At 59.6% G+C, this 57,161-nt stretch carries 54 protein-coding genes and 3 pseudogenes (1 of these 57 running past the window's edge); 32 read left to right on the top strand and 25 right to left on the bottom strand.

The window, feature by feature from the left end; genetic code table 11:
- Positions 1-245, top strand: a 245-nt coding sequence (locus tag GWG67_RS29350; protein WP_275172807.1) for a GcrA cell cycle regulator, incomplete at its 5' end; no start/stop codon positions are given.
- A gap of 419 nt (positions 246-664) precedes the next feature.
- The gene (locus GWG67_RS29355; protein ID WP_275172808.1) at positions 665-1,363 is read left to right on the top strand and encodes an outer membrane protein; all 699 of its coding nucleotides are present in this window, start codon (positions 665-667) and stop codon (positions 1,361-1,363) included.
- Between the two features lie 578 nt (positions 1,364-1,941).
- On the opposite strand, the gene styB is transcribed toward GWG67_RS29355, so the two are convergent.
- Both styB and styA read right to left on the bottom strand, forming a co-directional pair.
- Positions 1,942-2,427 (bottom strand): styrene monooxygenase NADH-dependent flavin reductase subunit StyB, encoded by a 486-nt coding sequence (gene styB / locus GWG67_RS29360; RefSeq protein WP_275172809.1) that lies wholly within the window; start codon positions 2,425-2,427, stop codon positions 1,942-1,944.
- Positions 2,428-2,472: 45 nt separating this feature from the next.
- The gene (gene styA / locus GWG67_RS29365) at positions 2,473-3,723 is read right to left on the bottom strand and encodes a styrene monooxygenase subunit StyA (protein WP_275172810.1); all 1,251 of its coding nucleotides are present in this window, start codon (positions 3,721-3,723) and stop codon (positions 2,473-2,475) included.
- Positions 3,724-3,830: 107 nt separating this feature from the next.
- On the opposite strand from styA, the gene GWG67_RS29370 reads away from it, so the two are divergent.
- The 4 genes from GWG67_RS29370 (at position 3,831) to GWG67_RS29385 (ending at position 7,513) form a co-directional block, all read left to right on the top strand.
- Positions 3,831-4,760 (top strand): LysR family transcriptional regulator, encoded by a 930-nt coding sequence (locus GWG67_RS29370; RefSeq protein ID WP_275172934.1) that lies wholly within the window; start codon positions 3,831-3,833, stop codon positions 4,758-4,760.
- Positions 4,761-4,790: 30 nt separating this feature from the next.
- A complete protein-coding gene (locus GWG67_RS29375; RefSeq protein WP_275172811.1) occupies positions 4,791-5,813 on the top strand; it encodes an LLM class flavin-dependent oxidoreductase in 1,023 nt (340 codons plus the stop codon).
- 130 nt (positions 5,814-5,943) lie between these two features.
- Entirely contained in the window at positions 5,944-6,408 is a 465-nt protein-coding gene (locus GWG67_RS29380; RefSeq protein WP_275172812.1) for a DUF2846 domain-containing protein, read from the top strand.
- A 28-nt stretch (positions 6,409-6,436) separates the two neighbouring features.
- Positions 6,437-7,513 (top strand): M48 family metallopeptidase, encoded by a 1,077-nt coding sequence (locus tag GWG67_RS29385; RefSeq protein ID WP_275172813.1) that lies wholly within the window; start codon positions 6,437-6,439, stop codon positions 7,511-7,513.
- 8 nt (positions 7,514-7,521) lie between these two features.
- On the opposite strand, the gene GWG67_RS29390 is transcribed toward GWG67_RS29385, so the two are convergent.
- The 5 genes from GWG67_RS29390 to GWG67_RS29410 all read right to left on the bottom strand — a co-directional run bounded on the left by GWG67_RS29390 (position 7,522) and on the right by GWG67_RS29410 (position 13,546).
- Positions 7,522-9,102, bottom strand: a complete 1,581-nt coding sequence (locus GWG67_RS29390; RefSeq protein WP_275172814.1) for a hypothetical protein — start codon at positions 9,100-9,102, stop codon at positions 7,522-7,524.
- Between the two features lie 78 nt (positions 9,103-9,180).
- Positions 9,181-10,245, bottom strand: a complete 1,065-nt coding sequence (locus GWG67_RS29395; protein WP_275172815.1) for a glycoside hydrolase family 5 protein — start codon at positions 10,243-10,245, stop codon at positions 9,181-9,183.
- A gap of 98 nt (positions 10,246-10,343) precedes the next feature.
- A complete protein-coding gene (locus GWG67_RS29400; protein ID WP_275172816.1) occupies positions 10,344-12,497 on the bottom strand; it encodes a GumC family protein in 2,154 nt (717 codons plus the stop codon).
- 247 nt (positions 12,498-12,744) lie between these two features.
- Positions 12,745-12,903, bottom strand: coding sequence for a hypothetical protein (locus GWG67_RS29405; RefSeq protein WP_275172817.1), 159 nt, complete (start codon positions 12,901-12,903; stop codon positions 12,745-12,747).
- A 196-nt stretch (positions 12,904-13,099) separates the two neighbouring features.
- The gene (locus GWG67_RS29410; RefSeq protein WP_275172818.1) at positions 13,100-13,546 is read right to left on the bottom strand and encodes a hypothetical protein; all 447 of its coding nucleotides are present in this window, start codon (positions 13,544-13,546) and stop codon (positions 13,100-13,102) included.
- A 267-nt stretch (positions 13,547-13,813) separates the two neighbouring features.
- Between GWG67_RS29410 and GWG67_RS29415 the strand changes: the two genes are divergently transcribed.
- The gene (locus tag GWG67_RS29415) at positions 13,814-14,038 is read left to right on the top strand and encodes a hypothetical protein (protein ID WP_275172819.1); all 225 of its coding nucleotides are present in this window, start codon (positions 13,814-13,816) and stop codon (positions 14,036-14,038) included.
- 262 nt (positions 14,039-14,300) lie between these two features.
- Here GWG67_RS29415 and GWG67_RS29420 read toward each other — a convergent pair whose 3' ends face one another.
- Complete coding sequence (locus GWG67_RS29420; protein WP_342761063.1) at positions 14,301-14,846, bottom strand: TetR/AcrR family transcriptional regulator; 546 nt, start codon at positions 14,844-14,846, stop codon at positions 14,301-14,303.
- A gap of 152 nt (positions 14,847-14,998) precedes the next feature.
- On the opposite strand from GWG67_RS29420, the gene GWG67_RS29425 reads away from it, so the two are divergent.
- The 5 genes and pseudogenes from GWG67_RS29425 to GWG67_RS39115 form a co-directional block, all read left to right on the top strand.
- Positions 14,999-15,970, top strand: coding sequence for a zinc-binding alcohol dehydrogenase family protein (locus tag GWG67_RS29425; protein WP_275172821.1), 972 nt, complete (start codon positions 14,999-15,001; stop codon positions 15,968-15,970).
- A gap of 5 nt (positions 15,971-15,975) precedes the next feature.
- Positions 15,976-16,500, top strand: coding sequence for a PaaI family thioesterase (locus tag GWG67_RS29430; protein ID WP_275172822.1), 525 nt, complete (start codon positions 15,976-15,978; stop codon positions 16,498-16,500).
- Between the two features lie 422 nt (positions 16,501-16,922).
- Positions 16,923-18,188 (top strand): integrase family protein, encoded by a 1,266-nt coding sequence (locus GWG67_RS29435; protein WP_275172823.1) that lies wholly within the window; start codon positions 16,923-16,925, stop codon positions 18,186-18,188.
- Positions 18,185-18,610: a hypothetical protein gene (locus GWG67_RS29440; RefSeq protein WP_275172824.1), complete on the top strand. Its 426-nt coding sequence runs from the start codon at positions 18,185-18,187 to the stop codon at positions 18,608-18,610. The genes GWG67_RS29435 and GWG67_RS29440 overlap by 4 nt, the downstream gene beginning before the upstream one ends.
- A 605-nt stretch (positions 18,611-19,215) precedes the next feature.
- Positions 19,216-19,410, top strand: a pseudogene (locus GWG67_RS39115) (hypothetical protein); the annotation flags it as partial.
- Between the two features lie 50 nt (positions 19,411-19,460).
- On the opposite strand, the gene GWG67_RS29445 reads toward GWG67_RS39115, so the two are convergent.
- Positions 19,461-19,766, bottom strand: a complete 306-nt coding sequence (locus GWG67_RS29445; protein ID WP_275172825.1) for a hypothetical protein — start codon at positions 19,764-19,766, stop codon at positions 19,461-19,463.
- Between the two features lie 83 nt (positions 19,767-19,849).
- On the opposite strand from GWG67_RS29445, the gene GWG67_RS29450 reads away from it, so the two are divergent.
- The 3 genes from GWG67_RS29450 to GWG67_RS29460 are packed head-to-tail and all read left to right on the top strand — an operon-like array spanning position 19,850 to position 22,754.
- On the top strand, positions 19,850-20,152 hold the full coding sequence (locus tag GWG67_RS29450; protein WP_275172826.1) for a hypothetical protein: 303 nt from the start codon (positions 19,850-19,852) through the stop codon (positions 20,150-20,152).
- 26 nt (positions 20,153-20,178) lie between these two features.
- Positions 20,179-21,249: a DNA-primase RepB domain-containing protein gene (locus GWG67_RS29455; protein ID WP_275172827.1), complete on the top strand. Its 1,071-nt coding sequence runs from the start codon at positions 20,179-20,181 to the stop codon at positions 21,247-21,249.
- 8 nt (positions 21,250-21,257) lie between these two features.
- Positions 21,258-22,754, top strand: coding sequence for a hypothetical protein (locus GWG67_RS29460; protein WP_275172828.1), 1,497 nt, complete (start codon positions 21,258-21,260; stop codon positions 22,752-22,754).
- 469 nt (positions 22,755-23,223) lie between these two features.
- Here GWG67_RS29460 and GWG67_RS29465 read toward each other — a convergent pair whose 3' ends face one another.
- A complete protein-coding gene (locus GWG67_RS29465) occupies positions 23,224-23,370 on the bottom strand; it encodes a hypothetical protein (protein WP_275172829.1) in 147 nt (48 codons plus the stop codon).
- Positions 23,371-24,141: 771 nt separating this feature from the next.
- On the opposite strand from GWG67_RS29465, the gene GWG67_RS29470 reads away from it, so the two are divergent.
- A complete protein-coding gene (locus GWG67_RS29470; RefSeq protein ID WP_275172830.1) occupies positions 24,142-25,770 on the top strand; it encodes a hypothetical protein in 1,629 nt (542 codons plus the stop codon).
- A 595-nt stretch (positions 25,771-26,365) separates the two neighbouring features.
- Here GWG67_RS29470 and GWG67_RS29475 read toward each other — a convergent pair.
- Positions 26,366-26,638 (bottom strand): hypothetical protein, encoded by a 273-nt coding sequence (locus GWG67_RS29475; RefSeq protein WP_275172831.1) that lies wholly within the window; start codon positions 26,636-26,638, stop codon positions 26,366-26,368.
- Between the two features lie 420 nt (positions 26,639-27,058).
- Here GWG67_RS29475 and GWG67_RS29480 point away from each other — a divergent pair, with 420 nt between their 5' ends.
- The 4 genes from GWG67_RS29480 to GWG67_RS29495 are packed head-to-tail and all read left to right on the top strand — an operon-like array spanning position 27,059 to position 31,864.
- On the top strand, positions 27,059-27,250 hold the full coding sequence (locus GWG67_RS29480; protein WP_035974339.1) for a hypothetical protein: 192 nt from the start codon (positions 27,059-27,061) through the stop codon (positions 27,248-27,250).
- 24 nt (positions 27,251-27,274) lie between these two features.
- On the top strand, positions 27,275-28,240 hold the full coding sequence (locus GWG67_RS29485) for a class I mannose-6-phosphate isomerase (RefSeq protein ID WP_275172832.1): 966 nt from the start codon (positions 27,275-27,277) through the stop codon (positions 28,238-28,240).
- Positions 28,228-30,504 carry a glycosyltransferase family 4 protein gene (locus GWG67_RS29490; protein WP_275172833.1) on the top strand — a complete coding sequence of 759 codons (2,277 nt, stop codon included), beginning with the start codon at positions 28,228-28,230 and terminating at the stop codon, positions 30,502-30,504. The genes GWG67_RS29485 and GWG67_RS29490 overlap by 13 nt, the downstream gene beginning before the upstream one ends.
- Before the next feature lie 43 nt (positions 30,505-30,547).
- Positions 30,548-31,864 (top strand): glycoside hydrolase family 130 protein, encoded by a 1,317-nt coding sequence (locus tag GWG67_RS29495; RefSeq protein WP_275172834.1) that lies wholly within the window; start codon positions 30,548-30,550, stop codon positions 31,862-31,864.
- Positions 31,865-31,900: 36 nt separating this feature from the next.
- On the opposite strand, the pseudogene GWG67_RS29500 reads toward GWG67_RS29495, so the two are convergent.
- Positions 31,901-32,117 (bottom strand): annotated as a pseudogene (locus tag GWG67_RS29500) (protein usg).
- A gap of 101 nt (positions 32,118-32,218) precedes the next feature.
- On the opposite strand from GWG67_RS29500, the gene GWG67_RS29505 reads away from it, so the two are divergent.
- Together GWG67_RS29505 and groL are read left to right on the top strand one after the other, a co-directional pair.
- Entirely contained in the window at positions 32,219-32,533 is a 315-nt protein-coding gene (locus tag GWG67_RS29505; RefSeq protein WP_275172835.1) for a co-chaperone GroES, read from the top strand.
- Between the two features lie 44 nt (positions 32,534-32,577).
- A complete protein-coding gene (gene groL / locus GWG67_RS29510) occupies positions 32,578-34,218 on the top strand; it encodes a chaperonin GroEL (protein WP_275172836.1) in 1,641 nt (546 codons plus the stop codon).
- A 125-nt stretch (positions 34,219-34,343) separates the two neighbouring features.
- Here the strand turns inward: groL and GWG67_RS29515 are convergent, their stop codons facing one another.
- Positions 34,344-34,553, bottom strand: coding sequence for a hypothetical protein (locus tag GWG67_RS29515; protein WP_275172837.1), 210 nt, complete (start codon positions 34,551-34,553; stop codon positions 34,344-34,346).
- A 174-nt stretch (positions 34,554-34,727) separates the two neighbouring features.
- On the opposite strand from GWG67_RS29515, the gene GWG67_RS29520 reads away from it, so the two are divergent.
- The gene (locus GWG67_RS29520) at positions 34,728-34,937 is read left to right on the top strand and encodes a hypothetical protein (RefSeq protein ID WP_275172838.1); all 210 of its coding nucleotides are present in this window, start codon (positions 34,728-34,730) and stop codon (positions 34,935-34,937) included.
- A gap of 289 nt (positions 34,938-35,226) precedes the next feature.
- Here GWG67_RS29520 and GWG67_RS29525 read toward each other — a convergent pair whose 3' ends face one another.
- From GWG67_RS29525 to GWG67_RS29550, 6 genes and pseudogenes are all read right to left on the bottom strand, one after another.
- The gene (locus GWG67_RS29525; protein WP_275172839.1) at positions 35,227-35,649 is read right to left on the bottom strand and encodes a hypothetical protein; all 423 of its coding nucleotides are present in this window, start codon (positions 35,647-35,649) and stop codon (positions 35,227-35,229) included.
- Between the two features lie 724 nt (positions 35,650-36,373).
- Positions 36,374-37,102, bottom strand: a pseudogene (locus GWG67_RS29530) (caspase family protein); the annotation flags it as partial.
- A gap of 521 nt (positions 37,103-37,623) precedes the next feature.
- Positions 37,624-39,420: a sensor histidine kinase gene (locus GWG67_RS29535; RefSeq protein WP_275172936.1), complete on the bottom strand. Its 1,797-nt coding sequence runs from the start codon at positions 39,418-39,420 to the stop codon at positions 37,624-37,626.
- 185 nt (positions 39,421-39,605) lie between these two features.
- Positions 39,606-39,959, bottom strand: a complete 354-nt coding sequence (locus tag GWG67_RS29540) for a response regulator transcription factor (protein ID WP_275172840.1) — start codon at positions 39,957-39,959, stop codon at positions 39,606-39,608.
- Positions 39,960-40,134: 175 nt separating this feature from the next.
- On the bottom strand, positions 40,135-40,491 hold the full coding sequence (locus tag GWG67_RS29545) for an HdeA/HdeB family chaperone (protein WP_275172841.1): 357 nt from the start codon (positions 40,489-40,491) through the stop codon (positions 40,135-40,137).
- 83 nt (positions 40,492-40,574) lie between these two features.
- On the bottom strand, positions 40,575-41,246 hold the full coding sequence (locus GWG67_RS29550; protein WP_275172842.1) for a hypothetical protein: 672 nt from the start codon (positions 41,244-41,246) through the stop codon (positions 40,575-40,577).
- A gap of 232 nt (positions 41,247-41,478) precedes the next feature.
- Here GWG67_RS29550 and GWG67_RS29555 point away from each other — a divergent pair, with 232 nt between their 5' ends.
- From GWG67_RS29555 to GWG67_RS29570, 5 genes are all read left to right on the top strand, one after another.
- Positions 41,479-42,588 carry an HlyD family secretion protein gene (locus GWG67_RS29555; protein ID WP_275172843.1) on the top strand — a complete coding sequence of 370 codons (1,110 nt, stop codon included), beginning with the start codon at positions 41,479-41,481 and terminating at the stop codon, positions 42,586-42,588.
- A 206-nt stretch (positions 42,589-42,794) separates the two neighbouring features.
- Positions 42,795-43,433 (top strand): response regulator transcription factor, encoded by a 639-nt coding sequence (locus GWG67_RS29560; protein WP_275172844.1) that lies wholly within the window; start codon positions 42,795-42,797, stop codon positions 43,431-43,433.
- A 142-nt stretch (positions 43,434-43,575) separates the two neighbouring features.
- Positions 43,576-44,022 (top strand): helix-turn-helix domain-containing protein, encoded by a 447-nt coding sequence (locus tag GWG67_RS39120; protein ID WP_354129951.1) that lies wholly within the window; start codon positions 43,576-43,578, stop codon positions 44,020-44,022.
- A gap of 108 nt (positions 44,023-44,130) precedes the next feature.
- Positions 44,131-45,204 (top strand): transporter, encoded by a 1,074-nt coding sequence (locus GWG67_RS29565; protein ID WP_275172845.1) that lies wholly within the window; start codon positions 44,131-44,133, stop codon positions 45,202-45,204.
- Between the two features lie 227 nt (positions 45,205-45,431).
- On the top strand, positions 45,432-46,091 hold the full coding sequence (locus GWG67_RS29570) for an LssY C-terminal domain-containing protein (protein ID WP_275172846.1): 660 nt from the start codon (positions 45,432-45,434) through the stop codon (positions 46,089-46,091).
- Positions 46,092-46,135: 44 nt separating this feature from the next.
- On the opposite strand, the gene GWG67_RS29575 is transcribed toward GWG67_RS29570, so the two are convergent.
- From GWG67_RS29575 to GWG67_RS29590, 4 genes are all read right to left on the bottom strand, one after another.
- Entirely contained in the window at positions 46,136-47,278 is a 1,143-nt protein-coding gene (locus GWG67_RS29575) for an alpha/beta hydrolase (protein WP_275172847.1), read from the bottom strand.
- Between the two features lie 37 nt (positions 47,279-47,315).
- A complete protein-coding gene (locus GWG67_RS29580; protein ID WP_275172848.1) occupies positions 47,316-47,783 on the bottom strand; it encodes a cysteine rich repeat-containing protein in 468 nt (155 codons plus the stop codon).
- 89 nt (positions 47,784-47,872) lie between these two features.
- Positions 47,873-48,355 carry a DUF992 domain-containing protein gene (locus tag GWG67_RS29585; RefSeq protein ID WP_275172849.1) on the bottom strand — a complete coding sequence of 161 codons (483 nt, stop codon included), beginning with the start codon at positions 48,353-48,355 and terminating at the stop codon, positions 47,873-47,875.
- Between the two features lie 148 nt (positions 48,356-48,503).
- Positions 48,504-49,868: a TAXI family TRAP transporter solute-binding subunit gene (locus tag GWG67_RS29590; RefSeq protein WP_275172850.1), complete on the bottom strand. Its 1,365-nt coding sequence runs from the start codon at positions 49,866-49,868 to the stop codon at positions 48,504-48,506.
- Positions 49,869-50,182: 314 nt separating this feature from the next.
- Between GWG67_RS29590 and GWG67_RS29595 the strand changes: the two genes are divergently transcribed.
- Positions 50,183-51,625 carry a DUF1254 domain-containing protein gene (locus GWG67_RS29595; protein WP_275172851.1) on the top strand — a complete coding sequence of 481 codons (1,443 nt, stop codon included), beginning with the start codon at positions 50,183-50,185 and terminating at the stop codon, positions 51,623-51,625.
- Between the two features lie 38 nt (positions 51,626-51,663).
- A complete protein-coding gene (locus GWG67_RS29600; protein WP_275172852.1) occupies positions 51,664-52,098 on the top strand; it encodes a DUF2721 domain-containing protein in 435 nt (144 codons plus the stop codon).
- Between the two features lie 62 nt (positions 52,099-52,160).
- On the opposite strand, the gene GWG67_RS29605 is transcribed toward GWG67_RS29600, so the two are convergent.
- Positions 52,161-52,475, bottom strand: a complete 315-nt coding sequence (locus tag GWG67_RS29605; protein ID WP_275172853.1) for a hypothetical protein — start codon at positions 52,473-52,475, stop codon at positions 52,161-52,163.
- 450 nt (positions 52,476-52,925) lie between these two features.
- On the opposite strand from GWG67_RS29605, the gene GWG67_RS29610 reads away from it, so the two are divergent.
- On the top strand, positions 52,926-54,734 hold the full coding sequence (locus tag GWG67_RS29610) for a diguanylate cyclase (protein ID WP_275172854.1): 1,809 nt from the start codon (positions 52,926-52,928) through the stop codon (positions 54,732-54,734).
- A gap of 304 nt (positions 54,735-55,038) precedes the next feature.
- Here GWG67_RS29610 and GWG67_RS29615 read toward each other — a convergent pair whose 3' ends face one another.
- The gene (locus GWG67_RS29615; protein ID WP_275172855.1) at positions 55,039-55,347 is read right to left on the bottom strand and encodes a hypothetical protein; all 309 of its coding nucleotides are present in this window, start codon (positions 55,345-55,347) and stop codon (positions 55,039-55,041) included.
- A gap of 277 nt (positions 55,348-55,624) precedes the next feature.
- On the opposite strand from GWG67_RS29615, the gene GWG67_RS29620 reads away from it, so the two are divergent.
- Positions 55,625-57,161 carry the 5' portion of an adenylate/guanylate cyclase domain-containing protein gene (locus GWG67_RS29620; RefSeq protein WP_275172856.1) on the top strand. It continues 368 nt past the right edge of the window, so only the first 1,537 of its 1,905 coding nucleotides appear in the window; the start codon lies at positions 55,625-55,627; the stop codon falls past the right edge of the window.

The following is a 57,161-nucleotide window of genomic DNA, read 5'->3' on the forward strand; positions in this document are numbered from 1 at the left end:
GGTGCAGTCGTAACGCGGTCTGCGGCATGCTGACCCGTCAGGGCCTGAAGCGCGGTCACAAGTCGCTCACGGCAAGGCCCAAGATAAGGCAGACACCGAAGCTGAGGGCGACGTCGTCGGCAGCTTGTGCCCTTCCAGTCGCAAAGAAGGTGTCGCGGAACGCAGCGGAGAGGCAGCAGCCTAAGCAATTCAGCAAGCAGCAGCTTTACGAGATACTGGCTGAAGCGGTCAAAAATACCGGCTAAGAGGTCACCGCGAGTGCCGTTGCGCTGCGCTCAGTACTCGGCTCGGCTCGGCAGTTCGGGGGTCGTGCACCTTCCCAAGTTCGTCTGCTTCGGGTCACAAGCGGTCCTGCACCGGCTGCGCGCGGCAGGTCCGCTAGGGCCAAGATGCGACGTCCCCGGTTGATGAGCTTCCAGTATGAACGGCACAAAAAGCCCGGATCGTGCCGGAGCTTTGGAATGCACAATGATCAGTACTTCGCGATGGCGGAACCGCGGAACTCGTAGCTCAGACGCCCGGTTGCGGGTCTACACGGTTCCCCCTTTAACAAATGACCAGAGCGATCCTCACGCAGATCGGACACGTGTGTCTGGCGCGCTACAGCAAATCCGGTGAGGTGGGGTAGCGTTTGGCACACGTTCTTAAACCTGAGAGACTCGAAATGAAAAAGTTCCTTCTCGCTACTGTCGCTTTTGCCGCCCTAGCGGGTACAGCATCGGCAGCTGATATGGCCGCGCGTCCTTACACCAAAGCCCCACCGATGGAGGCCTCGCCGATCTACAACTGGACCGGCTTTTACATCGGCGGTCACGTCGGCGGCGCATTCGGCGGCAGCAACAACATTCTGGCCCCCGGCTTCACCGGCACCAGCAGCAACGATGGTGTGTTCATGGGCGGCGTGCAGGTCGGTTACGACCATCAGTTCTCACCGAACTGGGTGCTGGGCATCGAGGCGAACTACAGCTTCCTCGACACCAATGACAATGCCTTCGTCAACCGTGGGCTCGGTTCGGTCACCGGTCGCCTCGGCTACACTTGGGGTCCGGCGCTGCTGTACGTCAAAGGCGGCTACGCCTGGGCCGACTCCCGCCTTACGAACGGCTTCGGCGGCGGCACATTCACCAACAGCGGCGGTGGTCGCGACGGCTACACCGTGGGCGGTGGTCTCGAATACATGTTCGCCCAGAACTGGTCAGGCAAGGTCGAATACCAGTACTACGACTTTGGCACGCGGAACGCTCTCTTCACCAGCGCCGGTGGTGTTGTTACCGCCGTCGGCTTCCGCAATGACGAGCACACCATCAAGGGCGGCCTGAACTACCGGTTCAATTGGGGTGCCGCCTCGGCTTCTCGTTACTGACGGCTTACGTAATATACTCAAAGGGCCAGCCATACGGGCTGGCCCTTTCTCCTAAGCCGGAATGGCTGGCGCGAGTTGGCGCCTTGCGGTTTTGCCAAGCTCTCCAGCAACTACTCGAGGTCAGCTACGGGCAACAGCGGTCCGCGGCGGGGTGCGCGCGGCAAGCTGTGGACCAGAAGCGGACATATGAATTGAAAGAGAAGCCGGGCCCCAACGGGTACGCGGATGCACTTGCTTGCCGCTGGCGGCGGCAGTCCTGGCATTCACTTGGCTGCGAGCCAACTCCGCAGCGGAGCAGTTCGTCCGCTCCTTTGCCGCCCGAGCCAGAGAGCAGATGGCATCGCTTGCCGGTCCAATGCGCCTTCGAGCACATCGAACACACTTGCATGTCTGATGCATGGTGGAGCAACCTGAAGCGCCCGATGCGAGCCGCACTTCCCGAGCGGGTCAGGCGCGCAAATTCCCTGGCTTACCGCCGCTCGCCCCGTTGCTTATCCTATCGCATACACTATGCAGACTGGCGTGTTGCGGACATCCGTGGTCACAGCATTCCCTGAGAGCGACCAAGGCCCTCCCCCTCACCTCTCCACCGGCACCCCCGCCCCGCGATGATACCGGCTGGAAAAGAACACCAGCGGCGTGGTGTCGCGATGGTCGCAGGTCGAGACTTCGGCGATGATCAGCGTGTGGTCGCCGACGTCGACGTGCTGGGTCACCTCGCAGCCGAACCAGGCGATGCATCCCCGAAGGCGTGGCAGGCCGTCCACGATGTCGTAATCCGGACTGGCGCCGGTGTGCGGCTGGCTCGCGAAATGCCGCGACAGGTCGCGGCCATGGTCGGGCAGGACGTTGACGCAATAGCGTCCGGTCGCGGAGATCGCCCGGTGCATCCGGCCGAGCATGATGGAGACCAGCACGGTCGGCGGCGACAGGCTTACAGTGACAAAGCTGTTTGCAGTCATGCCGCAGACACGGCCGTGCTCGTCCAGCGCAGTCAGTACTGCGACGCCGGTCGCAAAGCGCGACGCGGCTTCGCGGAACGACGCCGGATTGGCGCGTTGCATCTCAGTCTCCGCTCGCGAGGTGGAGGAGCGTTGCACCATCGATCGTCACGCAATGGCTCTGACGGGCTCAGGCGGCGCCGACATGCGTTCGATCCAGGCCTGGATGCGCTGCGGTGTCGAGATGCGGTCCCATTGACGGTCCGGGAAGTTGAAATTCTCGGTGAACTCGTTTGCCAGCGCGGGATTCTGGCTCATCGCGCCGATCAGCATACCGAGCGCCTCCGTGGGCGGCTGCAGCATCACGTTGGTCCAGCGCGACGCCGCCAGCACGCGATCCTGCCGCTTCAGATCGATCTTCTCGCAAAGACGCGCGTCGAGCGCGTCGGAATGGACGATTTCTTCGCCGAGCACGAAGGCAGCATAGGAGGCGATATTGGCGCCCTGGCCCATCATGGGATCGACAATGGCATGGACGTCGCCGAGCGCGATCGCGCATTTGCCGTCGTCGAGCTCGACCACCGTGTGGCGCACCGTCGGGACCACACCGCCTTGCAGCAGATCCTGCGGCTGCGCCAGATCGAAGCGCGCCGTGTCGATCCGATCGTAGGTCGTCGGGTGATGCTTCTCCAGCTTGCCCAGCAGCACCTTCAAAAAGCGCTTCGGGTTGTCGTCGTAGCTGAGCGTCGCCAGCTCTTCCATGTCGCCGCCCGGCACGTTTTCCATCAGCAGCGCGTTGGCAACACCGCCGAAGGTGACGGTCGGAATCACGATCATCTCGCCGTGCCCGGGTGACACCGAGAGCGTGACGTTCATGGGATCGGGCTGCCGCACGCCGGTGTAGAGCCCGACGCACAGTCGCCGTTGCGGCTGCGAATAGGGCGTGTGCTCCGGACGGTAGGTGAAGAGCTGGCCCAGCGGCCCCTTGCCGGTCGAGACGACCAGCAGATCGAAACGGGCGACCAGCGGACGGATGTCGCGCTCTTCGATCCGGCGGTATTCGATCCTGCCGCCGCGGCTGACGAAGTCCTTCATCAACGCGGGAAGATAGATCCGATAGTCGACGGCGCGGCTCGGCTTCGAGAAGTCACCGCGAAAGCTCAGCGGCTGCGGGAAGTTGAAGACGTGGTCGTGATAGTAATAATGATCCTTCGGATCGGTCCAGTGATTGACGCCGAGATAGTCCTCGCGCGCGATCGTGACGTGGTGATGCGCGACGGTGTTGAGCAACCGGATATTGCGATAATCATCAGGCGGCCGGTCGGTGATGACAGTGGCGTCCACGCCATGCTTCTGCAGGTAGAGCGCGAGATGCAGCCCGGCGATTCCGGCGCCGATGATGCCGATGTTGCGTGCCACCGTCGTGTCCTCCCCTGTGATTGTTCGTTTCGAGGAAGCCTAGCCGCCCGCTGTGTTGCACACTACGGAATAAATGGGATATAATTTATTCCGGATCGGAATGAATGATGGACCGGATCGATTGCCTGCGCGCGTTCGTTCGCACCCTCGAGGGCGGCAGCTTCTCGGCTGCGGCCAAGGAGCTCGGCATCGGTCAGCCCGCCATCAGCAAGCGCATCGCGATGCTGGAAGGCGAATTCGGCACGCAGCTGTTTTTGCGCACGACGCGCACGCTGAAACCGACGGCTGACGCGCACCGGATCTACGATCTCGCGCGGCAGATTCTCGACAGTTTCGACATGGCGCGATCGAGCGTCGAACAGGCAGCGCCCCGTCCCGCCGGCACGCTCCGGATTGGCGTGCCGTCTTCGTTCGGGCGACGCTACATGATGCCGGTCATCGCCGAGTATGTCCGGAATTATCCGGAGGTTCGGGTCGACATCCGCTTCAGCGAGCGCTTCGTCAATCTGGTGGAAGAAGGCATCGAGCTCGCGTTGAGGATCGGAAACCTGGAGGCGAGCACACTGGTCGCCCGCCGGCTCGGCACCGTGGAGCGTTATCTGGTCGCGACACCCACCTATCTGCACGGCCGTCCGATGCCGCGGACACCGGATGATCTCGGCTCACACCAGTGCATCGTCTATTCGCGCATGACGCCGGCGCAGCAATGGGCCTTCGAATCCGAGCATGGCCGTCACGTCGCATCCATCAACGGCCCCATCCAAGTCGACGATGCCGACGCGATGCAGGAGGCAACGATGCATCATCTCGGCATCGCCATCCTGCCCGAGTGGAACGCGGCGGACGGCCTTCGCAGCGGCGAACTCGAGCATCTGCTTCCGGACTACGCCATCGCCGCACTGCCCCTGCATGCGGTCTATCCGGAGACGCAGTGGATGTCGCTGCGCGCGCGAAGCTTTCTGAATCTCCTGGTCGAACGCGCCGAGCACTTCGCGCCGGCCTCGTCGCATACCCGTACCGCCAGCGCAGGCGGTTGACGCCATCCCGGCCATCATTAAATGACGCCCATGAAAAAGATCGGATTCCTCTCCTTCGGGCACTGGACGCCCTCGCCGCAATCGCAGACCCGCTCGGCCGCGGATACGCTGCTGCAATCGATCGAGCTTGCGGTTGCGGCGGAAGAACTCGGCGCCGACGGCGCCTATTTCCGTGTGCACCATTTCGCGCGGCAGCTCGCCTCGCCCTTTCCGCTGCTTGCCGCCGTCGGCGCCAGGACCAGCAAGATCGAGATCGGCACGGCCGTGATCGACATGCGCTACGAGAATCCGCTCTACATGGTGGAGGATGCAGGCTCCGCCGATCTCATTGCCGGCTGCCGGCTCCAGCTCGGCATCAGCCGCGGCTCGCCCGAGCAGGTGATCGATGGCTGGCGTTATTTCGGTTATCAGCCGGCCGACGGCGAGAGCGACGCCGACATGGGCCGGCGTCATGCCGAGGTCTTTCTCGACATCTTGCGCGGCGAAGGTTTTGCAAAACCCAACCCGCAGCCGATGTTCCCAAATCCGCCGGGGCTGTTGCGGCTCGAGCCCCATGCGGAAGGCCTGCGCGAACGAATCTGGTGGGGTGCCGGCTCGAACGCGACGGCGGTCTGGGCCGCCAAGCACGGCATGAATCTGCAGAGCTCGACGCTGAAGAACGACGAGACCGGCGAAGCCTTCCATGTGCAGCAGGCCGCGCAGATCCGTACCTATCGCGCTGCCTGGAAAGAGGCCGGCCACGCCCGCGAGCCTCGCGTGTCCGTCAGCCGCAGCATCTTCGCGCTGATCGACGATCGCGACCGCGCCTATTTCGGCTCCGAGCGCGGCGGCGAAGACCAGATCGGCTTCATCGACCCGCGGACGCGGGCGATCTTCGGCCGGAGCTACGCGGCTGAACCGGATGCGCTGATTGAGCAGCTCCGGCAGGACGAGGCGATCGCGGAGGCGGATACGTTGCTGCTCACGATCCCGAACCAGCTGGGCGTGGACTATTGCGCGCATGCGATCGAGGCGATCTTGACGCATGTGGCGCCGGCGCTCGGGTGGAGGTGACGGGAAGGGCAAAGCCAGGCCCGTGTGACCCCGATGGGAGCCGCAGTCGCACGACCTGAAGTCGCGGTTGACTTCAGTCACTACCCTGACAATGATGCCGCCGGGGATTTGGAATTCATCAGGGGCGAAAATGCGGGGTGGTTATCTGGGGGCTCTGGTCGTGGCCGCGTGTCTTGCGGGCTGCGCATCGGGGCCGATGGGCAGTGCGGCTCTCACTGACAACGTCAAGTCAAATACTGCACGGCTTGTGGTCTATCGGACGTCGGCGCTGGGATTTGCGGTTCAGCCCAACTATGTGGTCGACGGGCGCGTGATTGGCGGCAGGCAGGCCGCAGGATTCGTGGCGTGCGAGCTGCCTCCGGGCCGCCACGAGGTCGCCGTCAACAATATGCCGCTGAGTACCAATCTGTTCGGACAGGGCAGCGAGAAGGTGAGCCTCGATCTGCGCGCCGGCAGCACGACCTATCTCTCCGCCCAGCCGCAGATGGGGATCGTGACACCAGGCGCGATCACGCTGATCCAGGTCACGGAGGACCAGGGTCGCGCGGACGTCGCCAGCCTGCATCAGAGCAACGGGTCGTGCGGCAAGGCGTGATTCGAATCGTTCCGCTCTCGAAGCGCTGATGAGACGCCTTGCCCTGACGATCATCCTGCGTCTTGGCCGCTACGCCGTTCTCCCGGTCGTGGCACTGGCCTGCGTGATGCTGACTGTCTGGCTGATGGCAATGGATCGTTACACGGTCGCGACGCTGGCGACCGCACCAATCGTGTTCTCCATATTCACGGCCGCGGTGGCGGTCGCCATTGGCCTGCTGCTCCTGCCCACGCCAAAGCATCGGAGTTTCGAGGCGAGCGAGGAGACCGCCCCAGGCCTCTGGGCGGCGTGGAAGGAGCTCGACCATGGCTTCGTCCGATCCAACCGCAGCTTGCGGATCGACACCAATTTCAACGCATCGATCAGCGAGGTCAGCCGATACGCCGGGCTGTTCGGACGGCAGATCACGATGATCGTCGGCCTGCCACTGCTGATCATCCTGGATGAGCGTGCAGTTCGCGCGGTCATCGCCCATGAAGTGGCCCATGCCCGGCTTCGCCATACCTCGGGAAGCATCAACCTTTCGGATTTCATCGCGGCCTCCGAGAACGTGCTGTTCTACGCCGATCCGGACCACACCATCACGGGACGCATTGCCCGAGCCCTGCTCCGCTCCATGCTCGAATGGCTCGACAGGGAATATCGCACCCTGTCGCGAGAGAACGAGCTTTACGCCGATCTCGGGGCCGCCGAACAAGTTGGCCGCGCCGAGATGGCGCGGGCGCTGGTCCTGATGGAGGCGTGCGGAACGCGTCTCACCGATCTCATCTACGCCCCTTTGGAGAAAGAGGTGCTGGGCGCCATCCATGCACCCCGCCCGCCCTTTGAGCGCGTCTTGAACCAGCTCGGGGACATCAGGGCGCCTGAGCCGATGACCGCGGCTGCCGTCGCCGGCCTGACGCGCGAGCACGATCCGGACGCGACGCACCCGCCCTTTGCCAAGCGGCTTGCCAATCTCGGATACACCGGCGTTCCCGATATTGGCGACATCGAGACATCCGCTATCGAGCAGCTTCTCTCGCAGGGCGCGGCAAAGGACATCGCGGCCCGCTTCGACGACGAATGGCGGAAAAAGGCGCGGGCTTGGGTGACCGTCGGCTGGTGAGCTACGGGCTACGTCGCGGGCTGGTAGTGTGCCAGCTGCTCCGGGTCGGCATCCGGAGCCGAGACCGTCTGCGCCCTGATGTGGCTGCCGATGACCAGCCCGGTGAGCGAGAGCATGAGCCCAAGCGCCAGCGGCGCGAACAAGGCCTCTTCCTGAAACAATCCATTCAGCAGCACGACCATGACGCCGAAGCCTGCGAGCCCCTGCGTCAAATATCCGGAGAACGCATAAAGACGCCAGGCCTTCAGCGCCACCGCGAAATGAAACGCCAGCGGAACGAGGGCCGCGATGCCCATCTGGTACAGCAGGACGCCGATCGCACTCTCGACGGCGCCGTTGGTCGTTCCGGCGGCCTGCGCGGCGCTCCAGTCGATTGAGAAATAGTCGTCCGACAGATTTCCGCCAACTCCCAGGCCGCGGCCAAACGGCTTTTCGAGAAATCCGTTCAAGCCTCCCATGAGGCCAAGAACGTGATAGTCGCCGATCTGCAAGCCAACGCGGATCGCGGCAATTGCAAACACGATCAACGCCACGAAGCCGAGCCATAGCGTCACCACGGCGCCGAGCAGACGGGTCGATATCCAGGCCGCAGCCACGAAAACCACCACGATGAGCGCTCCCTTGACGCTGCAAACGATCAGCAGCGGCAACGCCACAAGGGCCAGAACCGGCCGTCCTACCGAAAACAGGAAAAGCCCGAAAAAAGCGATCCCGTACGCGAAGCTGATCGGGTGCATATTCGGTCCGTGGATGCGGAGGATCTTCGACAGGCCGAACCCTTCGAGCAGGGGCGTATTGAGAAAGTCGAAGCTGAAGCGATCCTTCAGATCGACCGGTACGTTGCCGGTAGCGCGCATCTCGGCTTCCCAAACGCCGGAACGGGCCGCCTTGAGCTCGTCGAAACCCCAGAACGTGTAGCCGTTGGTGATGGCCAGCCAGAAATCCCGAAACGCAAACTCGACGTATCCGCACAGGATCAGAATGGCTCCAAGCGTCACCAGGAATGGCGTGGCGCGAACCTCATAGGTCGCGGCCGTCAGCAGCGAGAGCTGGAACAGGAACAGCGGCAGCACGATGTTGCGCAGATAGACCGTTGCCGCCTGGCCATCCTGCACGAAGCCGATCGCAAAATACAACGACACCACGGCGAGGGTCACGACACCCCAGCGCATGATTTGATTGACGTCCGTCGACCTGTTCCTTTGGCCGGCGACGTACAGCCCAAACGTCGTCAGCCACATCACGGAGCAGACGAGAAAATTGTAGCCTTTGATGAAGTCCAGGTCGGACGGCGCCGAAATCAGCGGCGACAGGATCGAGACGAAAAGGTTCTGGAAGAACAGGACGAAGATTGCGATGGCCGGCGCGTAGGTTGGAACCGCAACCACGATGGCGATGGCGACGAGAACTTCGACGGTCAGAGACAGGACCGGGCTCGCCACGTGCAGGACCGGCACAAAGCCGATGGTTGCGATGGCGATGCAGAGCGTCGGGATCAGCTCGCGCCAAGGCGAACGTGAAGGCGAACGCGTTGGCTCGGGACAGCCCGCCTGTACGGCTTGAAGATGCGGTGAGGTCCCGCCACTCATGACTCGTCCTTTGGCGCAGCGCGGCGGCCACGATAGCGGCAGGAAGCGTAAGGATTCGTTAACGATGGCGGACCGGGTTCAGCGCCGGCCGGGCCTGGTCGCGCCGAGCAGCGCGCGCATGACGTCGGGATCGGGCTTGCCTGTGCCGTTTTCGAGCAGGCCGAATCCCTGCGCCAGCTCCCAATGCGTCCAGCCCCAGCAATGCGCCCGCGCATATGCGGTCACGGCCGCGAGCCAGCGCGCGCGGCTGTCCCGGGGTGCCACGGCTTTCAACACGCCAAATTCGTTGATGATGATCGGACGCGAAAATTGCTGCTGCCACGCGATCGCGGGCTCGAGCCAGCGGCTGACATCCGGCTTGTCCCTGGCGACGGCAATCGCCGTGTCGAGCATGCCGAGCGCCTTCGTCGCGCCTCTGTCCTGCAAGTCCCGGCGGAGCGCCTGAACCCCGGGATCGCCGGCGCTGATCGGATAAGGCAGATCCGTGATGTCGTGCAGCGGATCCTGCACGTCCCAATGGCCCTGGTGTGTGAACACCATGGGATCGTAGAAATGGATGGCGTAGACGACGTTTGGATCCGGCAACGGGCGAAACCGCGGCAGCGAGTCGGCGCGTTGCCAGTCGACCGGGCCGACGATCAGCGTGGTCGCGGGAAGCAATTGTCGAACGAAAACAGCGAGCGTTTCGACCTGCTTTTGCCATCTATCGGCTTCGATGTCGGGCTCATTGAGCAGCTCGGCGAAGACGCGGTCGGCCGGAAACGATTGAATGACCCGGGCGAGCGTGCCCCATGCATCCTCCAGCTCGCGCAGCGACGCGTCGGCGTCGTCCTTGTGCAGGCGATTGAAACGATCGCCGGGATGAAGATCGACGGAGATTGAATAGCCGAGCGAGATGAGCTGCTTCAATGCCTCGTCGAGCGCCCGGAGCGTCTCATCGCGTTCCACGTTCGAGGTGAAGCGCAGCATCACGCGCTCGGCCGGTACCGGCAAGCGGACATGAGTCATCCCCGCCTTGCGAAGTTGCTGCAGCAACTCGCGCGTTGGAGGCGCGGATTTTTCGCCATTGATCCAGCCGTCGGCATTGAACCCGCGCGACAGCGCGGCGAGCCTGTCCGGCGCGATGGTCTGCGGGACAGGCACGCAAGTTTCGGCCGATGCCACTGATGCGAGCGACATTGGCATCAAGATCGTGGGCAGCAAGATCGTGGAGAGGAGCAGACGACGGCACGTCGTCATCGTCAAATCGCCCTGCTAAGCGGGCCGCCGCCGGGGTGAGGCGCGGCAGAGCCCGCGGGCGCATGATTGACGACGAGGCCGGTCGGGATGGTGTCGTACTTCGATAGCGCGGCGGTCACCCGTCGCATCGCCGCCGAACCGAGCTCGCCGGCGCGCACCACCGGGATGATCAGGTCCGCGTGCGCGGCGAGCGCGATCGCATCCGGCTGCAAGGCAAGATTGTTCGCATGGACGATGATCAGGTCGAACTCCGAGCGAATGTCGTCCTCTGGCCGCGCATTGGCCTTCCTGCCGGCGCTGAGCAGCTCGTCGATCGACTGGAGCCCCGCAGTGGTGGAGCCGTCCTGCCATTCGGTCACCGGCGGCTGGGCGCCCGCGAATTCCGGCTGCAGCCTTATCAGCACGCTCATCATCCCGCGATTGACCGCCGCGCGATTGAGGGAGCGCGCAACGGTGTTGCCGCCGGCGCTCTTGCCGACCGACAGCACGAGGGCGACCTTGCAGCCACGCACCGGGGCACGATCGATACGCTCGAGCAGCGGACGCAAGTAAGTGCCGAGATCGAGCTCGGCTGTGGCGGCAATCGGTCGTTGCCAGACAGTGTTGGGCGCAGCTCCCGACATCAGTTCAGGAATGCGGGACCAGACCGGAAGGTTCGGCATCGCCTCGGGTTGCTGCACGGCTGGAGCCGGACGCTGGACTTGCCGCTTGAGCATCTCCCTCGCCTCCGCATGCGCCGGCGTTCGAGCCGGAGCCTCGGCAGGATCGGACTTGTCGGACATGCTCGTCATTGCCGCAACCGCAGCGGTTGACGTCAGCAGCGAGCCGATCGCGAGCGCGGCGAGCAGCAGCGCGAGCGGCGGACGCGTGGAGCGCAGCGGCGGGATCGCGGGCGAGGCGATCTTGGTCTGCGAGCTCTGAAGCTGACGCTGCTCGTTGGTCGTCTTGAACCGCGACAAGAACTGCTCGTAGATGTTCTTGTTGGCATCGGCATCGCGCTGCAGTTCCTGCAGCTTCACGAGCGCCTGACCGTCCAGCAGCATCTGCGTCTCGACCGCCTTGAGCTGCTTCTCCAGCGCAGCCTGCTGCTCGAGCTGGGCCTCGTATTCGGATTTCGCGGTGTCGATGTTTTTCTTCCGCTCGACCTCGATCTGCCTGTTGATGTCAGCCAACTGGCTGTAGGAAATCGCAAGATCAGGATGGCGCTCGCCGTAGACCGCCTTCTTCTGTGCGATCTGGTCGTTCAGGGTCGAGCGCTGCGCGCGCAGCATGCTCAGGAGATCCTGCTTCACCGGACCTTCGACATTGGCCTTGAGATCGCGCTGCACCTGCTCGTAACGCGCCTTGGCTTCCTCGGTGCGCGCGCGAGCGGCGGAGACCTGCTGGTTCAGGTCAGTCACCCGCAATTGCTGGGTGGTGGAATCCTTGCCGGCATTGAGGATCTTGTGCTCGAGTCGGAAGGCTGCGACGGCGTCTTCCGAGACGCGCAGGCGCTCGTTCAGCGCCTTCAGCCGGTCCTTGAGCCAGTCGGCCGCCTCGTCCGTCGCATCGCTGCGGACGCGGCTCTGGGTCGCGACGAACGCCTCTGCGATGGCATTGGCATAATAAGCCGCCCGCTCCGCATTGTTCGAGGTGAACGAGATGGCGATGACGTAGGTCAGGCCACGACGCGAGATATCAAGACGGCTGCGGAGTTTTTCGAGCAGGCGCGTCATGTCGGTATGACCGCCTGCGATATCTTCGTCGTCGGCGATCTTGAGCTTCTCGATCAAGGGCCGGAGAAAGCCGTCCGACTTGGCGATCTCGATCTGGCTCTGAAGCGCAGCGGCGTCCTGGCCGATGCCAGGCAGCACGTCCTGATCCGTGGTGACGCGCAGCTCGCGGGGATCGACCACGACGAGCGCCGTCGCGGCATACCGGACCGGCAGCACCATCAGCACGACGAGGCCGAGCGCGAAAAGTGCCAGCGCCAGCATCAGGATGCGCCGGCCGTTCTCGCGCAGGAAAGAGAACGCACCGGTGAGGGTCAGCGATCCCTTGATCAGCGAGGGTGCTGTGTTGTCGGGCGTCGCCGCCGCAGCCCGCGGCGCTTCCCACGAAGCCGCGGGCTCCGTCGGGGCGATGCTTCGCGGAGATGCGCTTCTACCGAACGCCATGGAATTGGACTCGAAATCAACTGACAGGCACAGCCTAGAGACTTGCTACACCGTAAATATCCATGGTTAACCCGCGGTTACGGCGGCCGCGAAGCTCGGTAAACGGTTCGTTAAGAGACGACGCACGGCCCTGCGCGTAGAGCGGTCCCGCGCGTCCGGGCACCGGGCGACACCGAATGCACGCGCTTGCGAATGAGTTTTCTTGTGCGCTTCGACGACCTGGCGCCGGATTATGCCGCGCCGGATCTCAAAACAAAGCGGCGCTGGCAGCCTGTCCGTTGATCATTGCGGCAACCAGAGAGAGCAGCAAGCACGCGCCCGAGAAGGTCACGAGGACTTTCAGAGTTTCAACATCAACGTCGGTTCTCGTCGCCCGGGATATCGCCTTTGCCAATGCAGCCATCATTGCCAGCTCCGAACAGGCCGCGTGGAGGCGCGCCTGATTCCCATCGAGTGTCATTGGGCGCGTTTGCGTGTGAAGCAGATTACAGGTGATGTTGCGTGCCGAACCTCACAGGGCAGCGATGCGCGAAGCAGATCCGACCGGATTGTCTCGCCTTCGCGCCATGATGCCACGGGCAAACAAACGCTGGATCCGGCCGTCAAATCCCGCCGGGTAGCTCAACGCCCGCTTCCGTCAGGTCACGGAGGAATTTCCGCACCAGGAGCATGTTGGTTCTCTGCAGCTCGTGATTATTGCCGAACTTGAACTGGTTGGCTTCGGTGACGATCAGTCCCTGGTCGGTCTCGCGGAAAATGCCCTGCTTCTTCAACCGATCGGCGCGCCGCCGCACGGTTTCGATCGGCAGACCGAAAAAGCGGGACAGGGCGGCACGGGAAACGCCCTGCTTGATCTGATCCGGCTCAACCGCCTGGATGCTGCCAAATTGCCGGTCCAGTTCGGGGTTCTTCATGATCTTGAGAACGTTGGCGTTCAAGACCGCATGAATGATCATCAAGTCCAGCGGATCGAAATCGTAGTGGCGGAACATTTCGCTGGCTGCGCACAGCATGTAAGCCAACGAGTGGCGGGAGACGGTTCGGATCAAATCCGACGCGATTTCCTCGCCTTCAGTCGTACCAACCATGGCCAGTGCCCGCTTCTACGGATTTCCGGTTCGACGCCCACAAGCCGGTTCTATGTATCAGTGGCGCACCGCGCCTGAGGCAGGACCGGTCTGCTGTTTCCCCCAATATGGGTATGGTCGCTGTTCCATCGGGTCAATAGCTGGCTTGGCGGCAATATCATTTTCACCGATACGGGGTTGAATTGTCAGGCGCGCAATTGGCGCGTGCCAATTGTGGTCATGGGCCAAATGTCATTTATCATCGAAGCTATTAAAGACGACTGCCGCACCGTGGATTTCCGTGACAGCGCGATCGTTGCGGTGATCGTGGCCCGCAAGCACGCGGTGAATGGTTTTGTGGTTTCGATCACGGCTCCGGACGGGCAGCTTTTTTCCGCCGATCAGTTCAGCCGTTTGCTGACGAGCAAGGGGCTCGGTTCGGACCCGGCGGCGCAGGAAGTTGGGCGGCGCTAAAGCGGGCTTTGTTACGGCACGCGGAATCCTGGAAGCAGTGCAGCGAGTTGTAATCGCGAAATCGCATACGCCGCTGGGGATGAAACCGAACGGGTCGGGTGGGGAAATCGGCGCTGATCGCGTATTCCGAAATGGCGCGCCGCGCCCGATGAAGATGGGCACTATTGCTTCGCCGTGGCGCTATGATGCTGTATTCAAAATCACGTCAGAACCCGAAGACGTGTGATCGCCTGTGATTTAGCGCGCTCAAGCGATGGAATCATTAGACCAACAACTTCATGACGGCATCGCTGAGGTCGCCCCTCAGATCAGCCGGTTGTGCGATGAGGCCCGTGACGTATGCGCCGTTAATGATCAGCGCTATTTGTGACGCGGTGCGGTTGGGATCGCCGACGCCAAGTTTGCCAAGCACGGCCGCAAGCCTCGTCCGCATTTCCTCCTTGTTGCGCCGGGCGATGACCCGGCCCGGATGGTTGTCGTCAGGAAATTCCGTCGCTAGGTTGAGGAACGGACAACCGCGATAGGCGGGGTGCGTGATCCGCTTTGCGATACCGGATAGCAGCGCCTCGAGAATAGCGCGTGGATCACCCGCGTGCTGGTCTTCAATACGATCCCACCACGCCCAGAACAACCGATCCTGTTCGGCGGCGAAGGCAGCAATCAAAGCGTCCTTCGATTCAAAAAGGCGATAGAGACTCGTCTTCGAGACACCGGATCGCTCGACGACCGTGTCTACGCCGATGGCGCGGATGCCTTCGCGGTAAAACAGTTCGCTTGCCGTCGCAAGGATACGCTCGCGGGCGCTCACTTCGCCCTTTGGCGGGGCGCCCCGCCGGGGTCGGGTTACTGTCTCCATATCCGCTTGCTCTCGCCTTGACGACTTATCGTTTGACAATGTTACAGACCTGTCCGTAATATAAAAGTTACTAACAGGTCTGTAACTTTAATGGAGAGATATCCATGCGTGCGATGCAGGCGGAAACGTTCTCCGGCTATGGCGGGCTGCGGCAGATCGAATTGCTCAAACCGAAACCGGCAAAGGACAGGTTGCTGGTTCGCGTCACGGCCGCCGGCGTCACGCCGCTTGATCACACAATTCTGTCGGGTGGACTGCCCCGGGCGAAGGCGCCGTTGGTGCTCGGCAATGAAGGCGTCGGCGTGATCGAGGATGCCGGCGACTCCGGTTTGGCGGTGGGAAGTCGCGTGATGTTCGCCGGTCCCTATGGCGTTCGCGAAAACGGCGCATGGCAAGAATGGCTGCTGGTGAGCCCCAAAGATGCAGCGCTCGTGCCCGACGCGATCGACAATGTCGTCGCGGCCAGCCTCCCGGTGGCCTATCTGACGGCGCAGATCACGCTGACGCTCGCAGGGTTCAAACCGGGCAAATCGGTGCTGGCTCCGGCAATCGGTGGGTCGGTGGGCAACGCGACCTATCAGCTCGCGCGGGCACAGGGCGCCGGCAAGGTGATTTCAACGGCCGGCAGCGCTGCGAAAGCTGCCAGAGCACGCGAGCTTGGTTTCGAAGACGTGATTGACCTTTCCGCGGAAGATCTTGCCGACGGCGTGCGCCGGATAACGGACGGCAAGGGCGTCGACATCGTTATCGATGGCATCGGCGGCACCGTGACCAGTGAGGCGCTGAGCACCCTCACACTCGGCGGTGTGCTGATTACGCTGGGCTATTCCGCCGGACGCAAGACTACGATCGATGTGACAGACCTGATCTGGAAAGGCGCGCGTATGAGCGGGTTCTCTTTGTTCGCCCAGTCACCGCTCGACGTTGCCGCGGCATGGCGGGACATCATTCCGTTGATCGTGGGCGGATCAGTCAAACCTGTCGTCGAGCGGGTCTATCTCCTCGGTGAAGCGGGCGAAGCCCTGCGCCATCTGATCGAGGATCGACCGTTTGGCAAAGTCGTCCTGGCTGGATGATGGACATGCCAACGCTATCCGCACAGCTCCCGCGCGAGCGCACAATTCGCTGGGACGATCCGCAAGCCTTGGCCGCAGCAGGTCAGACGATGAGCGGGCGAGATTTCATCGAAGCTATGCTTCGAGGCGACGTTCCGCTCCCGCCGATCTGCCGTCTGGTCGATTTCAGCATCGACCGAGTTGGGGATGGCAGCGTTGAAATGGTTCTGAAGCCGCAAGAGTCGCAATACAATCCGATCGGCTCAGTCCATGGCGGCATAATCGCCACGGTTCTCGACTCGGTAATGGGCTGCGCCGTCCACACCAAGCTTCCCTTCGGACGGGCGTACACGACGCTGGAGATCAAGGTGAATTACCTCCGGGGCGTCAATCGCGAGTCCGGACCAATGAAGGCGGTCGGGCGCGCCATCCATCTGGGCCGCCAGACAGCGATGGCGGAAGCGAGCTTGTCGGATGCGAGTGGCAGGCTTTTCGCCCAGGCGAGCACGACCTGCCTGATCTTCGAGGTGGTACCGCATAGAGAACCGTGACGTCGCATGATCGCTGCCGCCGTGAAAGGTCGGTTGCTGCGAGCTAATGACTGCTACTTCATCACAGCGCCAACCAGACCAAATCAGACCTATATAGCTGGTCAAACAGCGCGCGAGCTGTGGGAAAAACGGCGGAGATCAAGATGCGCTTGCGTCGAACGGTAGCCGCAGGCTGTCCATATCGTGCTTTGGCGTAAATGGCGCGCCCGGAACGATTCGAACGTCCGACCCTCAGATTCGTAGTTTTAGCCAGGCGCCAAATCCTGGTTAAGGGTCGTTAAGCAAGATCGCGCCGGAGGAGACTAAGCCGCGGATTTGACGATGGAAATTAACTTTCCTTAGTCAAACCGACGCTACACCTCCAGATTGCGACGCGCGGTACTGGGCTTCTGCATACGTGCAAATACCGTGCAGGAGGTACCATGTCCGCTACGTCTACCCGCCGCATCTTACTGACCGACAAGGCCGTCAAAAGCCTGCCCTATGCCGAAGCCAAGCCTCAGATCGTTCGTGATGCCCGTATCCCAGGCTTTCACGTCTGGGTCGGAAAAACCACCAAGACCTACCGGCTCCAGTACGAGACGCCCCGGGTCGGCGGCAAGCGCGGCACCACGATGGTCCAGTGGCTGGGTGAACATCCCCACGCCACCGCAGATGAGGCAAGAGCCAAGGCCCTCGAGATCCAGGCGCTGCGCGCCCGCGGCGAGGCCATCCCCCGTCTCGTCGTCGCCGCCGTCCCGGAAGCCGTGCCCGCCCTGACATTCAAGGCGGCCTGGGACGCGTACAAAGCGGCAATCACAAAGGAGGGTAAGAGCGTCCGGACCATTGCCGACTACCAGGACAAGTTCGATCGTCACCTGAAGGATTGGCATGGTCGGCCACTGGCCGACATCAAGCGCGAGGACGTAATACAGGAGCACGCCGCGATCACGGAGCGCGCCCGCAAATCAAGGGCGGGCCAAAAATACTCGAGCGGCAAGTACGCCGCTAACGGCACGATGCGCTTCGCTCGTGCGGTTTGGAACTACGCCAAGGATGAGCTTGAAGCCCCGGGGCTCCCTCAGCGCAACCCGTTCCGGTCGGGTAAGCTATTCCATAAGGAAAAGGCTCGCAGCACAGGCATGGGCGTCTCAGAGCTTCCTGCCTGGTGGGCCCAGCTCCAGGCGCTGGCCAATCCTATCCGCCGCGAACTGCATCTCTTCAGCCTTCTATCCGGATTGCGACGCACCGACGTTATCACCGGACGATGGGCAAACCTCGACGTTATACGCCCCTCTCTCAAGCTCCCCTCACCAAAAGGGGGCGACGAGCGTGCGTTCGAAATGCCGCTCTCGAACGCGATGGTTGAATGCCTCGAGCGCGCTCGAGAAGCGGGGCGTACCTATTTCCCCGAGGAAAGCAAGGAATGGATATTCCCTGCTGCTGGCGGCCACGTTGCTGAAGTGAAGGAAGAAGGACGACAGAAGCTGTCACACACGGGCCATGCTTTGCGGCATTCATTTCGTACTCTTGCTGGCGCTGCAGGTATCGACCGACTTCGGTTGAAGATCTTGATGAACCACGCCATCGACGACGACGTCACGGACGCCTACGCTAATGTGCCAGCCCTCTTCGCGTCACTACTGGACGCGCAAGAACAAATCTCCGCTTTTATTCTTAGGCACATTTCACTAGGGGCGAGCAAATGATGACCGACCCCGAAGCGAACTACCATCGGGAACTGATCGCGCTCGGCACTGAATTGTGTCTGACTCTCGGCGCCGATGAGGAACGTATTCTTGATCAACTTGGCAAACTCAGTCACGAGTTTGCAAAACAACTCATCACCCTAGGCTACCCGCAACTCATCGAAAGTCGCTTAGCCGACCTCGACTTTAAGAACACTCTTCAACGTCCATTCTATCCCCTCTGGACCGTTGACGGCATGCTTTCGAAGAAAGGTCGACCGACTGCCGATAGCTGGATGCAGTGTCGCGGTTTGAACTGGAGAGGCAATGTGAAACTTCTCAGAGCCGAAATCGAGGACGCGCTGGTGCGGGGCGAAGTGGTGCCGCAGATCGGCTTTGATATCTCGCTCACAACGCTCCAGCGAAGCCGCTTCGTTAACTAATCGCCAAGATCAGAATTGACGAATGACCATCCAAGCAAATAATGCGTGGTCAGAAGGCTCGTCCTTCACTTCTAGCGGCTGCCGTCAAATGGCCCGGCAGCCGTACATACCGGTAGCGATCGCCTTCCCCGTTGCGAGAAGGTAGTCGGCCATCAAGCGACCCGGCAATGCAACCCAATCGTCGATTGGGACGTGTTGTCGCATGCTCGCTTTTGACACCTAGTCAAACACTTCGCGATCTTCCGACGGCGCTCCTCAATCGGCACAGACCGATGGAATCGCTATGTCGGATATCAGCCGTACGCCAACGTCGCCGCAGCCGGACTACCCTCTTCCCGATCTTGAATTGCTAATCGAGCGCATTGTCGAGGCGACTCTCGCTAGAGCTGGCGCTTTAGAGAGCAGGCCCTTCATTAACAGCAAGGCGTGCGCGGAGCTCCTTGGAGTTGCGCCAGAGCATCTGTGCGCGATGCGCGCCAGAGGACAAGGCCCGCCTTGGGCGGGCGACGGCAAATGGATCCGCTATCGGCGATCCGACGTCATCCGCTGGCTATCCCAGCTTCCCACTCGTCAACAGACCCCCCTCTAAACAGAAAGCGACAATTATGTTCGTTTCAAGTGAACACCAAAACGTCCTGCTCTTCCCCGAACAGAAGGTTGAGCGCGACTTGTCCACTGAGGACCTTCTACAGGAGCTCGCAGAAGAGATCCGGGATAGGTCACGGTCAACGACCGCGGCGGTTATCGCGATTGGCGTCGCGTTAGCGCGCGGCAAGGACCGCATCAGGCACGGTGAATTCGCGAAATGGGTGGCTGAACAATGCGGGTTTACGGCCCGCACGGCGCAAAACTATATGCTGGCAGCCGCGCTTGCAGCAAAATACGAAATTGTTTCGCTTTTGACCCCGGCGGCTCTGTATCGGCTTGCTGCGCCGAAGACGCCCGAGGCGTTGTTGATGCCGTGGTTCGCATGCTCAGCAATGGTAACGTGCCGACCGAGCCTGAGATTGTCGAACTCATCAAAGCTCAAAAGGCTCAGCGCGACGAGTCGCGTCCAAGCGTTCCATCCCAGAACCACGAAGAAGCACGCGAACTTGCGCTCGCGTTGCACACCAAGCTCGGGGAAGACCTCTCGTCTGCCCTGGTCGACTGCCATTGGCCGACGCTTTGCGACTATTTGCGCCAAGCGTTGGCTCATGGCGCTCGCGGACCCGCACTTCTGGCACTGGAGCATCACAAATGAACCGTGATCAGATCGGGCGGAAGATGAAAGTCTTCGTCGAGACCACCGTGTGGGCTTCAGTTGACATATTGCTGCAGCACCGCTTTCGCGACAAGGCAAACACCGCAGAAAAGAGAGACTTCGCCAATCGCTGCCTCCTTACCCTGGAGGAGCTCGGCTACACGGTAAGCGACCGCGACCTGAACGACAATCTCGTCTTCAGGCCGACAGCGAAGCTCTTAGAACAAATCGGCACACAGCCAGGGCCTCTTGAGTGGAGGGGACATTACTTCCCCGACCATCACGACCTTCATTGCTAAGATTTCACACATTTGGAGAAAAAATCATGACCCAACAAGCGAAGACCAACATTTACACACGCGACGCGAATGATACCCGCTTTGACGTCGCTGCCGCCGCACGCTTTGTCGAACTCATGCGCGGTGATGCAAATGCTACGATGCAATTCCGCGCGCTCCCCGAATCACCCGAAGCAACGGAGCGATTGTCGCGCTTGTCTGCGGAGGAGATGAAGACGAAGCGGCGGAACTACCCGGGTTCGCTGCAGGCGCTCGCCCCGCTCTTTCAGCGCATGAACATGTCAGGCCATGGCATTTTCGTCGCGTTGAACGAGTTCGACGGCCAGGGGCGCAAAAAGGAAAACCTGGTCGCAGCGCACGTCATCCCTTTGGATCTAGATGGCGCACCATTGCCGGAAAGCTGGGAAGTTCAACCGCACTGGATCCAGGAAACAAGCCCGGGTCGCTATCAGTGCTTCTTTGTCATTGAGCGGACAACCGACGTTGCCCGCGTGGAGAAGATCGCCCATCGCTTGGCGGTTCACTATCATGGCGACCGTTCGGTTCACGACGCAACGCACGTTTTTCGTGTGCCGGGCTTCTTCCATCAAAAAGGCAAGCCATTCCAGGTACGGGTCATCGTCGAGAATACGTTTGACCCGCCCCACCCGCTTTCCGACTTCGACTTCCTCCCTGAGTTCGAAACGCCGCGTTTGGCATCGCGGCCGACGGGTATCGGAACCCTAACCGCGAAACTGGCTGCCGAGATTCTGGGACAGCTCGACGTCTCAAAGTTCGCGGACAACGATTCCTGGCTTAGCTTGATGATGGCGATGCATGCCGCATCGGGCGGTGATGCCGATGTCCGGGATGCGTGCATGGACTGGAGCGACCAGGACGCAGACCACAGCTACAGTCGGGATAGCAATTTAACTCGCTGGGCTTCATTCCGGCTCGATAAGCATTCCCTTCGGGGCACAGGAACGCTCAAGAAGATCTGCCGCGACCATGGCGTTCGCGAGCCGACGTTGCGCAAATTGGATGCGGATTCCGAGTTTCCGCCGATCGATATGACGAAGAGGTGGCCGAAGGAGGGCGCGCTGCTGACGAACCGATGATGTGGGATATGATCCTAGCCAACGAGATGGTCGCCTACGTTCAGCGGCGCATGTTGGATGGCGGCGCGCCCATCTATCAAACCGGTGGTCGGGTGGTCTATCCGGTCCGAACTAACCAGCCCACGACGGACGGGGATGAAGTCCGGCGGCCGCCCGGTGCCTTGACCGTGGAGGACGTCAGGTCGCCCCGGATGCAACTCTTTATGATCGAATACACGCGGTTCGTGAAGATGTCGCGCGGGGGAGTGACGCCCTTTGCCGCTCCCGAGAGCTTGGCCAAGCTCTGCTTGGCTGCGCCCGATCTTTGGCAGTTCCCCACTCTTAACGGCATCATTTCTGCCCCGACGCTCCGGGCCGATGGCACGCTTTTGGTGACGTCCGGCTATGATGCCAAGTCTGGCCTTCTGCTCGATACGGGAGGGATCACGTTCCCAGCAATCGAAGAGGAGCCGTCGCGCGAGGCAGCACTTTCTGCTTTAAAGATGCTCCAAGAGCCCTTCAAAGATTTCCCGTGCATCAAGGATGGCCCGAATGGTTCAAGCGCTAGCCGTGCCGTTTTGTTGTCTATGGTGCTTACCGGTCTCGTTCGTCGAACCTTGCCTACAGCTCCTGTTCACGGCGTGAGCGCTCCGACACCCGGTACGGGAAAGACGCTCGCGATCCAGTCCGCATCGACAATTGTGCTGGGCCGCCAGGTGACTGCCATGTCCCAGGGCGCAAGCGAAGAGGAAGACGAAAAGCGCTTATTTTCCGTTCTTAAGCAAGGGGACGGCGTGATTATGATCGACAACGTGACACGCCCGATTTCTGGCGATGCGCTCTGTACAGTCCTGACGGAACAGACTTGGCAATCCCGCATCTTGGGGGAGTCGCGCAACGTGTCGGTCAACACGAACGCCTTGTTCACGGTGACGGGCAACAATCTTGTCTTCGGCGGCGACATGACCCGCCGCGCGCTGCTCTGTCGCATGGATGCCGGCCTGGAGAACCCAGAGGGGCGCGCATTCGACAAGGATCTGCGTTCATGGGTACCCGCTCACCGACCTGAATTGGTCGCTGCAGGTCTGACCGTCCTGCGCGCGTTCGTCTGTGCAGGTCGTCCGGGCTTGAGCAACCTACAGCCCTTTGGGAGCTTCGAAGCGTGGAGCAACCTGGTGCGGGGTGCCTTGGTGTGGCTACGAGAGCCGGACCCCTGTATCACTCGCAAGCACGTTGTGGCAGACGACCCAATCAAGGCGCAGTTGGCCGTGTTTTTCGCCGCTGTCTACGATGCGATGTTGGGAGACTGGTTCACGGCAGCGGAGCTCCTCAAAGAGGCTGACAACCCAGAGGCAGCTGACAGCGATTTGCGGGATATTCTCTATGCTGCCGTGCCAAAACCAAATCCGATCTCGCTCGGACGCTACCTAAAATCCAATAACTGCAAGATTATTGGCGGATTGACCCTGCAGGTGCGGCAGGACAAGCATGCTAAATCCGCAGAGTATAGGATTGTGGACGCTTAGCCTCTTGCGGGTACTGCGGGTAGTTGCGGGTAGGTTTGGAGCCCTTTGCAGTCAAAAGCCATTCAATCGGTGAGCTATTTAAGAGTTGATATTAAAAGAATGACTTTGAACGATGGTTGCTGGTGTCAGCCAAAATACTACCCGCAATTGCCCGCATCCCCCGCGCGGGTCACGGGTCCTTCCGGGACGTTTCGCAATGGGGTCAGTGCGGGGGCGCGGATCGCTCGCAGCTAAAAATTAATTTGGAAAGGCTTAGGGTATGCAGGTTCGGACAACTCCGCGGTTGGCTCGGCAGCGGGCGTGGCTCTGGCTTGGCGGATGGCAGCGCATGACCCGTACCTGACGTGCAGACCATAATCGGTGCAATTCCGTTTCCCAATGAACACCGGCCATCGGGCGCGCTGCCAAACCGACCTTTCTGACCCCAAGCCCTCATTCGTCGCCGTGCGATTCAGGAGGGGCCCATCCGCTAACGCTTGCGCACCAGCAAAGTCCAAACAGGCGAGGCACCGTCCCAGCGGCGAAGGCGCCCCGACAGCCGCACCTTCAGCCCCGCTTCCGTGATCCGCTCGACAACAAGATGCAGCGCGATCACGTCGCCCTCTGACAGCTCCACACAGCCACGCTTCCGCGACCACACCGCGCCCGGGAAGCGAAACAAATTCGCCTTCAGCCATCGGCCGCTGCGCTCCGAGAGCGGTTGTAAGTCGACCTGAGCGCCGGCCCTAGGCCGCAGCCTGACATCTGCCCGTCGCAGCCAATTCGGAAACCAACCCATGCGAATGACTAGCCGTTACTTTTCACGTTTGTCTAGGCCGCTTCGTCCGTCTGAATGGATTCGCGCGCCCGAAGTCCATGACGTCCGCTCTTTCAAAGTAGACTGGTAGTTTGCTGCCCCGCGCCCGATGGGCGCCTATCGCAATGGCTTTTTGATCGATTTGCCCGCGTGGGTTGGGCTCGATGAGGTCCAGACGGTTGTAGCTAACGAACTCAAAGCTGGCTTAAGAGAAGAGTGCGACGCGATGTTACAGAGATCTCAGCATCCTACGCTGAGCGGTTTGGCCTCAAGCTGCAGGACCGCGTGGGGCAGATGAAGACCGGCTGGGGAACCTGCCGGCCCGGTCGCCCGAAAGCGACATCTCCGACGTCAGCTCTCCCCATTTGCCTACTTTGCGATGGGCGACTCCGCAGCTCATACCCGTGCGTATACCTTACAACGCGGGAATGAACCAAAACTGTGAACTGGCTCTCACAAGAAAAGCGCCGTTTAGTGTAACGTGGCGATCAGGAGCCAGGTGAAGACGTTGCACCTCATCCCGTCGAAGACGACGGTCGCGACGATGCTGGTGGCTTTTTTCATACCAAAATCATTGCAGGAGCATCCGAGATGCAAACACTTGGGCAGACTGCGCATTTCAACATCCAGTACGACGAAACCCTGCTCGGCTCCGACGGCAATCCGAATGCGATCTCGCGCGCTCAGCGGGTGCTGGGAGTATGTGAACCCGAGTTCGGTCTTCTGGCCAGCTGGTACAAGATCACCGATGGATTTGGACCCGACAATCGCATCACAGTTCAAATCATTGCGGACTTTGCAGCGGGTGGAGCAAGCAACAACGGGTACAAGGGAAGCAACACGGTCATCAAGATCGGCAACCAGACGGCAAACGCGAATGTAATTGCTGCGGGTCAAAGCAGCTGCATGTCTTTCGTGGCTGAATTGGTCGAGGTTTTCGCCAGCTATCGCAACCAGCACGGAAACGGCGCCTGGAACGCGAGCAAGAGCGATGGCGAGGGCCTGTCCTTGCTTTGCGCCCGCGAGCAGTTCGGCACGGGGTATTCACTGTTTTTCGGGACGCCATGGGTGAATAGTTGGTTGCAGTCCAGCCGCGACACGCAGTGGATCAATGCCTCCGAGAACACCGACAAGAATCCGCTCAGCTTCGGATTGTCCCTGCTGTTTCTCTACTATCTCAAGAGCCAGCTGAATCACTCCATTCCAGACATCATCGCGGCGGGAGGAGACAGCCTTGCGCAAACGTATCAAAACCTGACCGGCAAGAACGACGCAACCGCAGCCTTCTCGCAGTTGATCAATAAATATTTTAGGCCAGGGAGCACGCCCCAGCTCGCCACCGAAAATCCATTTCCGCTCCTGGAGGGGCTACGACGGGACGTGAAGCTCTCGCTCGACTCCGAGCCGGAGGGAAAGCCGTTCCGCGTGAATGAAGGCTTGGCATTGACCTCCCCATTCTTCACTTGCCCAAAGGATCTCTATAAGTGGTTCGTCGACAGCGCGCCGAAGAAAGTGACTTGCGTTGCCACTGTGCGCGGATTTGGACTTCCCATATACCGATGGCGAATCAATGGAGTCGACCTAAATCCACCAGCGCAACTGGGTCAGCCAAACGTGCAGGGTTCGATCACGGTTCAAGCTACGGTGACGACCGACCATGCAGCCCAGCCATCTACGTCCGTCCTGCAGGACATCCTCGTTAACTATGGAGTCGGAGAGGACGATTTCAGTTCGAGCCTGGTCTTTGACTTGCCGGGAGTAGTTGGCCACGTCGATCTGTCAGTCGAGGCGAGCGCGAGCGAGCGCTTTGCCTCGAGCGACGTGAGTTGGGCGGCTCAAAGCATAACCATCGATAACGAGACGCTGTATTGGGAGCCACGTTACTACGTCGACCGAGAGCGCTGCATGAAGCCATTCCTTGATGTTGCGGCACGTTACGTCCGGTCCGACCCGTTTTTCAGTCTTGTGAAGACGCTGCCGGATCCTCCGCAGGAATATACTAGAGTCATAAGAGAACTGACGCAGGCCTCTGCTCAGATTGGCACTCTGGCGCAGCACGCGCCCGACCAGGCACGCGAGTTGCGATACGCGATGTCGTCGGCGCTGGGAATAGCCCCTACTGTCTTGGAGGAACTGGGCAAAGCAAACATCAGATCCGCTGCGGTGCCCCACGGGGTGCAGGAGAACTTCAACGACGAAAAGGGGCCGCAGAGCGTCTAACAACAGCGATGGGCACATCGTCGATCGACCATCGCCTATGGCAGCAAAAGAGGAAAGCTCAGGCACTGCCACGCCCGCACGGAGTCTAATTCGTCGAGCTCATTCGGCTTGGGCTCGAAAACGCGGCTTCGAGGTCGCGCAAAAGGGGGGACCTTGGACCTCTGTCGGCGGCGCCTGACAGCTCCCCCCTTACCTTCCCTGCCTAAGGTGTTGCTAAAGTAATCCGCAGCAATAACGCCCTTTGGCTCCCTAAGCGTCGACCTGCGGAGGTCGAGCTTCGTAGGGCATCACGTCCGACCTCTAGTCCCACGCGCTGGGGCATGCGTTTAAAAAAACGGAAACCAGCGTTTATGTTTGACGGCTTCCCGCTCTGCCCTCTGCCTCCGAAATCACCACGTTCACATGGCTTCGCATGAACGGCAGGCATGGGCCGCAAGACAATGTGACGGTGGGCTCGTGAGCGGCCTCTCGTCCCGCGACGGCCAACGTGTTTAGTAAAGTAGCTTCCACTATTGTGGTGAAATTTCCATACACTTGAGCGGCGCGGTGAGAGGACCCGCTGGAGCGCCTCGCCTTCAAGAAGGCGACCACCTATCTAGTGCAATCTTCGCAGCCTTTGATGTCGGGGCAATGCATAGTGAATCGTTAGCAGGCTTGCGTTGCTGTCATCAAAAACCAAGTGGTCAGTCAAGGCCATTTCTGCGCGCATCGCATTACAGCAGAAGATCATCCATGGATCGAAAACGGGGAGCTTGCTCACGGACCGGTAAAGCTCGCCACATTCGATTGTCAGGTTCTGCTGGCCTTGCGCAGCCGCCAGTTCGAGCCGGGATCGAATCTCTTGCCGGAATTGATGCGTGGAAACCATGCGACATCCGATAGCCGAAAACCGTTCTGGAAAAGGGATCAGCGCCGGCCAAGGATTGAAATCGAGCGATGAGCCCCCGTCAACTCAGACGTCAGGTCCTAGGACCATAGAGCAATGCCAACGCAAAGATAGGGGTAATAAAGCCGATCTGATTGATGCGCGCGTCTCGCTATTGGGTGACGAAGTTCCTATATATGCTCGAGATCGCCGCCCGCCCTTGGCAGTTATCGGTGACTGAGAGCATTGCGCTCCCGCCTCAACCACGCAGGCGGTCGGATGTCCGATATCCCAAAATACAAATCTCCTGGACTGGTTGGTATCTCCGGCGCCGGTGCGGGTCACTGCATCGGCCTTCATGCAGCGGAATCCATTTTCAATTGATCTGCGGCAGCGATCTCGGCAGATCGTCAGGAGGTTTAAGTGGCAAACACAGCAACGATCCGAAATTCGAACGGGCTTCCGGCCACATTCACGGGATCGAAGACCGGGCAGGACGACGCTCCGTTTGTGTTCGTCAAGGTCGGCGATGAAGAGCGCCGCATGCGAAGGGCCGAATGGGATGCGCTTCCGCCCTGGACCGGCCCGCGCCCGGCACGAACAGTCAACGATTGATCGCACAGCCTTTGGGAGGCCCGCTTGACGGTCGAACATGCCATCGTGCGAACCAAGCCGAAGCCCTGGGGCAGCCTCGATCTGCGGCCCTGGAGCCTGGCGTCGACGGGCGACGGCCCGATCGGGGAATTGTGGTTCGAGCGTCCGGGTCTTGCTGCGCCGAAGACCACGTTGCTGCTGAAAATGCTCTTCACCACCGAGCCGCTATCGATTCAAGTTCATCCGGACGATGCGTTCGCGCGCTCGATCGGGCTTGCCAACGGCAAGACCGAAGCCTGGTACATCGTCTCCGCGATCCCCGGTGCCAAGGTCGCGGTGGGGCTGAACCATCCGCGCTCCGCCGCAGAGTTGCGAGCCGCGATCACTGATGGCTCGATCGCCGATATCGTGGCTTGGCAGCCGGTTCATGCAGGCGACGTCATTTTCATTCCTGCCGGAACCATTCATGCGATCGGCGCTGGCATCGTGCTCGTCGAGATCCAGCAGCACAGCGACGCCACCTTCCGGCTGTTCGACTATGGACGAGAGCGCCAACTGCACATCGACAATGCCGTCGCGGTGGCGACGGCAGGTCCACGCACGATCCAATTGCCTCCCGAACGTCTGAGCGGCGCGCGAACGGTCCTCACGGTCAATTCCTATTTTGCGCTGGAGCAAACTGACCTAGCCCCGGGCTCCATTTGGATGCTCGACGCACCGAAGGAGACCTGGCTGCTGGCAGTCGAAGGCCACGCCCAACTCGGCTCGACGAGGCTCGCGCCGGGGGAGGCGCTCTTTCTGGAAGCCGACCATGCGGAAATCGAGGTCGGTGCGAACGGCTTGAAAGCGCTCATGGCCTATCCCGGCCCGAAGATAAACCCTGCCGCGCTAATAGAGCGCAGCGGTGCGAGCGCCAGTCGCGCACCGCACGCCTTTCCCAGCGCGGCGGTCCGGCCCTCCTTCGAAACCGCCGCGCTCAAACAATCGGAGACGCCAAATTGGCTGCCGTAAATCGTATCGCATTCATCGGCAATTCGCTTCCCCGCCGCTGTGGCATTGCGACCTTCACCACTGACTTGCAGAGCGCCATTGCGGCGTCTCGGAGTGATCTGGAGACCGTCATCGTCGCGATGACCGATCACGGCCAGGTCTACGATTATCCTCCCACCGTGGGCGTGGAGATCAACGACGACCGGCAAGATGATTATGTCCGTGCGGCCGCCTATCTGAACAGCGGTGGCTTCGAGGCCGTTTCGCTGCAACACGAATTCGGCATTTTCGGCGGCGACGCCGGAGGTCAGATCCTCACCCTTTTGTCGCGCCTGACCATACCGATCGTGACAACCCTGCATACGGTCTTGTCTGAGCCAACGGAAGCTCAGCGCGACGTCATCGCGCGCATCGTCGAGTGCTCGTCCAAGGTCGTCGTGATGGCTGAAAAAGGTCGGGAGTTGTTGCGCTCCGTCTATCACGTGGCTGACGAGAAGATCGAAATCATCCCGCACGGCATCCCGGAATTTGCGTTCGTCGAGCCCGACGCGGCCAAGGCTGCGCTCGGATTCAGCAACAAGTCGGTCATCCTGACCTTCGGATTGCTGTCGCCGAACAAGGGTATCGAAGTCATGATCGATGCGATGCCTTCGATTCTGAGGACCCGGCCCGACGCCGTTTACGTCGTACTCGGTGCGACGCATCCCAACCTCGTGAGAGATCGTGGCGAAGCCTATCGTGAGTCCCTGATGGCGCACGCGCGCCAGGCTGGCGTCGAGGATCACGTCGTGTTCCTCGATCAGTTCGTCGACAAGAAGACGCTGCTCGATTTCATCTCGATGTCCGACGTCTATGTGACGCCGTACCTCAGTGAGGCCCAGATGACGTCGGGCACGCTGGCCTATAGTTTCGGCCTCGGCAAAGCCGTGGTGTCCACCCCGTATTGGCATGCCCGCGAACTATTGGCCGATGGCCGCGGCATCCTGGTTCCGTTTGGAGATGCGGCAGCGCTCGGCATCGAAATCGCGAAGTTGCTCACCAATGACGTGCTTCGGCAGGCAATGCGCAAGCGCGCCTATTCGAGCAGCCGCGCAATGACATGGGAGAGAACCGCCGAGCGCTATATGTCGGTCTTCGAGAACGCCGGCCGCCGGCATCGGCTCAAGACCATCGCGCGCACGGATACTGGTACGCTGCTGCGCGACAGCCGCGCCCCGCCGGAAATGCAGCTCGGCCATTTCCTGTCGATGTGCGACGACACAGGACTGTTTCAGCATGCCGTTCATAGCGTGCCCGATCGTGCTCACGGCTATTGCGTCGACGACAACGCCCGGGCGCTGCTCGTGGCCTGTGCGCTCAACAACCCGGGCGAAGAGCGGCTGCCGGAAGTCTTGACTGCGCGATTTGCCGCCTTCGTCCAGCACGCCTGGAATCCGGATACGCGACGATTTCGCAATTTCATGGGCTTCAACCGCTGCTGGTTGGAGGACAGGGGATCGGAGGACAGCCACGGGCGCACGCTCTGGGCCTTGGGCGTGTGCGCATTTACCGATGCCAGCCCATCGCGACGCTCATGGGCCGCGGCGCTGTTTTCCGAAGCGATGGCGACAGTGGAAAGCTTTCGTTCGCCCCGTGCGTGGGCGTTCGTATTGCTGGGCCTCGATGCTTACTGCCCGGCTGTCCCGGACGATTTCCAGGCGACGCGCCTGCGTGCCGTGCTCGCTGACCGGTTGATCTTGCTCTTCGACACCGTGGCAACCGGCGATTGGGTCTGGTTCGAGGATGGGTTGGCCTACGATAACGCGCGCTTGCCCCAGGCTCTGATCGTTACCGGCCTGGCCAGCAAGACATCGCGCTATGTCAATATCGGGCTGGAGTCGCTGCGCTGGCTTGTGAAGCGGCAAACCTCGGCGAAGGGCCAATTCCGCCCGATCGGCACGGCGGGATTTGGTGATCGACGCCAACCGCCCCAAGCCTTCGACCAGCAGCCGCTGGAGGCCGCGGCGACCATCGCGGCATGCCTCGCCGCGTGGCGGGCCGATCACGATGTCGAGTGGAAGGCCGAAGCCGCGCGGGTATTCGCGTGGTTTCTGGGCAGCAACGATCTGTCGGCCTCGCTGGTCGATTTGGAAACCGGAAGCTGCCGGGATGGCCTGCACCCCGATCGTCCCAACGAGAATCGGGGAGGGGAATCCGTGGTGTCGTATTTGCTGGGCCTTTCCGAGATTCGGCAAATTGCCCGCCTGAGCGAAAGCCGAGCCAAGCCTGCTCCTCTCGTCGCTTGACGGAGCCGGTTACGATTTCCTCCTTCAACCCATCGAGGCCGTTTTGTCGCAATCTCCCTTCCTCAAACGCCAAGCCCTTCAGCTGCGACCTGATCCGACCCGTGTCATCGTTCGGCCTTTCAAGCCGGCAACGGAGCCGCGCGACCTCAATCCGACGGACAAGACCCGCGCCAACCATATCGTCGAACGGGTCCTCGCGCTCGATGCCGAGACCGCTGAGCGGCAATTGGCCGACGTTCTGGAGAACTTCCTCGGCCGTCACCGCAATCTGTTGCGGATCTTCGAGGCACGCGCCGCGGAAATGGAAGAGGCGCTGGCCGACCATGCTGTATTCACACAGGTCCAGCGCCAACTCGCGGGCGCCTATTTTCTAAACGAATATTCGTTCGAGGCCTCGGCTTTGTTCAATCCGAGTATCGTGCCGCATCCCGATCAGTCCGGAACGCCGGAAGGCAGCCTCCGCTTCATTCTGAGTCTGCGTGCCGTCGGCGAGGGTCATGTGTCTTCTCTGACGTTTCGCTCGGGGCTTATTGCGGAAGACGGGACCGTGACTATCGACCGGACAGCGCGTCTTGCATCCAGCCCCGAACTCGTCAAGTTGACATCGGGTGCCGGCGGCGACGAAATTGACGTTACATTCGCGGCTGGCCAGGATCTGAGCGAGCGGGTGATTTTTCCGGTCACCGAAGCGCAGTCGAACGGGATCGAGGATGCCCGCTTTGTGCATTTCAGCAACGCCGGCGAGACGATCTACTACGCGACCTACACCGCCTATAGCGGACGCGCGATCCGGTCGGAGCTGATCGAGACGTCCGACTTTGTATCGTTCCGGCTATCGACCCTGAAGGGCAATGCCGCGCGCAACAAGGGCATGGCGTTGTTCCCGCGCAAGATCGGGGGCAGATATGCGATGATCGCGCGCCAGGACAACGAGAACCTCTATCTGATTTTTTCCGAGGATCTCCATACGTGGGATGGCGGCCAGCCGATTCTGAAGCCGCGACACCCCTGGGAGTTCGTGCAGATCGGCAATTGCGGATCTCCGATCGAGCTCGACGAGGGGTGGCTCCTGCTGACGCACGGTGTCGGCCCTGTGCGGAAGTATTCGATCGGGGCCGCGCTGCTGGACAAGAAGGACCCTTCGAAGGTGCTCGGCCGCCTGCGCGAGCCGCTATTGCGCCCAGACCCTTCCGAACGTGAAGGATATGTTCCAAACGTCGTCTACACCTGCGGCGCGATGCGCCATCGCGACAAGATCATCTTCCCTTACGCGGTCTCGGACACCTTTTGCAACTTCGCGACCATCGAGATCGCCCCTTTGATCGCGGCTATGGACAGCGGCACATCGGAACCGAGCTAAGCGCCACGACTGCCCGTAAGGCACTTGACGGCGTTATCAGCAGCATCGAAAGACGCCATCGACGGCGCGCAGTTCGGCAGGCTGAATCAGCTGAACTGCGCGATAATGACTGCGAAGAGCGGACCCTCGAGCGACTTTTCCCAAATTGTTAGAGAATCCTTCAGCGCCGTGAAGTTTGGAACATGTTGTAGTCCTGCCAGACGCAAGTTTGCAGCAACCAGCGACGATCCGGACGGCGACAGAGAGAAGCCACACATCGTGGCCGAAGCCCTTGCGCCCCAGTGTCATAAGTGTAACTAGCACTTGCGCGTTGCGACTGCCAATCCAGAAAATTACAAAAGCAAGGAGGATCGCATGAAATTCCGTCCGCTCCACGACCGTGTCATGGTCAAACGCATCGATGCCGAAGATAAAACCGCAGGCGGCATCATCATTCCCGACACGGCGAAGGAAAAGCCCTCGCAGGGCGAAATCGTCGCCGTCGGCCCCGGTGGCCGCGACGAAGCCGGCAAGCTGATCCCGATCGACCTGAAGGTCGGCGACCGCGTGCTGTTCGGCAAATGGTCCGGCACTGAAGTCAAGATCGAGAACGTCGATCTGCTGATTATGAAGGAGAGCGACATCATGGGCGTCCTCGACGTTCCCGCTTCCAAGAAGAAGGCGGCCTAAGAGCCCCTCTCACAACCAGCTAAACACCTAAGGAAAAAATCCAGATGGCAGCTAAAGAAGTCAAATTCGGCGTCGATGCGCGCGACAAGATGCTTCGCGGCGTCGACATCCTCGCCAACGCCGTCAAGGTGACGCTCGGCCCCAAGGGCCGCAACGTCGTGCTGGACAAGTCGTTCGGCGCTCCCCGCATCACCAAGGACGGCGTCACCGTCGCCAAGGAGATCGAGCTCGAGGACAAGTTCGAGAACATGGGCGCGCAGATGGTGCGCGAAGTCGCCTCCAAGTCCGCTGACGCGGCCGGCGACGGCACCACCACCGCAACCGTGCTCGCGGCTGCGATCGTTCGTGAAGGCGCCAAGTCGGTTGCCGCCGGCATGAACCCGATGGATCTGAAGCGTGGTATCGACTTGGCCGTGGAAGCCGTGGTCGCCGAACTCGTCAAGAACTCCAAGAAAGTTACCTCGAACGAGGAAATCGCCCAGGTCGGCACCATTTCCTCCAACGGGGACGAGGAAATCGGCAAGTTCCTCGCCGACGCCATGAAGAAGGTCGGCAACGAGGGTGTCATCACCGTCGAGGAAGCCAAGTCGCTCGAGACCGAACTCGAGGTCGTCGAGGGTATGCAGTTCGACCGCGGTTACATTTCACCCTACTTCGTCACCAACGCCGACAAGATGCGCGTTGAAATGGAAGACGCCTACGTCCTAATCAATGAGAAGAAGCTCTCCTCGCTGAACGAACTGCTTCCACTGCTAGAAGCCGTGGTCCAGAGCGGTAAACCGCTTGTGATCATCGCTGAAGACGTCGAAGGCGAAGCTCTCGCTACCCTCGTCGTCAACCGTCTGCGAGGTGGTCTGAAGGTCGCCGCCGTCAAGGCTCCGGGCTTCGGCGATCGCCGCAAGGCCATGCTGCAGGACATCGCAGTGCTGACCGGCGGCCAGGCCATTTCCGAGGATCTCGGCATCAAGATGGAGAACGTGACGCTCGCCATGCTTGGCCGCGCAAAGAAGGTGATGATCGACAAGGAGAACACCACGATCGTCAGCGGCGCCGGCAAAAAGGCAGACATCGAGGCGCGCGTGGCCCAGATCAAGGCGCAGATCGAGGAAACCACCTCGGACTACGACCGCGAGAAGCTGCAGGAGCGTCTGGCCAAGCTCGCAGGCGGCGTCGCGGTGATCCGAGTCGGCGGCGCGACTGAAACCGAAGTGAAGGAGCGCAAGGATCGCGTGGATGACGCGATGCATGCGACCCGTGCAGCTGTGGAAGAAGGAATCGTGCCGGGCGGCGGCGTCGCCCTGCTCCGCGCCTCCGAGCAGCTCAAGCGCATCAAGACCCAGAACGATGACCAGAAGACCGGCGTCGAGATCGTGCGCAAGGCGCTTTCCTGGCCCGCTCGCCAGATCGCGATCAACGCAGGCGAAGACGGGTCAGTGATCATCGGCAAAATCCTCGAAAAGGAGCAGTATTCCTACGGCTTCGACTCCCAGACCGGCGAATACGTCAACCTGATCTCGAAGGGCATCATCGACCCGACTAAGGTGGTGCGTGTGGCGATCCAGAACGCAGCTTCCGTCGCGGCTCTCCTGATCACCACCGAAGCCATGGTGGCCGAACTGCCAAAGAAGAATGCGGGCGGCGGCATGCCTCCGAGTGGCGGCGGCATGGGGGGTATGGATTTCTAAGTCCAACAGTTCCGCGCTCTACCGTAAGAGAGGCCCGGCAGCAATGCCGGGCCAACGTTGGAATGTTCAAACCGCGACACTGAAACTGCTGCGGCTGCACAGCTCCCCCATGCAGTAGAGGAGTGCTATCGCTTTTTCTTCTTACCAAAAATTTCGTTCCAGTTGTCCTTATAGGCTTTGGATACCGCCTTCTGACCCTCGCCCATATCTTGCTTTTTCGGTGTAGCGTCCGGTTTGTTTTCAGTCTTGGTTGAAGATTGCGGCTTGGCTTCGACAACCTTGTTCTCGGCGTTCGGCGTTTTAGGCGAAGTGTCTTTGGCCTTATTAACTGACATTGTTTTTCCTTACGGGCATAGGGGCGACACGCCAGCACCCGTCTGGCTATGTAAGATGAAGCAACCTGCGTTGCTATTATGGAGAATGCGATACAATCGCAAAGACGTCGATGCCGTGGCTGCAGCTTTTACCGACGAGGCGATTCGGGTCGTAATCTGCAGGATATCGTCAACTTGGACCTGCACGACTACTCGGTTGAGCGCAACGTGTCGCGGTCTTTCGGCAACTTCGTCTTCAATGCTGGCCAGTGGCAGGCCAGGCTCGGCGACCAACCGCTACACGGCTACTATACCGCGATCGTGGTCCGAGACGGTAGCGTGGCGAAGATCATGGAAGAGAGCGTACCGTTGCTGCTCCTGGGCAGTGACAAAGCTTTAGTATGAGGCGACTATCGGCCTGCTGCGCTGGTTGGCATTGTGCTTGTTGCTTTGCTTAGCGTGCGGCTCTGTTCACCTCGAACGCCGGGTCGCGCTTCGGCAACTCCGACTCTAAAAGCGTTCTCCCGCTCGCGAATCCGGTGAACGACGCCACTCTTGTCGGAGGCATGTTTACATAAGCCGGCGATTTCTGTCATTCCGCACGTCGGCTAGCAACCTCCTCGCGCGCAGATGCGAGCAGCGCCCTCTGAGACCAGTCGCGGTCGCGCCGCACGGGGCATCCCGTTTGTGACTATTAAGCAGCCTGACTTCGACCGCCGTCGATGACCGTGAACAGCGCGCGCCGATCAACTGGTGAGCTACTCGGCTGATCAGGCTTTTCAGCGGACCCTACAGGTGGCGTACACTTTTCCAGCAAGGTGTCCGACGTTGCCGCCTCGGCTTCTACATCAGCCACGGGAGTTCTTACCTTCTGTTCCATAAGTTCGAGTGCGGCCGCGCCCATTGCCGTCAATCGCCAACCGAACGAGTATCTTTGCACAAAGCCCAAGGAGAAGATGTCTAACGACGGGAGCGTAGCACCCAGCCGCTTGCTGTAGCTGGCCCAATCAGCGCCGCTCGTTGCTAAAAATGCGAGGTCGCGTTTGATATCCGTAAGCGTCGCCAGCCCATTGGGGTAGCTAGCAAGTACCTTCAAAATGGACACCTGGAAATTCACGGCTGCCACCCACCTTGGCTTTGCCGACTATTTTGTCAGTGGTTCGTGGCACAATGCAATGAATTTGAATGTACAATACGGCCTACTGATCTAGCTCCACGATAGCCTGGGACGAATGTGGGCTGCATACTGGACGGTGACGAGTTGGCGCCCCGATTGCACGCCCCGGAGGGGTACTCGAAGTCGCGCAACTTCAGGTCACTAATGGTGACTGGCTTCTTCTCTCCAGACAGAGCCGCGCAGCAGCGAACGTTGATGGTCGATATATTCCCGCACTACCTGCCGAACCTCCGCCGTTCCGACGGACCGGCCTCGCGCTGGGCCCTTATCTCGACTCGCGCGCCAGCGCTTTCCAGTATTGACCGGCGCAGCTCGTAGACGGCCATCGCCGCTTCGTCAGGAAGCGCCCGCGCCTGCTCTCGTGCGGCACGGGCTTCATCGACAAGCCCTCGACGATCAGCATCAGCGTCTTCCGTTTTCTGCTGTGTCATTTTGAGCCCCGAATCAATCGACGCCCTATCATGCAATCGGCGTCGATAGCGCGTCGCTAACTTAAATTAAATTATTTCGCGATTTCGCTATGCTTCACGAGCGGATTTGGTCTCCCCCGCTGGGTCGGTTTCGTCAGGGCGGGCCAGCCCTGCGGACGATTAAGCAACTGGTCGCCGGATCGGACCGTGGTTGGATTATGTAAAGCGGGCCACGCTCTCTCCCGACATTCTTCCTAGTTACAGAGTTCTCTTTGAAACTGCTCTTGCGCGGCTCCAGTCTTCACAATATGGCACCCCTTTCCCACCGGCCGACAGCCAGCGGAGCTACAGTAAATCTGCCCGCTGGCCTGTGGCTTCGAAGCCTGCGATTCTGCCTGTGTCCGGTCTGCATCCCGCTTCCTGGAGTCATCGCGGGTCGCAATAGGCTTCTTGTCCGGCATCTTCTCGCATTCGTTTTCGTCGTTGACGCGATAGCCAACGCGGCAGGCAATCTTGACGCAGGTGTCGCCATCAGCTCTGGAGCCACGATCACAGACCAGCGGACAGACCCGTCCAGGCTTGCCCTTGATCGCATCGAGCGCGTCGAAGCTCGCGAGCTTGGAGTCGAACTTCGTGCCGGCGTATTTATTGAACAGCGTCAGCGAGCGTTGTGACGAAGCATTCCAGTCGCCATCTGCTGAGGCTGTCAGGCAGCCAACGCGGCGGAGTTCTGACTGCACCAGTTTGGTCGCTTCCTGGGGCGAAATCGCTGGCGGGGTCGAAGCGGGTGCGATAGCCGCGATTTTCTGCTCCGCGTTGGCTGAGGCTTGTTTGTCGGCAGCTTGGTTCACGGCCAGCTCGGCAACAGTCTTGTCGCTCGCGGTCCTCTCAGCAAGTGCCTTCTCGGCGGCCTGCTTGTCGGCCAGCGCCTTGGCAACGGCTGCCTCGGCGACCTTCCTTCGCTGCTCGGCAGCGACGGCTTTCTGCGTCGCTGATTGCTTCTATGCAGAGCGTCGCTGCCAGCTTCTACTTCTGACGAACGGAGCTGAGGGCCCATCTGTGACCTCGAAGGCCATCCACTCTTTGGCCGGTGTCGGGCGGAAAAGCGGACACTGGGCGGCCAGCGCTTCGTGAGTACATGCACCCCGAGCTACAGTCGACGCTATCTTGGCGCAGGAACGTGCTGATGAAGTTTTCGGCCTTGAAAGTTTTGCAGGAGAGGAGAATAGAGCCTGCCGATCTTGTGGCGTTATGGTGCGTACCACTCGCGCCCTCAACAGTGCCACACAGGAGCAGATCGCCAGACGGAAAAACGCTCAAGAATCAATGAGCGACGGAGCTTGTTGTATAAGTTCAATACTGTCTGACAGAACTGGAGCGCCGCGCTTCGTAAACATCCAAACCAGATGCGTGGTCGTTAACAGAGTCTGACCACGAGCCATCTAAGGCTATGAACATGACCGCCGGCGGCATGAGCGGGGTTGGCCGCAGCATTATGAGACCTCTACTTGTGGCTCAGAGAGGCTGATCCGACCAAAGGCAGCTTGAAGCAAAACACGGCGCCGCGCTTACGGTTCTCAACCCAGAGTTCGCCTCCGTAGCTTTCAACAATCGTCCGCGCGATGGGCAGCCCTAGCCCGGTCCCTTGCGGTTTCGTAGTGACAAATGCATCGAATATCTTAGTCAGCCGGTCATCGGAGATGCCCGGGCCGGAGTCGGCTATTCTAGCCTCGACGTGGCCGGCATCAGCCAGATTGGTTCGGATCGTCAGTTCATGCGGATTGGGGACCTCCTCCATAGCGTCGACCCCATTCATCACTAGGTTAATGATGACCTGCTGTAGATGAATTGGATCGCAGCGCACCCGCAATGGCTCCGTCGCAAGAATAGTGCGTAGAACCACTCCCCGCCTCGTGACCTCAGGCGAGACGATCCTGACGACGTCGCGCACAGTATCGTTTAAATTCAGGGCTTGCAGATTGGCTTCCATTCTGTTGTTGAGCAGATTCCGCAACCCGTTAATGATCTCGCTCGCACGTTGCTCATCACGGACAATATCGGAAAGGATCTCCCCAAGCTGAGACACATCTAATGGATGAGCCTTGAGCAACATCTGCGCGGCCTCGGTGTTGCTCAAGATTGCACCGAGCGGCTGATAAAGTTCATGAGCGATCGAGGACGACAGAACGCTTACGGTAGTCACCCTGTTTAGACGGACGACCTCCTGCCGACGGCTAGTCGCCTCCGCCTGGGCGGTAAGCCGTCGGCGTCGCTCGACGAGCAGCAATGCAATGATGCCCGCCTGCAGCAAGATGGCCGCGAAGACAGCCGTCAGTTGCGGGCGATACTGCTCCCAAAGGCTGGGCACTCGAAAGAACACTTCACTGCCTGACGGCAATTGGCTTTCGCTTATGTTCCAGCGCTGCAACTCTCTCCAGTCATATCTAGGAGATGCGGCGAGGATAGGCGGCACTTTGATGTCGCCCGGCGATTCTCCCTTCAGAATGCGCACGGCAACTGCGGCGGACTGGCGTGCGACGTCGGATATGTTCGTCATCCGGCCACCCACGACGCCCCGGCCGAAGAAGGCGTCCTGTTCCGAAAAAATAGGAGCATTAGCGACCGCGTGAATCCGATCTATGGCTGCTTTGCCCTCATGTACGACGCCGTCGGCGTCCACCAACATTTGCCCGTACACGATGAAGGACCGGGGCGGTAGGGTAGCCACCTGCTTGAGGATTTCTTCGAGCGACATTTCGTTGGAGTAAGTTATTTCGAGCCGATTGGTTAGGGGCTGGAACAGTTTACGCATCTCCCCCAACCACAGCTTCTCGATCGGAGAGTTTCCTATCACTATGAAGACGTTGGTTGTCTCCGGAATCAACTTCAGGATTTGATCGAGAGTCGCTAATACATCGACAGTTACCGAGACCATTGCATCGGTCGCGGGTGCGTTCGACGACATCTGCTGCGCCAGGGCCGCGTACAAGGTGGGGATCGAAGGAAAAATCCGTTGACGATTCTGCTGAAAGAATCGTGCTGCAGGGCCGCCGATCGTCATAATCAGATCGAGCTTGCGTTCAGAAAACACCGCATTCAAGTAGTTGACGAAGGCATCTTCGTTCCCGTCAGGAAAGCGGGCCGTCGACAGCGACGCCTCGAAGATATCGACCGGATCCTTCGACTGAAGCTTCAACTCTTCGCGGATATTTCTCGCATAATCATCCCATGGCGAAAAATCGCGGCCGACAGAATGAACAATCAGCACCCGCTTCGGCTGGGAAAAAGCCGCCCCGGTCATCGCCAAGAGCAGAACGACCGAACTGCAAAGTATTCTAGCTAACATGCGATGAGGGGCTGCTCTCACGGGACACAATGTGGGATAACCCAATGATACTCGACTCGCCGAGCATGTGGGAGAACAATCGCAGAAACCGACTTCAGCAGCGATTCCCGCGATCAGTAAGGAATGAGACTTTCCGGGCCTTAGGGAATCCGATCAATAGCATCGATAAGCAATTTCGACAGAAATGGCTTCTTCAAATACGCAACGCAGCCGGCGTCGAATGCCTCTTGCCGAGTGACCTCATTGTGTATGGCCGTCATCATAATGACCGGTAACTCCCTGCCTAGCGCGATCAATTGCCGTTGCAGGTCGATTCCTGAGATCCCCCCGAGGTGAATATCCAACAGCAAACAATCAGCTTCGCACTCGAGATAGGCCTCCAAAAACGCCTCTGCCGATGCAAATGTGCGGACATGGAAGCCATGGGCCGACAAAAGGCGGCTTAGGCCTTGGAGCATGCTGGGACTGTCGTCGACCACAGCTATGGTGCGCATGACGAAATGATCATTGGCTGTTTGCAGTTATCCCCGCGCAAGAAAAACAAGCCTGTTGTGGACCGCCATCAGCGCTTCCAACACGCGACCTTCGCGCTTAGCACCTGCCTCGGTGCTCTCAGAACACGATGGTTCATGCCGCTTTGTTCAGGATGGCTAGATCCTTTCTGAAAGCCTAAGGCTTCATTTCTATTCCGAGCTTCGCACGCATGTCCTTGAACACGACGGCGATCGCCTCAATGATCAATTGATCGGGATTGGCTTTGCAATAGACGATTACCTCGTGCTCTGCTTCTTTGCCCTTTTTAAAGTCGAGATAGTGCTTTTTGGCGAGACCATTGTACCAGCCGCTGTACCAGGTGGTCAGCATGTCGGCGTCTCCTTGCCACGTCCCGGCCAGTTGAGCGCAAGTCAGCTTTTGAACGTTGATGAAGCCGTTGGCATCAGCGTAGGTGCTCAGATCGACTTGCGCGTTAGCTACTGGCACCGTGGCCGCGTAAAGTATCGTCGCCAGAATAGCGGATCTGTACATTTTCGAGTCTCCATTCTCGCTTGCAATCTCATCGCCGTTCCGCAGCGGCCGGACAACTAACGTTGTCCGGCCTCGCTCTTCCCTCAGTAACAGGGCGGATACGGGTAGTAGCCACAGGCCGGACGAGCATAAGCGTAGGCGTAAGGCGCAGCATACGCAGCTGCTCCAACAGCACCGGCATACATTGCGCCCCGGAACGCCGAGCGCCTCGCGACACCCGCAAACGACATTGGCGTAAACGGCCGGCCGATGATGTCGATGAACAGCGCCGCCGCTCCATCCGCACCGGCGAGCTCGCCTTCGAGAGTCTGGACATTGAATGTGAGCTTGTCGCCTTCGAGCTTTGGGTTCCTGAGTACAACCACGGCGTCCTTTACCGCACCATCCTTGCCGAGCACTGACACCGTCGCGTTCGGTGGGTTCTTAGCGAAGCTGTCGTCGCCGGATCCCCATTCCGCAATAACGTCCGCCGTGGGCTGATGGCCTGCGGATCGCACCGGCCGATCGGCAAAGATGATGGAGCTGGGGGTTACGCCCGTCAGGATCAACGTGTCCCCCTGCAGAGTTGCCCCGCGCGAATTGAGCACGAACAACGACGGCACGATTTCGGGCTTGGCTGCAGCGGAAGGCGTGCCGATCGTCTTCATGGTGGACGGCGCTAGGGCATTTTGAGCTAAGCTTACCTCCGCGCCGCCCCCTATCATTACCGCTGCCGCCATCAGTCCAGCGATCTGTGTCAGTCTCGCGCGCTTCATGTCCATCTCTCCTGTGGGATATCGGTGGCGTATCGCGACATCGTCGCTCGGCATCACGCTCGCTACCAACTATGAGAAGCCTAAGCAGCATCCGCTATGCAAAAAACGACAGACTTGGAAATGTCATGGGGTGCTTGGCAAGAGAGAAGTCGGCCAGTCCGTTTTTGCATAGTCCGGCCCGCGAACGTTCTGCAGGATATGCTTTGGTATCAACAATGACGGGAGGCCCGCCGTGGTCATTATCCTGTGCCTCTACGTTATAGCTTTGTGGGCGGTATTCTCAAAGTTCAAGCTTGTACGGTGGGGCTGGCCGTCGGGGACCGTCGCCGTTCTTGTGGGCGTATTCATTCTCGCGACATTTATGGCGCTCTTCAATTACCTCACGCCGACCGGGAAGGTTACAGTGGCGGGCAAGGTCGTCGAGGTGACTCCGAACGTTACGGGCCAAGTCATCGCTATTCCGGTCAGGCCGAATGTGCCGGTGAAGGCGGGTGATGTGCTGTTTCAGATCGACCCCACGCCTTTCCAGTACACGGTGAAGCAGCTCCAGGTTTCCCTTGCTGGAGCGCGGCAGCAGGTGCAAATCTTGAAATCGAACTATGAGCAGGCAACCGCCAACGTAGCCGGGCTCACCGCACAGCTAAAGTACAACACGAAGCGCCTCGCGGACATCCAGACGCTTTCGACAGAGGGGGCAAACACAGAGTTCAAGGAGCAAGACACCCAGGTCCAGTTCGAAACGGTGACCGCGCAAGTCAACGCCGCCAAGGCAACGCAGCAGAGCGCGAAGCTTGCCATGGAATCCGAGATCGGCGGCGTCAACACGGCTGTCGCGCAAATCGAGACTCAATTGGAGAACGCCAACTGGGAGCTATCACAGACGACCGTCCGCGCACCGGCGGATGGTTATGTGACCGCGGTGGCTTTGACCGTGGGCGATCGGGCCAAGCAGTCGCAATCCGCAATGTCGTTCATCGTGGAAAATGAGATTACAATCGTCGGGATGTTTTCGCAGAACGGCTTCCAAACGATCAAGCTCGGCACTCACATTGATATCGTGTTCGACAATGATCCGGGACGCATTTATCACGCAAGAATTGCCGCTATTCCCAAAGGAGTGGGTCAGGGCCAAATATCCGCTTCCGGCACGCTGGCACGCACTAACGCGCTCGGGGGTACATCGGCCTTTCCGGCGGTCATTTCCATACCCGATGAGATGAGCCGAGACTCGCTGCGTCTCGGAATGTCAGGAACGGCCACGGCATTCTCCGAGAAAGCGGGCGTCATCGGTCTCCTCGCCTCGATTCTTGTCTGGGTAAGCGCCTATACTGCCTATCTTTAGCCGCACGGCGTCAGGATTGCGCTGCCTGCGGCAAAGTACCTAGCGCCGCGGTGCACAACGCTGAGTTGACCGCTCAGACCGGGCGGAGCTATGCTCATTTTACCTTTTCTTCCTAAGGTTCGGCCGCCGCAAATGGCAGTTTGACGCGGCTGCTGCATCGAAGACTTTTCGGACTTGTCCGGCGGTCCCTGACGAAAGCGAAACTTATGACGAGCGGCCGCGTGATTCACGTCGTGGACGACGACTTTTCATTCCGTAGCGCGATTTCTCGTGTGCTCAAAATCTCGGGATATCAGGTGGCCGACTATGATTCCGCGGCTGTCTTCCTGCGAAACATCAAGGATGCCAAGCCGGGCTGCCTCCTTCTCGACGTCCAGATGCCCTCTCTTGGCGGATTGCAGTTGCAGGAAGAGCTTGCCAAATTGTCCCCGGATTGGCCCATTATCTTCATGACCGCGCATGGGGATATTCCGACCAGCGTACGCGCTATCAAGGCCGGCGCCGAAGACTTTCTCTCGAAACCCGTGTCCAAGGACACGTTGCTTCCGGCGATTGAGCGGGCGCTCGTTCGCTCCGAGCGTATGCGTGAGAGCCGAAACCAGCAAAAGTCGCTTAAATCCCTGGTCGAGACATTGACGGCCAGGGAAAGCGAAGTTTTTTCCTTGATGGTGCGCGGCAAAATGAACAAGCAGATTGCCCACGCGCTGGGTACGTCCGAGCGAACCATCAAGGCCCATCGGCAAGCGGTTATGCAAAAGCTGCAGGTTCAATCCTTTGCCCAGGCCGTTTCTATTGCGGAGCGCGTCGGATTGCTGGCGGCGCCCTCCCCTAGCGCCAACTCATAGAGACGTCCCGCTTACACCAAGTCCGCACGAGTCCTGCAACTTTGTTTTGCCCCGAAGGACAATACCGCCGGGACTTCCGGAGTGTTGTCTATCGTCCGAAGAGCCCGTGTTCGGCTCACGGTCGGGGGGTTTTTCGATGGAGATGCATCGGTGGGCTGCAAGGGTGCCGGGAACGCTATCCGCGCCGACAAACCGGGCCTGCTACGATCTTGTGGTGCAGGCGGAAACGCTTGCGCTTTCAGAGCTGGACGAACCGCTTAACATTTCGGCCGTTTGTAGCGCGCTTGCGGTCAGCGAGCGAACGCTGCGCAAAGCCTTCCTTAAGGTCCATGGCATCCCACCATGCCGACATCTCCGGATGCTGCGATTGTCCGAGGCTCGACGCGCCCTGTTGTCAGCAGACGGCCAACTCGTAACCGTAACGGAGATCGCAACTGGCTTTGGTTTTGTGGAGCTGGGGCGCTTTTCAGTCGAATACCGCAGAGTGTACGGCGAAAGTCCCTCGAAGACACTGCATCGCGCCTCGCTCGATAGGCTCGTTGTCAAAGGCGCTGCCGACGACAGATCCGGTCTTCCATTTGGAATGTAGGTCGGCGTGACTTTCCTGCATCAGCTTGGGCCGATTTTGCATAGCGTCGACGTGCATCGAGACATTCAATCGCTCGACTGACACAGTCCAGTTCTTGGGGGATTTGAGATGACACGCAAGATATCCGAACGAAAAATCAGTCGCCGGGTCTTGCTCGCCGGCTTTGGCTTGGCTGTGACGATTTTCGGGTCTGCATCTGTTCCAGCCCATGCTGACGAAAGTGGAGTTTCATACTGGCTCCCGGGTCGTTTCAGCAGCCTCGCAGCCACGCCTCAGGTGCCCGGATGGTCCATGGCGGAGATCTACTATCATACGTCGGTCTCGGCCTTCGGTGCTGCGGCCGCAGCCAGAGAGATTCAGATCGGCAGATTTCCAGCGGCGGTGAACGCCAATCTAAATCTGCATCTGAACGCGCAGGCCGACTTGGTGCTGCTCAATCCTACCTACACATTCGCCACACCGGTGCTGGGTGGGCAACTCGCGATCGGCATCACGGGCATATTCGGCCGAGCAAGCACGAGCCTGGACGGGACGCTCACCACAGCAATCGGTCCGCTGGTCACATCCCGTACAGGAAGCATCTCGGATTCACTTACATCGGTCGGAGACTTGTATCCCCAAGCGACACTGAAGTGGAACGCCGGTGTGCATAACTTCATGACCTACATCACTGGAGACATTCCGGTCGGGGCCTACGATTCCAGCCGCCTCTCCAACCTCGGCATCGGTCATGGCGCTATCGATGGTGGCGGCGGCTACACCTATTTCAATCCGGCCACCGGCCACGAATTTTCCGCCGTTGGCGGGTTGACTTACAATTTCAAGAACCAGGACACCCAATATCAGAACGGGGTCGACTTCCACGTCGATTGGGGCGGATCCCAGTTCCTTTCAAAGCAGGTCTTTGTCGGTCTTGTCGGATATGCGTACCAACAGATCACGGACGATTCCGGCCAGCATCCGATCCTCGGCGGCTTCCGTTCTCGTGTCCTCGGGATCGGCCCCCAGATCGGGTATCTCTTCCCGGTGGGAGACATGCAGGGCTACCTCAATCTGAAGGGATACGGCGAGTTTGCCGCGGAGAATCGGCCGGCGGGGTGGAACACCTGGCTGACATTCTCGATTTCGCCCATGGCGCCTGTCAGCACCGTGACGCCCACCCGGCGAATGGTGACAAAGTAAGAGTCTTCGGCGGATCGCCAAGGCTCGCTTAACATTCTCTTTCCAGCGCCACGACCGGACTTCCTGCATGCACGACGGTTTCGATGAATATTGGCTCTAGGGGCCGGAAACGTCCGATTGTCCTGCTTCTAGTCGCAGTGATCATTCCTTACGTGACGCTCAGTTACCTCGTACTGCCCGCGACATGGTCGCGGATCGAGCGAGAGCCGGGGCTCGCAAAGCGAGCGATGTTGACTGCGACCGCACAAGGAATACCCGGAGGCCCTATCAACGTCGGCCTCATCGGAAGTCGCCCGGACTTGGTCCGCGCCTTTCACGCTGCCGGCTGGAATCCTGCCGATCCCGTCACGTTGCGAACCAGCTTGGAGATTGTAGGGAGTGTGTTACTCGACCGCCCTTACAAGGATGCACCAGTCAGTCCGCTGTTTTTCGAAGGCCGCCAACAGGATCTGGCCTTTGAAAAGCCCGACGGGATCAGCGCCGATCGGCGTCAGCATGTCCGGCTTTGGAGAACCCTGGAAAACGGCAGCGATGATAGACCAGTTTGGCTCGGAGCCGTCACTTTCGACGACGGAGTCACGCTCAGCCGCGATACCGGCCAGGTGACGCACCGCATCGCTCCAGACATCGACAACGAGCGAGACCGGCTAATCGAGTCGCTCAACAATGCTCTTATGATCACCGCCATTTACCAGATGAAGGGAGTCGGCCCGACTCTGAATGGACGGAATGGGGAAGGTGACCCCTACAACACGGATGGAGAGATATGGATTGCCAAGCTCGTTTGGAACGGAGACAAGGCCGATGAGCGTGCCGAAATGGTCTCTCCGCCCGTATTGATTCAGATGAAGGATGCGCTGTTTTCCCGCTTTCTTACCGGCAGCTGAGACCATTTAGGCAGAAGTGCACTCTGCGAAACCTGCCGCTTCAGCTACTTGCCCGTGGCGGCAGCCCGATCTGTGATCAGCCCCAACGAGTTTGCGGCGCCAGAACGCTGGTCGGCCAGCGACTGCCCCTCACTCAAACGCTGTTTGATCATCCCCATGACCGAGGTGACGTCCTCGAATGCCCGATCGTGAGCATCGTCTCCAGCCTTCGCGAGAGTTGTCAGGTCGAACGTAACTATTCTGTCTCGAGCAAGTTCACTTCGATATGGCTCCAGCTTCGGATCAATGTCCCCCAGTCGCGGCACATCTCCCCAGATTGTCTTGGAGAGACCAAGTGCCTCATCATCCTGGGATACGAACAAGGCAATCCGCGGTCGTGCCGATCCCATCCGCTGGATTTGTGAGCGAAAGACATCGACATCGACGTCCGGGGCCACGAGAAGGACATTCTTTAATTTGTCCGGCTTCGAACGAGCAGCAGCCAACTCTTGGCGTATCGATCGCCCGCGCAAAGCTTCCAGCGCCACCCAGTTTCCCATCGAGTGGGCCAACAGGGAAACCTCAGTGACGGCAGGATAGGCCGTTAGTGAGCTGAGCAACTCTTCAAGGGCGTCGCGAGAGTAGTTCGCACTTTCCCGGTCATACGTATAGGCGCGCAACCGCAATTCGCCGCGGGATGGCCAAGTAAACAGTACAGGGATGACGGGCGCCTTCGAATCATGAACGATTTGCGCAAACCGGTACACCGAATCGTCGAAACGATTGTTGAACCCATGCACAAAGACCAGCACTTTGCTCCGGCCCGACTTTTTGGCGAAGGCAGCGATCGAAGCGGCGAAGGCTTGTTTCTCAATGTAGTCAGCTGACACCGTCATGAAGTTGGTGCGTGGATCTCCTGGAAGAGTCGTCGGCCACTGCACTTCTCCAATTTTTCGGGACGCATCGGGCGGTATCGACACGGTAACGGCAGCGTAAGAGACCGCGGCGGCGCGCTCCCCGCTAAACATTTCGCCGGGGTCTGTTGCGGAGCGCTGTCGTGTCGTCGCGACAAAGATAGGAACGATCGACGTTCCGGCGACGGTCGCAGTCGGAATCATGACGCCTTGTGAGGGGCGTCCAGCACACGCCGCGAGAACAAATACAGTCAAGACCATCGAAGCCGCGAAGATAATCCTCGACTGTTTCAACTCGATTCACCTCGTCGACGAGCCGAACCAGCAGGCATTATTTGGTTGCCGCAAGGGCTTCAACTCTTTGGATGGCATCCCCACAGTCCTTCGATGCCGTGGATTTGTTTGTCATCAAGCAGGCCGCGATACGGCCTTGGCCCGGCACAGTCTTGCCGCAGATACCGGTGATTTCCAGTTTACACGCGATGACAGCGTCCTTCAGAGTATCTGCCGTAGTCTGCACGCTCGACGCTGTTTCCCCGAGCTCGTAGGTGCACTTCGGACTGATTTTGTCCTCATGGGCTTGCAGGCAATAGATTACGCGCCCCTGTCCCGGGGTCACGGTCTTGCAATATTGCTTAATGTCGGGTCCGCATGCGCCCTGAAGCTGCGCAACCTTTGCGGTGAGCTTTTCTACGATCATTTTGCCGACCTCCCCTTCCGCCATCGCGGATCCACCCCCCAGAATCGAGTAAATCACAACGAATCCGAGCATTGCCAGGGCGTGCATTTTTATCTTCATCGAACATCCTCTAGTGACTAGCTGGAGCGAAGGGGTTGCTGAACGCGACTCGCGGATCAGGCGAACCAACCGTTATAGACAGCTAACTCTCATTGCGCTGACGCCAGCCTGAGGCCTGAGACGCCAAGCGAGAGATTGATCCCAACTGATCCCTCCACCGAGAGCGGTTGAAGCGCGATCGAGCGACCACTCCCGCCGAATAAAAGGTTTGCGCCGACGCCTACACCGACGCCTATTGCCCCACTCGCCCCAACGTACGTGCCCGCGAGTCTACCCGGCATGGGCCCGGTAGAAGGCGCAAATACTCCCCACGCCATAACGCCGCCAGCGGTGATGCCGATGTCAAGACCGATCGTATTCATCACGCCAGCATAGGCTTCCGGTTGGTAGGGCCCGTTGGGCGTGAAGCGGCAGGCCATTCGCTGTTGAGACCCGAAGATCAAGCCGATAGAAGGGGCCAATTTGCAGGTCAGCGAGCCAACATTTGTTCCTGGCGGGGTCTGCGCGGATGCTGGACAAGCGGCTAAGCATGCGAGCGCAATCAGTGTCGGAACGATACAGATCTTGATCATGGCTGACTTCCCGGATTGAGCTCTGAGCGCCTCACACTAGAAAGTCGGTGATGCCATGACTATGCGATTTCTACCCTTAGCCCCTAGTCGGGGGTCCCGCTCGCAGAGCCTTGTCCGAGTCGTGTTGAACACAGCTCCAGATAGGCTTTCATAACTGAGGCCTGTGCGCCTCTTTGGATCTCGCAAACTCTTGAACGGCAGTTGTGTTGCGAAGCAGGCTCCGGCGATGGCTCATAAGATATTGCAATCTATGGGCTGCAAGACTCAGTGCGGCGACATCGGAACTATCGGTCCCCGGCCCGTTCGCATTCCTGGCGAGCTCACCTTTCAGAATATCGTCGATCTTCTTCTCGATCTCCTGCAGTTCGGCCTCGCTGTCGGCATCCTTGATCTCACGGCCAAGTTCGTACAGCGGACCAAGCATACTTTTGGATGCAACGTCCGACCCGGCGAAGCGCCACGTTGCTACAACAATCGAGATCAAAGTCCCAAGCAGCAGCGATAAGTAATAGAGCTTATCGTCGTATTTATCGAGAAAGCTTTGCTGATTGCCGTTGTAATAAGTGGCGGCTCCCGGATGGATTGGAATCAGCGCATTGGCATCGGTACTGGGCGCGCCGGCTTGAGCCAAAATCGGATATTGCGACAGCAGATCCCTGCGAACGTCCACCAACGATTGTGTCAGGTCTGTGATCGTGTCGGCATCGACCGATTTGTCGGCGACAAGATAGAAAGAAACCCGCAATGACGTGAGATCATCTGACGGCACCGGCGGAGCTCCGCGCAACGTTCCCTTTGGAATGTCGTAGCTCTCATAGTATTGTGCGACGTTGGCTATTGCCCCGGCCGATGCGATTTCGATGAGCTTCGGAGCCGATCCTTTGCCACCATTCTGCTGAAACATTTCCCGGACTTTCGCAAGGTACTTCTCGGTCAGAGGAACGACCGCAAGCAAGGCGTGAACCTTTCCTGACGACAGCGCGGCCGCCGCCTCGGTAACGGCAACGTTCTGGAAGCTCACCTTGGCGCGATCGAACTGGTAGACTTGCTTCAGGGCTTCGACGACCGTCCGATTAGCCTCTCCTCCGATCACGCCAATTGTTGTGTTGCGCAGATCGCCCAGACCCTCGGCGCTCACAGTCGACGGCGCGACGATGAGAACAACGCCGTGGCTCAGAAGAAGCACGCTTCGTGCGTCCGAAAGGCCGGCCGTATCGCCACGGACCACAGCAAGGTCGGCTCTGCCTCCAGCCAGCATCTCGGACGCTCCCGCAGACGAGCCCGCATTGACGACCTTCAGTCGGACATGTGCGCCCGATGCTGTTAGCCGGGCCGAGATCGCGGAGGTGAGCAGTTGCGCTTCACCGTCAGATGATCCCGTTGCGACCGTTAGAATCACCGGTTTGGTAAAGTGGCGATAAACGAACCAGCCGCCGCCAATGCTGGCAGTAGTTGCAACCCCGACAACGACGATCCGGAGCCATCGCGGCAGGTTGGTGACGAGATTCGGCATAGCATTCCCCGCGTAACCGACACCTCTTACGAGAGGCTGAAGAGCCCTCAAGCCCAGCGAGCTACGGCCACATCCTTGATACGAACACGCGGGATTGTCCGTCTATGCAAAATCGGACGTCAGAGAGAGATGCTCTTGGGAGAGAATTTTTCCGCGCCGGTTGAGCTCTGGTTTGCAGATTGTCGGCCGCTGGGGTGCTCACGAACAAAGGGGATGACCGTTTTTGCATAGTCGCCGCAGCCATACGCCCGGTAGGATTACTGTCAAGTTCCTCCTAGCTGACACTGAAGCTAATGCATTTAAGGAATGTTCACATGTTGACAAAGCGCGATCTGCTTCGCTCCGCTGCGGTAGCCGTAATCACAGCCTCACTCGTGAAGTCTGTCCCGGCGAGCGCCCAGAGCAAAGCCGAATGGCCCAATCTGTTCGAAGCCAAGGACATCGCAGAAGAAGGCTTCATCTACGGCCTACCGCTTGTGATGTATTACGCAGTCATGCAGGAATTTGCCGTCGACAAGAACTCGGGACAGTTCAAGGCGCCGTTTAACGAAATCCACAGCCTGCACCACGTCGCCACGCCAGAGGATACGGCAGTTATCACGCCGAACAGCGACACCCCTTACTCATTTATCTGGCTGGATTTGCGTGCTGAACCGATGGTTGTCTCGGTGCCGACGATCGAAAGGGATCGCTACTACGCGGTTCAAATGATCGACGGTAACACCTACAATTTTGGCTACATCGGCACCCGCGCCACGGGGACCGAGCCAGGCGACTATCTGGTGGTTGGCCCCGATTGGAAAAGTGAAACCCCGCCCGGGATTAAGAAGGTCTTCCGATCAACCACCCCGTTCCCTCTCGCTCTCATTCGTACTCAACTCTTCAACCCTGGGGATATCTCGAATGTTGAGAAAGTTCAGGCCGGTTACAAGGCCCGGCCGCTCTCGACCTTCCTTAAACTACCGGCGCCACCCGCCGCGCCGAAGATCGATTTCCTTCCCGCCACGACTGCTGGGATCAAGGATAACTTCTTCCAGTACCTCGACGCGGCTCTGCAATTCGTCCCCGAGACCTCAAGGGACAAGGCAATTCGCGCGAAACTTGCGAGAATTGGCGTCGGTCCCGGCAAGACCTTCGTGTTCAAAGATCTGTCGCTGGAACATAAAGCCGAAATTCTGGTGGGCATGAAGCAGGGCGACAACAAGGTCGACAAATGGCTGACCGGCGGAAACAAGAACATCAACGGCTGGAACGTCGGCTCCTTCTTTGGCGATGAGGCCTTCTACAACGGTGATTGGACGATGCGGGCCGGATCTGCCAAGGGCGGTCTCTTGGGCAACGATGCCGTAGAAGCGATGTACCCCTATACTCGAACGGACGCGACCGGTGAGCCGCTCGACGGCAGCAAGCACAAGTACACAATCACATTTCCGGCTGGCCAGCTGCCGCCAGTAAATGCGTTCTGGTCCGTTACGATGTACGACGGCAAGAGCCAGCTGTTAGTTAAGAACCCGATCAACCGGTATCTCATCAACTCCCCGATGTTGCCGGCGATGAAAAAGGAGGCGGACGGCTCAGTGACGCTGTACATCCAAAAAGACAGTCCCGGAGCGGACAAGGAGGCAAATTGGCTCCCGGCTCCGGATGACAAGATCTATCTCGTGATGCGCCTGTATTGGCCGAAGCCCACCGCCCCATCCATCCTTCCGCCCGGCGAAGGGACGTGGCAGCCCCCCGGCATAACGCGGGTTTCCTAGAGCTGGGATGGTCCCTCGCATACGACTGACTGAGTGCAATGTCCCCAGATACGCCGACGGTCAGCCAGTTATCGCACGTCATCTCCCAATCGGCAGCGCCAGCGTTCCTTCTGGGAGCGCTGGCCGCCTTCATTTCTGTCCTGATTTCCCGCTTGAACAGGATCATCGATAGAACAATTCTCCTGAACGGCATCGCCGACGAAGATACAGTCAGATCACGATTAAAAGTCGATCTTCCGCGCCTGATGCGCCGAGCCGCAATGCTGAACCGTGCAATCTTCTGGGCGGTAATCGGCAGCATCGCGGTGACGGCCCTTGTTATGGTCGCGTTTGCGAGCGCTTTCCTTCAGATACGCCACGAGCACGGCGTGGCTATCCTATTCATGGTTGCCCTCGCCGCATTCGCTGTATCGCTTGTTGATTTTGCCCGCGAGGTCCGAATTGCGCTGAGCGAGCTAGATCATTTCGCCTGATGCCGGTGCTCAAACCGCCGCTAGGTGTCGTTCTCAGCGTCAGACCTCAGCGTGAAAATGCATTATGGCTTACGAGCCCACTGATCCATTTGAAGACACGTCAGCAAGCTAACATAGCTCGGGGTGCCGCCGACGGCCTCCTGCCCGACGCAGCTCTCCTTTTGCGGCCCCGACATTTTTGACCATAGGGAGCCGAGCTGCCGCCGTGCTTTTTGCTCATCGTTGACGCAGCTCTTGAGCGACTGACCTACGCTGAGCCCGGCCGTTGCAGCTAGGTCGAGCTTGCAACTGCGGGCAACGTCGAATTTCGGTACGGTGTCGGCGACTGGTACAAGCAGCTGTGAACCGACAATCAGCATTGAGATCGAGAACGGCATGATCGCACCCTGCCTTTTAGAGGTGGCCCGCGGACAACTCCTCCTCCAGCCTGTGCCCAGTTGTGCCTTCGGTCTATGCAAAAACCGACAGGCTGACGTCTCAGGTTCAGAAGAAGCAAGCTGCCGCTGAGCCGACCAGTCGTGACCAAGTTTCGGTGGTGTCACAGCGCAAATGCACTACCCCAATACCATGATCATGGTCCCTGCCGGATTCCGCTCGCATTCTCTAAGGGTTGTTAGCCAAATTCTGCATTTGCCTCAAGGTAGCCCACGCTTGTTAGCTGCTTTGAAGCTAAACATGATGATCGTCATATCCAACGCACCCGAACAGGTGACACGGTCGTGGCATCACTACATCAGGCGATACATCGCAAGCCCCAACTCGTCGTCGGCGCCTTCCTTGCCGTCATGGTGGCGTGCGTCCTTGGCCTCGTCTTGTGGAAGGCGTCGGTGGCTCGTCATGCCAGCCTAGTCCGGGCGCAAGAAGATTTAGGTAATCTTGCCCGTTCGCTGGCCCGGCACGCAACCACTACCCTCAAGGCCCCTGATGTGGCCATGACCGGATTGGCGGACTTGCTAAAGTACCAGAGCCCGTTGCCGGAGCGGCTAAATGCTCATCTGGTCGACGCGACCCGCTCTCTGCCGCAAATTCGCGAGATAGGTGTTTTAAATTCGGACGGCAACTGGCGATACTCGTCTATCGAGCGTCTACCCAATCACAACAACTCCGATCGTTCGTACTTCGCGCACCATCGAGACAATCCAATGTCCGAGATGCTGGTGAGCGGACCAATCGTCTCCAGGATTAGCGGGCAACCATCCATCATTCTGTCGAAGCGGATCAACAGTCCGACCGGGGACTTCGCAGGTGTTGTGGTCGCCGCGATCGACTGCAACTACATCAGCAACTTCTATTCGTCCTTTGGTGTCGGCGCTCAAGGCGGCATAAGCCTCCTGTCCTCCGATGGAACGATGTTCGCTCGCTGGCCGGTGGTGGAAAGCGGTCGAAAGATCGCCGACACCTCGCTGTTCCAGAAGCGCTTGATCGAAAGCCCTAGGGGGTCCTACAAGATCACCTCCCCGTTCGACGGTCTCACCAAGTTCATCGCATACGAGCTGGACCCCGAATACGCGGTGGTCGTCACGGTGGCCCGATCAGAGAACGAAGTGCTGGCCAATTGGCGCACCGATCTGATCTCGGATGCCGTCGTCGCGGTCCTGCTGGTCGCGATCATCGTCGCCATGGCGGCGCTGTTGAGGAGCCAATTCACCTTCAGGACTGGACTCGAACGGTCCCTGCGGGAGAGGGAGGCGCGTCTGCGTTTGTTGGCGGACAACATCGCCGACATTGTCATCGTGATGGACCGAAAGGGATATCTCCGCTACGTGTCGCCTTCGGTGGTGGCTGTGCTCGGGATGACCGAGAATGATTTCCTCGGCCGGTTATGTCTCGACGTGGTCCATGACGACGACCGGGAAAAGGTTATGGCTGCGAGCCGAGAAGTGAAGCACGCCAGCGCCTCCAGCTCAGTTCGCTTTCGTATTCGGCGGGGAGATGGGGCCATCGCCTGGCTGGAGGCTCATTTCAAGTTGGCCGAGCAGTCGTTCGGTGGCGAACTAGAGATCGTTGGGACCCTTCGCGACATCACGAAGCAGAAGCGCCTTGAGGACGAGCTGTCATCAGCCAACCTCAGACTGGCCCAGCTCGCGACGACGGACGGTCTGACTCGACTTGCGAACCGGCGCAGCTTCGATGCCTTCTTGCGGGAGGCCTACGCCAAACATGACATGCTATCGGTGCTCCTGATCGACATTGACCAGTTCAAGGGCTTCAACGACGCACTGGGCCACCAGGCCGGGGACGGTTGCCTCCAGCGAATTGCCGAGGTGATCGGAAGCGCCACCGCAAACACGGGAGGATTGTCGGCGCGGTATGGCGGCGAGGAGTTCGCGGTGATCCTGCCCGGCGTGAACGAAGAAAGGGCGGTGAAGGTGGCCGACGCGATTCGAATGTTGGTCGCTCGTTTGCAGATCCACCATCCGCGCTCGCCACGAAAGTACGTGACGATAAGCGTGGGCGTCGCCGAAAAGCGCGATGCCACGACGGATGAGTTGGCGCTCACCCGTGACGCTGACATCGCCTTGTACCACGCAAAGGAACAAGGCCGGGACTGCTCAGTCGCAAGCTCCTCGCTCGTATCCTCGCGTCTGGAGATGCCGTCGCTGGTGCCCTCGCTGCCTGATCTGGAGGGTGCGTGATGAGAGCACCGGATAAGCGAGGGGCACGGCGAGTTGCGTTCGGTGGGGACAACAGAGTTGATCGCCCGGCGAGCAGACCGGCTCCCCTGAAGAAGTGAACTTCACCCGTCCGCGGTGAGATTGAGCAAGAATCTGCTCATCGGCATTCCCGCTTGTGCCCCGTCGGCGAAGTAGCGGCGGTGTTTCAAGACGTCCGCTCGCTGATGCATGGCGGACCAGCTCTGCTCAAAATTGAGTTCTTCGCGCTTCGACCCAAAGGCGACTTCACGGCCTCCTGCCCAAGAGCGAAGGTGATAGTGTCTTTTCAATTTTTGCGAGCAAGCCAGTACGAATTGTCTTGGGTTGCGAAACAGCGCACGCGAAATTCGAACGGCGACATGCCATTCAATAGCTCTACCGCCGGATTTAACTCCTCGCAACCGGCTTGCTCCATAACGACGAGCTGATCGGCGGCTAACCAAGCTAGGATCGGAACTGAAGGACCAACTAGTACGACATAGGCGAGGCCGAGGCCCTGAGAATAGCGTTCGATACGGACCCATGTCCGATCCACCACGACCACTCCGAGGCCAAAGCACACGATCCAAATAGCGAGCCAACATGCAGAGGTCATACACGTCTCCCAAGGACTGAAGTAACCCTGTAGGTGTCTCCGTCACTGACTCCAGCCAATCTAATGAGGAGAGCTTAACTAGTTTTGGGGCTTCGCAGCAGCCACTGAACCTCTCAGCCAGATTACGCAAATTCGAAGTCTGAGTCTGGCCCATCGCTGACCTGCCGCGCGCAGCCGGTGGAGGACCACTTGTGACCCATTTCGGAGTGTTGCGAGCTCTGGCCAATTGGCTTCGGCCTGATACACTTCAAGCTGTGACGGCGTAGAGGACGGCTCCATGGTCCGACAGCGTGTCGAGCGCAAGCTGGCTGCGGTTTTGGTCGCAGACGTAGCGGGCTATTCACGTCTGATGGAGTTGAACGAGGAGGAGACCCACCGACGGTTAAGCATGTTGCAGCGCGAGGTGATCAGCGCGCATATCGGCCAACACCACGGCAAGATCATCAAGAACACCGGTGACGGCGTACTCGTCGAGTTCGCGAGCGTCGTTGATGCAGTTCACAGCGCCGTGGAAATCCAGCGTCACATGAGCGAGCGTAACGCCGGCATTCCGGACGATCGACGCATCGCATTTCGTATCGGCATCAATCTGGGCGACGTCATCGTGGAGCCCAACGACATCTACGGCGACGGCGTCAACGTGGCGGCACGGCTGGAAGGGCTGGCTGATCCGGGCGGGCTATGCATCTCCCACACCGCCTATGACCAGGTGCGCGACAAGGTGCCGTATCCGTTCGTCGACAAGGGCGAGCACATCGTCAAGAATATTTCGCGACCGGTCCGTGTATACGCGCTAGACGCCAAGACGGTGGCAGCCCTGCCGACGCTCGCGTCGACGACAGATTCGAACCAACCGTCCCAGTATCGAGCGAGCCGCGCCTTGCTCGCGGCATGTGTCGCGGGGCTCGTGCTACTCTCAGGCGGACTGTGGCTCGGCATCAAGTCGGCAAGAGCACCCCAATCCCCCGCCGATTTGCCGCGTATCTCAATGGTCGTTCTGCCGGTCGTGAATCTCAGCGGCAATTCCTCCCAGGATTATCTTGCCGACGCCATTACGGAGGGGCTGACGACGGTCTTGTCGCGCGCCAGGGATGCGTTCGTGATCGCCCGGAGTACGGCGTTCACCTACAAAGGCAAGGCGATCGATATAAAGCAGGTCGGCAGGGAACTGGGCGTGCGTTATGCGCTGCAAGGAAGCGCGCAGTATAGCGGTGGAAAAATCCGGGTGAATGCCCAGCTAATCGACACCGCTACCGGAGCGCACCTCTGGGCCGACCAGTTCGATGCGGATCGCTCCGATCTGCTGGAGATGCAGGATGACATTGTCATTCGGCTCTCGCGCGCGCTGTCCGTTCAACTCATCGATGCCGACCTTGCGCGCGCGATGCGGATGCACCCTGGAAACCTCGAGGCACAGGATCTTGCCCTGCAATGCGTTTCCAACCTGATCAAATCGGCGGATCCCGAAGCCATCGGTCCGTGTCGTCGCGCGTTACAGCTCGACAGCGGAAATGCGATTGCACTAGGTTTAACGGCATTTGCCACGATTTATCCGGTCGTCATATCGCAGAGCGACAACCCAAAAGAGGCCATCAAGCTTGCGGACGAACTCGCCTCGCGGGCGCTCGCCGCCGATCCCAACGCCGCAGGCGCGCACGTGGCTAAGGCTTGGGTGATGATGGCGCAAAGCCATCACGAACAGGCGATCCTCGAAGCGGAAAAATCCCTCGCCCTCGATCCGAGCATGATCCAGGGATATTTGGCCATTGGTGTCGCCAACAACTTTTTGGCTCGCCCGGACCGATCGATCGAGG

Source organism: Bradyrhizobium sp. CSS354, from assembly GCF_029051725.1.
Lineage (GTDB): Bacteria > Pseudomonadota > Alphaproteobacteria > Rhizobiales > Xanthobacteraceae > Bradyrhizobium.

Excerpts from the sequence above, each read along its gene's own strand:
- GWG67_RS29355 (WP_275172808.1), top strand. The coding sequence starts at position 665 with ATGAAAAAGTTCCTTCTCGCTACTGTCGCTTTTGCCGCCCTAGCGGGT.
- styB (WP_275172809.1), bottom strand. The coding sequence starts at position 2,427 with ATGCAACGCGCCAATCCGGCGTCGTTCCGCGAAGCCGCGTCGCGCTTT.
- GWG67_RS29370 (WP_275172934.1), top strand. The coding sequence starts at position 3,831 with ATGGACCGGATCGATTGCCTGCGCGCGTTCGTTCGCACCCTCGAGGGC.
- GWG67_RS29375 (WP_275172811.1), top strand. The coding sequence starts at position 4,791 with ATGAAAAAGATCGGATTCCTCTCCTTCGGGCACTGGACGCCCTCGCCG.
- GWG67_RS29380 (WP_275172812.1), top strand. The coding sequence starts at position 5,944 with ATGCGGGGTGGTTATCTGGGGGCTCTGGTCGTGGCCGCGTGTCTTGCG.
- GWG67_RS29385 (WP_275172813.1), top strand. The coding sequence starts at position 6,437 with ATGAGACGCCTTGCCCTGACGATCATCCTGCGTCTTGGCCGCTACGCC.
- GWG67_RS29390 (WP_275172814.1), bottom strand. The coding sequence starts at position 9,102 with ATGAGTGGCGGGACCTCACCGCATCTTCAAGCCGTACAGGCGGGCTGT.
- GWG67_RS29400 (WP_275172816.1), bottom strand. The coding sequence starts at position 12,497 with ATGGCGTTCGGTAGAAGCGCATCTCCGCGAAGCATCGCCCCGACGGAG.
- GWG67_RS29405 (WP_275172817.1), bottom strand. The coding sequence starts at position 12,903 with ATGATGGCTGCATTGGCAAAGGCGATATCCCGGGCGACGAGAACCGAC.
- GWG67_RS29415 (WP_275172819.1), top strand. The coding sequence starts at position 13,814 with ATGTCATTTATCATCGAAGCTATTAAAGACGACTGCCGCACCGTGGAT.
- GWG67_RS29425 (WP_275172821.1), top strand. The coding sequence starts at position 14,999 with ATGCGTGCGATGCAGGCGGAAACGTTCTCCGGCTATGGCGGGCTGCGG.
- GWG67_RS29430 (WP_275172822.1), top strand. The coding sequence starts at position 15,976 with ATGCCAACGCTATCCGCACAGCTCCCGCGCGAGCGCACAATTCGCTGG.
- GWG67_RS29435 (WP_275172823.1), top strand. The coding sequence starts at position 16,923 with ATGTCCGCTACGTCTACCCGCCGCATCTTACTGACCGACAAGGCCGTC.
- GWG67_RS29440 (WP_275172824.1), top strand. The coding sequence starts at position 18,185 with ATGATGACCGACCCCGAAGCGAACTACCATCGGGAACTGATCGCGCTC.
- GWG67_RS29445 (WP_275172825.1), bottom strand. The coding sequence starts at position 19,766 with ATGGCAGTCGACCAGGGCAGACGAGAGGTCTTCCCCGAGCTTGGTGTG.
- GWG67_RS29450 (WP_275172826.1), top strand. The coding sequence starts at position 19,850 with ATGAACCGTGATCAGATCGGGCGGAAGATGAAAGTCTTCGTCGAGACC.
- GWG67_RS29455 (WP_275172827.1), top strand. The coding sequence starts at position 20,179 with ATGACCCAACAAGCGAAGACCAACATTTACACACGCGACGCGAATGAT.
- GWG67_RS29460 (WP_275172828.1), top strand. The coding sequence starts at position 21,258 with ATGATCCTAGCCAACGAGATGGTCGCCTACGTTCAGCGGCGCATGTTG.
- GWG67_RS29470 (WP_275172830.1), top strand. The coding sequence starts at position 24,142 with ATGCAAACACTTGGGCAGACTGCGCATTTCAACATCCAGTACGACGAA.
- GWG67_RS29475 (WP_275172831.1), bottom strand. The coding sequence starts at position 26,638 with ATGGTTTCCACGCATCAATTCCGGCAAGAGATTCGATCCCGGCTCGAA.
- GWG67_RS29505 (WP_275172835.1), top strand. The coding sequence starts at position 32,219 with ATGAAATTCCGTCCGCTCCACGACCGTGTCATGGTCAAACGCATCGAT.
- groL (WP_275172836.1), top strand. The coding sequence starts at position 32,578 with ATGGCAGCTAAAGAAGTCAAATTCGGCGTCGATGCGCGCGACAAGATG.
- GWG67_RS29515 (WP_275172837.1), bottom strand. The coding sequence starts at position 34,553 with ATGTCAGTTAATAAGGCCAAAGACACTTCGCCTAAAACGCCGAACGCC.
- GWG67_RS29535 (WP_275172936.1), bottom strand. The coding sequence starts at position 39,420 with ATGACCGGGGCGGCTTTTTCCCAGCCGAAGCGGGTGCTGATTGTTCAT.
- GWG67_RS29540 (WP_275172840.1), bottom strand. The coding sequence starts at position 39,959 with ATGCGCACCATAGCTGTGGTCGACGACAGTCCCAGCATGCTCCAAGGC.
- GWG67_RS29545 (WP_275172841.1), bottom strand. The coding sequence starts at position 40,491 with ATGTACAGATCCGCTATTCTGGCGACGATACTTTACGCGGCCACGGTG.
- GWG67_RS29550 (WP_275172842.1), bottom strand. The coding sequence starts at position 41,246 with ATGAAGCGCGCGAGACTGACACAGATCGCTGGACTGATGGCGGCAGCG.
- GWG67_RS29560 (WP_275172844.1), top strand. The coding sequence starts at position 42,795 with ATGACGAGCGGCCGCGTGATTCACGTCGTGGACGACGACTTTTCATTC.
- GWG67_RS39120 (WP_354129951.1), top strand. The coding sequence starts at position 43,576 with ATGCATCGGTGGGCTGCAAGGGTGCCGGGAACGCTATCCGCGCCGACA.
- GWG67_RS29565 (WP_275172845.1), top strand. The coding sequence starts at position 44,131 with ATGACACGCAAGATATCCGAACGAAAAATCAGTCGCCGGGTCTTGCTC.
- GWG67_RS29570 (WP_275172846.1), top strand. The coding sequence starts at position 45,432 with ATGTTGACTGCGACCGCACAAGGAATACCCGGAGGCCCTATCAACGTC.
- GWG67_RS29580 (WP_275172848.1), bottom strand. The coding sequence starts at position 47,783 with ATGAAGATAAAAATGCACGCCCTGGCAATGCTCGGATTCGTTGTGATT.
- GWG67_RS29585 (WP_275172849.1), bottom strand. The coding sequence starts at position 48,355 with ATGATCAAGATCTGTATCGTTCCGACACTGATTGCGCTCGCATGCTTA.
- GWG67_RS29590 (WP_275172850.1), bottom strand. The coding sequence starts at position 49,868 with ATGCCGAATCTCGTCACCAACCTGCCGCGATGGCTCCGGATCGTCGTT.
- GWG67_RS29595 (WP_275172851.1), top strand. The coding sequence starts at position 50,183 with ATGTTGACAAAGCGCGATCTGCTTCGCTCCGCTGCGGTAGCCGTAATC.
- GWG67_RS29600 (WP_275172852.1), top strand. The coding sequence starts at position 51,664 with ATGTCCCCAGATACGCCGACGGTCAGCCAGTTATCGCACGTCATCTCC.
- GWG67_RS29605 (WP_275172853.1), bottom strand. The coding sequence starts at position 52,475 with ATGCCGTTCTCGATCTCAATGCTGATTGTCGGTTCACAGCTGCTTGTA.
- GWG67_RS29615 (WP_275172855.1), bottom strand. The coding sequence starts at position 55,347 with ATGACCTCTGCATGTTGGCTCGCTATTTGGATCGTGTGCTTTGGCCTC.